The following is a 57,671-nucleotide window of genomic DNA, read 5'->3' as shown; positions in this document are numbered from 1 at the left end:
ACATTAAATGCCATCGGTGCCATATACGGCCCCATCATGCCGGTGATAAATGCAAGTGGGATAAATGCCACCATAATGGTCAATGTAGACATAAACAGCGCCACACGAATTTCGCTCATGGCATCAACTATGCGTTGTTTTTTATCGCCTTTTTTTGTTAAAAAGCGACTTATGTTGTCTATCCCAGTAATGGGATCATCAACCAATAAACCTAAAGAAAGTATTAATGCAAACAGCGTGACTCGGTTAATCGTATAGCCAAAGGCAAAATCAAGTGTCAGGGTGATGCCGTAGCAAATAGGTACCGCTAGCCCCACAACAATCGCTGGTCGCCAACCTAAAAATACGCCAACAAAAATAACCACGGTAAATACCGCAAACACTAAGCTCGAGGTAAGGTTATTTACTTTTTCATTCGCGGTTTGGCCATAGTCACGCAGTACGGTGTAGCCCAGTTCATCTGGTAGTAGATTAGCCGATAAGCTATCCATCATGCTGTGCACTTCATTGGCTACAGCTACCGCATTGGTACCTGCTTGTTTAGCGACACTAATAGTGACTAAAGGAAGTTGTTGCTGATTATCTGATTGAGCCAACCATTGATAACTTTGTGCTTCGCTTGGCCCATCACTCACCTGGGCCACATCACTTAGGTAAACACTCTTACCATTAACCACATTGACAACAAGCCGTTCAATCGCAGATTGAGAGCGTAAAACATCACCCACTTGTAAGGCAATTTGCTGCTTACCCTCAACAACGCTGCCCACATTCACTAATTGGTTAGATACGCTAAGCGCATAATACACATCGGTTAATGTTGTTTGGTGTGCAGCAAGAGCACTTGCATCAAGGTTAATCGTTAATTGACGTGTTCGACCAGCAATCACTTTCACTTCGCTGGTATTTTCGATGCGCTGTAAACTGTTAGCGATTTCGTTGGCAAAGCGAGTTAGTTGATAATCATCGTAAAGTTTTGGATCTTTACTAAATAAGCCCAGCATTACTATTGGCACGTCGTTCACTTCAACCGGACGTATTTGCCATGAGCTGATCACTGACGCCATCGTGTGTTGATAGCTATAGAGTTTAGCGTAAGTGTCGAGAATGGCTTGCTCACGGTCGTGACCAACTTCAAAGCGAAGAGTAACAACAGCAGCATTACTTTGTGTAGTCGAGTAAATATGCTCAACGCCCGTTAACTGTGCCAATAACTTTTCCAATGGTTCAGTTACCAGCCTAGCTACTTCTGGCGCTTCGACGTTTGGCGCTGCCACATATATATCAAGCATAGGAACCACAATTTGCGGCTCTTCTTCACGAGGGGTTTGCTTTAATGCCATTAAACCAAGCAGCACCGACATAATAAAAATAATGACGGGGAGGCGGCCGCTCAAGCTGTTTTTTACTGCATTATCGATAGCATTCATTGCTTAACTACCTTTTGCAAAATAAACCATGAAGGGTTTCAAGGATTGCCATAACACTTTTATCGACCACGCGATAATAGATAGTTTGGCTTTCACGTCGAGTCGCAACTATCTGAACTTTTCTCAGCGCCGCTAAGTGTTGCGATAATGCTGACTGCGCCAATGGCACAGCTTCGTTTAATTCGCTCACGCTCATTTCACCATCTTGCAGCGAACATAAGATCATCAAGCGATTTTTATTCGCCAATATCTTTAGCATTTGCTCTGCTTGCTCCACATTGTCGGCCATAGCCGCAAAATCGATGTTCATAATCACACTACTCTATATTCTTAAAATACCGCTAAAGTATAGATTGATATATTAGAAAAGTCTAATATTAGAATTTACTAATGTAGTATTATCTAATATATTAAATACATCACTCTGTTATCGAGGTCTTATTATGAAACTAAATGACGCGCTTCGCTTAATTGCTGGTGTAATGATCTGTATTTCATTATTGCTACAACAGTTTCACAGTCCGCTGTGGATTTGGTTTACGGTATTTATTGCTCTAAACTTAATTCAATCGGCATTCACTAAATGGTGCCCAATGATCACTATTTTACGCAAACTTGGCATGGAGGATTAGTATGCTGACACCAATTCCTGACTTAATGAAAATTATTGCCCCAAGCCAGCGCCGCATTAGCGCTGACCAAGCAAAACAAGAGTTAAGCGAAAACCATGGTTTATTAATAGACGTACGCGAACCTGCTGAGCACGCAACTAAAGCAGCGACAGGTGCAATTAATATCCCACGTGGTGTACTTGAAATGAAATTAATGGAAATTGAAAAAGATCCTGCAAGACCCATTTACTTACACTGTGCAAGTAGTGCCCGCGCCACACTAAGTGCCGAAGCACTGACTCGTGTTGGCTACGAAAATGTCACTGTAATCACCTGTAATGCCGAACAAATCTGTCAGGTTTTTTAACTTCATAGAACAGTAACACTGGTCGGATAAGCTCGTACTTTTCTACTTATAGGTACAGAGCAATGACTTTTACGCGCAGACGCTTTTTAAAGGCATCGGCGGCTGGTTTTGGAGCCGCCGTTTTATCTTTTGGTTTAACGGGCTGTAGTCTTAATGACGATGATGACGAAACCACAAAGCAAATCCCTGTCAGCTTTGATCACGGTGTTGCCAGTGGCGACCCGCTCGCTGATAGTCTAATTATTTGGACTCGCATAACACCTCTTGAAAACGTCACGAGTGTTAACGTAGTTTGGCAAGCCTCAACAGATGCTAACTTTACAACCATTAGCCATGATGGCGAAACACAGGTAAGCGATGCAACTGACTTCACCTTAAAAGTTGATCTGCAAGGTCTCGATGCCAACACCACCTATTACTACCGCTTCATAAGTAATGGTAAAACCTCACCTACTGGAGCAGGTAAAACGCTTCCAACCGACAACATAGAACAAGTAAAATTTGCCGTTGTCTCTTGCGCTAACTATCCTGCTGGCTACTTCCATGTATATGGTGAAATCGCAAAACAAACCGATTTAGATGCAGTACTGCACTTAGGTGACTACATCTATGAATATGGTAATACAGGTTATGCCACTGAAGATGCCGCCGAGCTTGGCCGTTTATTACCTGATGACAATAGCGATGAAATCATTTCTTTAGCGGATTATCGCAAACGTTACGCCCATTATCGTAAAGACGATAACTTGCAAGCTGCCCATAGTCAGTGTGCATTTATTACTGTTTGGGACGACCATGAAATAACTAATGATACATGGCATAGTGGCGCTGAAAATCACAACGACGGCGAAGGTGAATTTAGCGAGCGCAAAATGCATGCGTTACAAGCCTACTTTGAATGGATGCCTATCCGCAATGTTGCCGATAAAGAACGTATTTATCGACGCTTTGAGTTTGGTAATTTAGTTTCATTACACATGCTCGATACCCGTGTTTTAGCTCGCGACGAGCAAGTTAATTATGCGGATTTCGACTTGACCAGCAGCCAAGGACAAACTGACTTTGTTGCAGCAATTAGCTCACCTACTCGTGCTCTATTAGGTAACGAGCAACTTACATGGCTGACTGATGGTTTAACGACAGCAACAACACAATGGCAAGTACTTGGGCAACAAGTGCTGATGACCAAAATGCATTTGCCATTCGAGATTTTACAGTTACTAATGGATATTCAAGTGACTCAAGCAAACGGTGCTGATCCATCTGCATTACTTGCTCAAGCAAATACCTTATTTAGTGAGCTTGCGCAAATTAAAGGGCGCGTATTAGCTGGCGATCCAACAGTTACTAGTGAGCAGCGAGCACGCGTAGAAACAACAGCGCCTTATAATCTTGATGCATGGGATGGCTATGCTTATGAACGAGAGGTAATACTTGGGACTGCAATTGCTGCACAAAAGAACTTGGTGGTTTTAGCTGGTGATACGCATAACAGCTGGGCAGGACAATTAGTCACTGATGCAAGTAACCCTGTTTCTGCTAACGCTGCAGCTGGTGTTGAGTTTGCAACATCTTCGGTTTCTTCTCCGGGTCTTGAGAACTACTTAGCGTTAAATACGCAATCGAGTGAGGCTGTCGCACAAATTGAGCAAGTTATTGCATTACTGGTTAACGACTTAGCCTACAACAACTTAGTTGAACGAGGCTACTTAACGGTCACCTTTACTCAACAGCAAGCGCTTGCCCAGTGGCATTATGTAAGTAGCGTTAAAACAGCCGATTACACACTGCTTAACGAGCGTCAAAAAGCGCTCAGCGTACAAGCTGGTAGCTCTACTTTACAAATGGCTTAACGCTTTTCATCTAATAGCGTAACTAACATTTGCTCAATGTTTTTTACGCTATAAGTAAGTGAGCGCAGCAGTTCTAACTGAGTATCTTCGGGTTGATGCTCAGCTTTAGTATTGCTGCTTTGAGTCATTTGATCTTTTTGTTTTAAGATTGCTTCACGAAACGTCTCAGCATCAACCACTCCGAGCAATGATACCAATGCACCTTGTCCTGATTGACCTGCCGTTTCAAAGCTCAGTCGATAAAGGCCAAATTGACGCATTAAAGGACCTTGGCTAAGTGCCACATCGGTTATTTTTTCAAGTGGGATCGATTTTTCTTCTTTAAAGAATACACCGCGTTTTACCACTAACTTACGCGTTAGCAACGTGGCTGACATCGCCGCTAAAATACGCCCTGCCACCAGCCAGATTATTAACGCAACAATGGGAATGAAAGGGATACCTACCATACTAATCACACAGGTAAAAATACCCAGTAATAACCAATACTGTTTTACTTTTGGATCAAAGCTGGCACTCAATAAACTGGTTTCTGTCATCATAGGCTCCTTGATAAGTAGTTATGACAATATACAAACTTTTCATTAAATACAAAAAAAGCCGAGCAAAAGCCCGGCTTAAGGGTACTGCAGGGAAAGCTACTCCACTGCTTCAACCGTCACTGTTAGTTTACTCAGATCAGGTCCTTGCACTGTAAAACGATAATCGCCAGCAGCTGCAATACTCAGGGCGATATTGGCACCAACGGCTTCTAGTAAAGCGGCTTCGCCAAGCACTGCAACAGGGGCATCACCACTGCCGCCATAATCTACGGTACTCCAATCTTCAGAAGCGACTTTAAACTCATAGTCACCTGCTTCTAATGTCATGGTGGTACTGTACATCGCATCACCAGCATAAATCAGTGGGTTATCTGTGCCCCAGCCATTAACGCTACCGCGTAAGTAAACCTGAGTTGCGCCAAACATTTCTGCATTGAATACAGTCATAAGTGGCTCTTCAAGGTTACTGGCATCAAACACAAACTGATATTGACCATCGCTTGCAATATCCATTGTCATGTTTGCGCCTTTTACCGCAAGTAGTTTTTCAGTACCCACTGTAATCGCTGCACTACTTTCACCTGAGCCATAATCCACCGTGTTCCAATCTTCAGAGGCCACTTTGAACTCATAGCTACCCGCAGTTAACTGTTTAGTGAAGGTATAAACACCTTTACCTTGATACATTAACTCGTCACTGGTACCCCAATCGTTTAAGCTACCGCGTACATAAATTGGCGTACCAACAAATGGCTCTTCATTATAAACCTTAAGTACTGGGTTATCGGTGTCTGTGGCATCGAATGAGAACACATAAACAGCATCCATTGCCGCCGTAAAGGTCATATTGGCGCCACTGCGTGTTAGCGGCTCATCTTCACCTTCGAGCACTTCAGCAACATCGGCAGAAAGCGCACCAAAATCAACGGTAGACCAATCTTCAGAAGCCACTTTAAATTCATAGCTACCTGCTGTTAGAGGAATGGCAATTTTGTACTCGCCATTACCTACATATTCAAAGCTATTTGTCGTACCCCAGTCATTTAACGAGCCACGAACATAAACTGTTGTGCTACCAAATGGCACAATATCTGGCGCACCCACAGTCGCATCGGCACTTAAGCCTTCACCTTGTGCATCACCTTGTGGTTTCACAAACACAGCAACAGTATATGGCGGAACATTAAAGGTACCTTCGCCTTCACCAGCCATAAAGCTTGCTGCGGACATACTTGAGTCAACACTCGCTTTTAAAACAGGGTGAAGCTCAAAACCCGCAGCCGTTGATACCGTATGCGATAAGCTTTGCTCAGTGCCGTTCATCACCACGACAATGGCATCGTATTGGCTATCTAGATCAGTCAAACCAACACCATCATCGATACTCATCACGACTAAGCCTTGCTGTTGACGCTTACCAATATTGTGGAAGCCAACGCGGTCTAAGATGTCTTGCTCTGTGGTTAAACTAAATAATGGGCTGGCACTACGAATTGCTAAGAACTCAGTAAATACATTACTTGCGTATTCAATGTCGCTAGCCATCGCTTGCGCATTCGTATTTGCCGAAATAGGTGCAATTTCGCCCCACTTCGCTTGGTTATCTTGCGCAGGCGGTAAACCTACATTCCAGTTGTTGGTTTCTTTACTGAAATCAACAAAGTTAAACCAATCACCAGAATCATAGCTGTTACGATCCATTGATTTAGAACGCAGCAGATCAGCACCCATTTGCATAAATGGAATACCTTGGCTCATCAGCGGCATAGCTAAAGCCATATTGTGAACACGCACACGCTCTTCAATACTTAAGTTAGTGCCATGTTTATATTGCAGCTGATCCCACAATGTTTCGTTATCATGCTTAGAGACATAGTTAATGCTGTCAGCCGGATCGAGTGCATAAGCCGCAGGCTGACCACTCCAACTAAAGCTACTGCCTTTTGCTGAATTACCTTTAAAGTCTTTAAGAATGTAGTTTTGTAAGTTACCTGCCAGTGATAAACGCAACGTATCTTGCTCAGATAAATTGCCATCTGTGGCATTATTACTAAAGAACGCACCACCGCGAATTGCCTCACGGATACGGTCATTAAAGGTGCCTACTTCAGTGCCAGCCATATCCATTTGTTTAGCTTGCACAAATAAACGGTTATCTGCGACTTCACCAAAGTTCCACCCTTCACCGTAGAAGTAGGTATCAGGGTCAACCGCTTGTACTGCACTAAGCGCGGTCATAATTGATGCTTTTGGCATATGCCCCATCACATCAAAGCGGAAGCTATCGTAACCAAAATCACGGGCTAAAATCACCATAGAATCAGCAACAAACTTGTCCATCATGACATGCTCAGTCGCGGTATTTTCACAACAGGTTGAGCGCTCAATATCACCAGAGGTTTCGTTATATCTGTGGTAATAACCTGGTACCAGTTTATCGAACACTGATTTATCCCAAACACCTGATGAGGTCGTGTGGTTGTAAACAACATCAAGCACGACACGTAAACCAATTTCTTGTAAAGACTGGATCATCGCACGCGTTTCTTTGACTCGTGCAATACCTTCAGGCGATGAAGCGTAAGAGCCTTCAGGCGCAATAAAATGATGCGGATCATAACCCCAGTTAAAGCTATCAACACCACGCATTGCATTAGCGAGTGCTTGAGCATCATCAGAACCAGGTAGGTATGACGCCATTAAATCAACTATCAATGCACTCTTATCTTCGGTTTTACATGCATCGGCATCATCGTCAATGCGGCTACATAAATCACCTAAGGTTGCAGTAATATCAACACGCTGACTGGCATCTTCATCAATGGTGCCAATATCAGTCAGTGGCAGTAAATGGAAATGTGTTAAGCCATTATCTGCTAACTTTTTAAGATGTTGCATTGGTGCGCTATCAAGCTCAGTAAACGCAAGATACTTACCACGGTTTGCTTCACTGACGGTTTCATCACGTACACTAAAATCACGCACATGACCTTCGTAAATGACCGCTTGCTCAGGGTAATCAACCGTTGGCACCATACGCTCATCCCAGCCGGTTGGTTTAGTATCTTCATCATCAAGGTTGATCAGTTGGCTATATAGACCATTGGTTGAAACGTTTAATGAATAAGGATCTGTGCTCCATAAGCTTTCAATTTGCTTAGTCGTTGGATGATAAACATCAAACATAAAGCGGTAGTAATGGCGATCGTGACTGATATCGACATTGCTAGACCAAATACCCGTTGTGCTATCAAAGGTCATAGCAAGTTGTTCAAGCTCTGTTTTATCAGCATCATACAGCGCTAATTTCATATTGCTTGCCGTTGGAGCCCATACCGACACATCAATGCCATTATTGGCGTAATGCACACCTAGTTGTGCTTCATTAGCATCACTTTCGCCACTGGTGTATAAGTCATCGAGGGCTTTAGCGGTTTGCACATAAGTGGCTTCTGTTAGCTTGCCATCAGCATCATAGCCTGCCACAACCAGTTGTTGTTTAATAAGCTCTTTTGCAGCGGCTGCATCCCAGTTACCTTGGTATGCATTCCATCCAGCAAGGTGCGGTACTTTAGCGATTTGTTCATCGCTCAAAGATGTCGATGTAAGCTCAACCACTTGACCATTTAACTCACCAGTATCTTCATCGACAGCTAAATCTGCACTGTTTGATGAGTGTAATTTAATGATGCTTGTCAGCTCATTACTTGGCTGGTAAATCACAGTTGATAAATCTATCCAATGCGCTGAAGCACCAGAAATACTCACCGGGCGCTCACCTAAGCTAACAATTGGATATTCAAATACTGATGGTTCACCATGAATGGTAAAGTTCATACGTTGGAACTTTTCATCGTCCTGCATCAATGGCATTTTTAAATCAACATCACCAAACGCTTTGCCAGACCCTTCGGTACCAATATGCACAATGAAGTTAGCACACTCGTTGTAACCTTCTTTTAATTTTACAATCCAGTACGCGCCATAGTTAGGATCAATACCATCGTATTCATGCCCATTGGCCCAATCAGTGGCATCAAACGGCGCTGCGTACGCATCGCAGTCATCATTATTCCATGAGTGTAATCGATAGCCTTCGTAGGCATCATCACTGGTGCGGTTATAGAATAAGATGGCTTCGTCATCTGCAGGGAAAACCACAGGATCAGGCAAAGTGGGATCAGCGCCTACTACGCAGCTTTCATTATTCTCATCGGGTACCGTTGGTGCCGGACAACTAATCGGTGGCGGATCAACACACTCAGTCCCCGCTTCATTAGGGATTTGCGGGACACTACAGGTCAATAAAACTTGCCCAGAATCTATATCGTTACTAGCGCCACCACCACATGCAGTTAGCATTACAATGCTACATGCAATCAGTAAGCGGCTAAAATTAGCTATTATTTTCATATTATTATCTCCAGCTTACTGATCAATGGTTATAGGTAAAACCTAGATAAAACTGACGACCAAAAAATTGCGTGGTGCCTGTTTTACTGGTTGTTCCAAAGTAGCTTTGTGTTGGTTCATCGGTTAAGTTATTCACTTGTAATAACATGCCGAATGAATCTGTGAACTGATACGACGTTTGGAAATCGACAACCGTTTCCGCATCAAAATTCACCACTTGCTCATTGACAGCAACTTGCTCTGAAACGAAATCATCGCGATAACGCACATTCAAACGTGTTTCAAAGTTTTCATAGCTGTAAAAAAGTGTGCCGTTAAAGACATTGTTTGAAAGGCCAGGCAAGTCTTGCGACACAGAATCACCACCTAAATCGGTAATAGATTGCACCTCACTCTCGGTATACGAGTAACTGGCGTTAATGCCTAAACCTTCAAACGGCGAGGGTAAGAAAGAGAAAACTTGCGTATAGGCAAGTTCAATACCACGAATATAACCGCCTTTAGCATTATTAACCGCAGTGGTGTACACCCCATTTGTAGTTTCGATTTGCTCACCACTGACAGGGTCAACAATGTATTCTGGTACGTTAAAACCATTACCCTTAAAGTCAAAGTTCTCTATGGCTACCGTATCTATGAATGAGTCGATATTCTTATAAAACGCAGCAACAACCAGTGCACCATCGGTGTCTTCAAAGTATTGCTCGTACGAGATATCGTATTGATCAGCATAGAAAGGTTTTAAGAATGGGTTATTAGTACTTGAACCGTTAATTTCGCCGTCATTGTTAACCGATGCACTGGCATCACCCGCTAAACGGTTAATCGGAGCGCGCGCCATCACTTTTGCCGCAGCAAAACGAATTTGTGTTGCATCACTCACTTTAAAGTTGAGGTTTAATGAAGGCAGGTAGTCAGTGTATTTAATGCCTAACACGCTTGGTGCATATAGGTCGTTAACAATGCCATTGTCATCAACAATATACTGCGCTCCGAGCTGCGGATCGCCACCGACGTTTTCGAGTACCGTCGCTGACTGATCGGTATCTACTCGGCGAATACCAATATTACCTGTAACGGGTAGAGTGCCAATTTCAGTATCAATGTTAAGCATAAGATAGGCTGACACTACTTCTTCATACACTGAGCCACTTTGTAACATGGTCCATGAGTAGTTAGTGGTATAACCTTGCGCATCTGGCTCACCATCACCATCTAAATCCACAACACCATCGGCGTTACCCCAGGTCTGTACTGGCTGCGGAGTCCCATCAGGAAACCATGCGTTGAGTGCTTTATCTAAATCGATCGCTAAATATGATGGGAAATAACTAAACTCACCTTGCCAATCAACCACGGTGGTCATGTCATCGGTAAGACGAAGCGGTGGTTGAGTCGAAGAAAATGCACCATCGTTACCGTATTCAAATACAGAGCGATTATTGCTGTACTCACGGTCTGAATAACGAGCGCCAAATTCAATTGAGCTAAACCAGTTATTCTCTAACTCATACTTAAAATCGAGTCGAAATGCTTTTACTTCATCTTCATTTTCATATGGGTAAATACCGTATTTACTGACCATAACTCGGTCAATATCGCTAAATGCGTCGGCTTGGTTAAAACCTACATCAGGCAAGTTTAAGCCGTTCAATTGATAGTTAAGCGATACATTGGTATCGAACACAGGGTTCGATACGGTGGCATCTTCTGCTACCAATGCCCAAAGTAAACCATTACGAAAATTACTTTTCGCACGTGAAAGCGACACGTCAGCATTGACGTTTAAACGCTCAGTAACTTGCCAATCGGCATTAATGCCATAGCTGTCTACTTCATCAAAGTCTTGGTTATCATCATTAACGATTTCAACACGGGTAAAGCTATTTGATGTGCGGTTAATTGCACCACCAATCACCGCATTACCGTCAAGCACTGGGTTAGCATACACCGCAGACGGACCACCAAACTTAACCCGAAAACCACGGGCAAATGATTCGCTATCAAAACGTGATAAAAACGCATCACCTTTTAGTTTAAAGTTATCGGTTGGCACCCATTCAATTGAGGTTAAATAACCATTACGGGTTTCTTCACCACCTAAGTGCTGAAGCTCAAACCCTTCACTGATGTATTCATTAGCAGGATTATCAGCAGGGCCATCGGTATCATTTGCTAGCCCATCAACGTCTTTATTACCGTTATATGCTAAACCGATAAACTGAGTCGCCACACTTGGTTGGAATAAGCGCGCGTAACCTAGTGCGACACCTAGCGTATCGTCAAGAAACTTGCCTTGGTAAGAAAAGCTAATACGGTCGCCATACTCCGTGGCATCAAATACCTCTGAAGCACGGTCGTTATACATACCACGCACATTCGCAGTAAATTTGTGTTGCTGGTCATTATCCAATGGGCTGGCTGTTTGTAGCTCGACTGTACCCGCGACGCCCCCTTCAATGAGCGATGCCTTTGGCGACTTGTAGACCGCCGCCGAGCTGATTAACTCAGACGGGTATTGGTCAAATTCAATACTGCGGCTACCACTAGTAGATACTTGCTCTCGACCATTTAATGTCGAAAAAACAAATCCACCAGATAAACCGCGAATGTTGATTTCGGCAGCTTGGCCACCGGTCCGTACCGCCGAGATCCCCGGTAGACGTGTTAATGCATCTGCCATAGACACATCAGGTAATGCCCCTAAGTCATCAGCTGATAGTTGCTCAGAGACAGTGTCGCTAAAGCGTTTTTGATTTAATGATTGAATTAAGCTGCGACTAAAGCCGCGCACTTCGATTACTTCTAGCTCAGGATCGATTTCCTTTGCTGATGTGCGTTCTTCTTCCGTCGCCGCTATTGCACTATTTGCTGCCACTAAAGCCAGCATAAGCGCACTTAGCTTGAATTTCCCCATTGGATTTCCACCCTGTTGTCGTTGGAGGTGTTGTATTTGTGGTTATTGTTGTTGTCAAAAAACAACCAATAAAGTATAACCAAAAGGTAAATATTGTGTGATGAATACGTATGCAATAGGAGGTTGCTGGGGAGAGCAGCGATCACAACCCTTTTTTATTAGTGATGTAATCGCAATATAGAGGGATTTATAGAGTAATAACGACACGAACAGCTAAGGCAATAAAGATCACCCCTAGCAATTTTTCGAGCCATGGATTTGTCTTGGTGAAACCAAAACGCTTTTTTGATATTTCGGTTAACAGTGCAACAAGTAGATACCAGCCTGTATCAAGCACAAATACCGTTAAACACATGATTAAACCAACTTGCAAAGTCAGGTTCTCAGGGTCAATAAATTGCGAAAACAACGCTAAAAAGAACACCGCAAGTTTTGGGTTTAAAAAGGCAATAGCAAAGCCATCTTGCAGCGCGCTGCGAGGGCTTGGCTTAGTTTGCTCAACATTCAGTGTTTGCGAGCTGGGTTTAGCTAACAGAATACGAATACCCAAATATGCGAGATAGGCTGCACCGCCATATACCAGCACTTGATAAAGCGTTGGTAACTGAGTCATCAGCGCACCTAAACCTAGTAACGAGGCACATGCATAAAAGCCAACCCCAATACCGTGGCTCAACGCCGCTAACATGCCGTTCTTCATACCACCATGTAAACTGTGTTTTAAAACCACAGCTAAACTCGGCCCCGGCGACATTGCCCCCATCACGCAAATTAAAACTAAACTCAACCACTCAGTTAGTGTCATTATTCGTTATTCTCAATTAGTAATAAAACGGATGTTATCTGACCATAAACCCCAGTGGCAGTGGTGATGGTTTTCACTTGCCAGCCAGCTTGGCCTAATTCGAACACCCGTTGATTTAATGCATCAATATCGATGCCGCCGAAAAAGCGCTTCTTTTTAAACTCAACTACTTTTTGCATGTTAGGCCATCAGTTGGTATTCAAAGTCATAATGATGAATACCCGATTCAATTCGAATTGCCATTTTACCACAGAGACCTTCAAGCTCTCCTGCGCCAGAGTCAGGCACTACTTCTAAAATCAATCGATCAGTCCCCTTATCCATAGTGCCAAAATGTTGTAGTACAAAACTGCCTTGCTTACCTTCTAAGCTACCAACAACCTGTTCAATCGCTACATAACCTGCACTGCCCTGAGTTGCAGTCATGGCACTGAGCATTTCGCCTTGGCTTGTTGCCTCTAATGGACCTGAAAACTGTTTATCAATCGACATGCGTCCCAAATTTACGCCATCTTGCCCTGTGGCATAGCCGCCAATTGGGTTTAACTTTACGGTGAATTGACCACTGATCGTTGTAGATTCCATACTAATCCCTTAATAACTGTTGATTTTTAGAGCATTGATAACCATATCTATACCCTATTCACCAACAAGAATCTAGCATGTCTAACAATAAAGAAAAGGCCGCATTTAGTAGCCTGTTACCGATTTTAGCTTTTATAAAACCCTACAAATGGGTGGTGTTTGCAGCCCTTGGCGCCTTGTTGCTTACGGCCGGTGTTAACTTATCACTCGGACAAGGCGTTAAATTTGTTATCGACTATGGCTTTATTGCAGGCTCGCAAGCTCAGCTTCAACAAGCGGTGATGGTGTTGATTGGTTTAATAAGCTTATTAGCGGTAGGTACTTTTTGTCGCTTTTATTTAATGTCGTGGATTGGTGAGCGAGTCAGTAACGATATCCGTAAAGCCGTGTTTGATCGCATCGTTACACTACACCCCAGCTACTTTGAAGAAAACCGCAGCGGCGAACTGATGTCGCGCCTGACTACCGACACCACCTTGTTGCAATCTATCATTGGCTCCTCTTTTTCGATGGCATTACGCAGTAGCTTAATGCTGATTGGTGGCTTGGCTATGCTACTTATCACCAACCTAAAGCTAACCCTTGTGGTTGTTGCCTGCGTGCCTGTGGTATTACTGCCGATGATGATTTTTGGCCGAAAAGTAAGAAAACTGGCAAGCTCAAGCCAAGATGCCATTGCCGATATCAGCACCTATGCCGGTGAGATCATTCAAAATATCAAAGTCGTGCAAAGTTATAGTCATGAAGAGCGTGAAAAAGCAGCATTTAGCGAAGAAACCAACAAAGCATTTCAAGTAGCGAAGAGCCGAATCAAACAGCGCTCGTTTTTGATTGCAGCGGTTATATTTTTGACCTTTAGTGCCATTAGCGTGATGCTGTGGGTCGGTGGCAGCGACGTATTAGCTGGCACCATGACAGGTGGTGAGCTAGGTGCTTTTGTGTTTTATGCGATTATGGTGGCGATGTCTGTAGCAACCGTTGCCGAAGTGTATGGTGAGCTGCAAAGAGCAGCAGGTGCAGCTGCACGATTATTAGAGCTACTCGCCGTTGAAAGCATGATCAAAAGTCCAGATACAAATCATGATGCACAACTTGAGGAAAATAAGCTTAATCACCCTGCTATTCAGTTTAATGATGTGTCTTTTCATTACCCTTCAAGGCCAGATAAAGCCGCTTTAAATGCGCTAAATTTACAAGTAAAACAAGGGCAAACTGTTGCCATCGTTGGCCCATCAGGGGCTGGTAAAACAACATTGTTTGAGTTACTGCAGCGCTTTTACGACCCTAGCTATGGGAGTATTTCGCTAGCAGGAATAAACATTAAAGCACTATCTCTTGATTGCTTGCGCCAGCAAATGGGGATGGTGGCACAAAACCCAATTTTATTTAGCTCAGACGTAATGCATAACATTCGCTATGGCAACCCAAGCGCCAGCGACGAGCAAGTATATGCTGCGGCTAAATATGCCCATGCCGATGAGTTTATTAAGCAACTCCCTGATGGTTACCACAGCTTTTTAGGGGAGCAAGGTGTTAGGCTCTCAGGTGGGCAAAAACAACGTATAGTACTAGCGCGCGCAATATTAAAAGACCCTGCCATTTTATTGCTTGATGAAGCAACCAGTGCACTCGACGCACAAAGTGAGTTTCATGTACAAGCTGCCCTTGAGCATCTAATGAAAGACAGAACAACACTGATTATTGCCCATCGTTTAGCCACAGTTAAACACGCCGATGTGATTGTCGTGATGGATAAAGGAGAAATTATTGCAACGGGTACGCATCAGCAATTGTTTGAGACTAACCCATTGTATAAACAATTGTGCGAATTACAGTTTAATCGAGATTAAGAAGGGAAATGTCAGGTTTGAAAGGGCATATCAAACCTGACCACAAATCTAGATATAAAATCTAACCTTGTGTATTCGGTACGATCTGAATTTCTACGCGGCGGTTTAAAGCTCGACCATTTGCTGAGTCATTGCTCGCCACAGGACGTGTTTCACCATAGCCTCGCGTGCTGATACGCGCAGACATAATCTGATGATTAACTAAGTAATCTTTTACGCTTTGCGCACGTTGTTGAGATAACGTCATGTTGTAGCTATCTTTACCTGTGCTGTCGGTATGACCTTCAACGCTTAAGTAGGTTTTTTCGTATTTGTTCATTACCTTAGCAATCGCATCTAGGGTGCTATGAAAGCCAGACGAAATATAAGATTGGTCAGTTGCAAAGGTAATATTTGATGGCATCACTAAACGAATATTGTCGCCTTCACGAACCACTTCAACACCTGAACCTGCTAGTTCATCGCGAAATGCTTCTTCTTGCTTATCCATATAATCGCCAACGGCTGCACCTGCTAATGCACCAATAGCCGCACCAATGAAGATACGTTTATCGTCGTGGTCGCCAGTTGCTTTACCTAGTACTGCACCTGTAGCAGCACCAATCGCAGCGCCTTTACCTGTATTCGTTGTCTCACAACCTGTTAATAGAACGGCTAATACGCCCACTGTTAAAACTGATTTTGTAAAAGTCATGTGTCTCTCCATGGCAATTATTCGAATTGAATTGTTAACAATTATGAATGAACGTCTATGAACAAACTATGAAGAATGGGTTACTTATCGATTGCTACAGCAGTAACTGGAGGTAAGTTATAACTTTTGACCAATTCTGTTAAACGGCCATTGAGGACTAACGTATTGAGGCGGTCTTGAATTTTTTCGGCTAAACCCGAGCTTGCAAACTGTTTACTTAGGGCAATGTGACCATAAATAACATCTTTATAGCGATAAGGCATTTTTACAATTTCTTGCGAAGGTCGCTGCAAAAATACTGAGGCATGGTCAGCAGTGGTTTCAACAGCAATTACCAGTTCAACGCGGCCCTTTAATAACATATCAAAAGCATTATGTTCGCTTAACGCTTCAATTTTAGTGAGTGTTTTATCATTATCGAAACGAGGAAAGTGCGCAGCGCCTCGCATTACCGCAATACGCTTACCGACTAGGTCTTGATAATTGTTTATTTTAAGCTCGCTATCCGCTCTGGCATAAAACACAAAAGAAGATGACAGCATCATGTATGGTGGAGTAAGAAACTGCATTTTTTGCTCGCGCGCTTCTGTGCGAATAAGCCCGCCCATCACATCTAGCTCATTTTGCTCGAGCATTTTTAAACAACGAGAAAACGGGCAAGCGACATATTCAAGCTTGATTGGTAAGGTACGCTGCATTTCACGCATAATATCCACTATTGCGCCACTGACTCTACCATCTTCAGAGACCATGCCATAAGGAGGCGCATGATCAACAGCCACCACAACTTTCTCAAAAGAGGTTGCAAATGCAAAGCTGCTGCATAGTAATAACAATAAACTGATAATATAGCGTTTCATAGTGATACTCATAACTACGTTCACTCGTTCTCTATATTGTAGACGGCCTTGTGTCATAAAAACCACAAAAATGTCATACAATTTTGTCATAATAGAAACAATCACTCTGTAACGGTAAAAGTAATGTTATTTATCATCTTTAAACAATTCTTTTTATTAGGCTGTATGAGCTTTGGTGGTCCTGCGGCACACCTTGGTTATTTCAAGCGCCACTTTGTTGATAATTTAAAATGGCTCACTGCTGAGCGCTATGCGCAATTGATTAGCCTAAGCCAAGCATTACCAGGCCCTGGTTCAAGCCAAGTTAGCTTTGCCATGGGGGTTGAAAAAGGAGGAGTACTGGGAGGCCTGTGTGCATTTGTTGGCTTTACCCTGCCCTCATTTTTAATTATGTTCTTTTTGGCTCTTAGCGCTCACCAGTTTGGTGATATTTACTTTGCGGTCATTGCTGGGCTTAAACTCTTTGCTGTGGTGATTGTTGCCGATGCGACCTACAGCATGGCAATGAGCTTTTGCAAAAACCACTTACACAAGCTTATCGCGGTATTGAGCACGATTGCACTGATTGTTTTCTCACAGTTATCGAGTCAAATTTTAGTACTGATTGCGGCTGCAGCCATAGGTTGGTTTTATCCTCAGCTTAAACTGCCAGAGAACCAAGAACATAAACCTGTGAAAATTGCTTGGTTACCGCTTTGTTTATTTACCGTCTTGTTACTAATTAGCTTTTTGCCTTTAGGCGAAGGGTTTTCTTTGTTTGCCCCATTTTACCAAACTGGCGCTATGGTCTTTGGTGGCGGCCACGTTGTGTTACCTATTTTACAAGCTGGCGTGCCGAGCCTTGAAACCGAGCAGTTTTTATCTGCTTATGCCAGTGCTCAGGCCATACCTGGACCGATGTTCACTATCGCCACATACCTAGGCGCACAAGTGTCGCCGAATACACCACTTATAGGTGCCATTGTCGCGACCATCATGATTTTCTTACCGGGCTTTTTATTGATGTTAGCCTTTATGAAAAGCTGGCTACAGCTGGCTGATAAGCCTCGCTTTGCGGGCAGTATTGCAGCGCTAAATGCCGCTGTTGTGGGCTTTTTAGCTGCCGCCCTTTATTCACCTATTTGGCAATCGGCAGTGCAAAACCTGTGGCAAGTAGCTTTAGTCATTGTGGCATTTACGTGGCTAAGAATGGCAAAGCCACCTATTTGGTGGCTATTGTTAGGTTTTATTGCACTGAGCGTGCTAGTTAGTCAGTTTTAAGTTTTTTCGCGCACAGGGTTAGCGACCTTGATACTTGGTTTTAGCCCTGTTTGAGCTTCGCTTGTACTTAACTGCCCAGTAACACTTTGATATGGCCTGAGTCCAAAGATTGGCAACACAGCAAGCAGGTGATCCATGATCTCTGCTTGCAAGTGCTCATATGAAATCCAGCGCTTATCTTCACTAAAGCAGTAAAACTCAATAGGTAAGCCGTGATTCATCGGTTGTAGCTCACGCACCATTAAGGTCAAATCACGATTAATTTTTTCGTGTTGTTTTAAGTAACCTTCAGCATAACGACGGAACAAACCAAGGTTTGTCACCGGATCGGGCAAGCTTGAAACGCGAATATAGTCGTTAAGTGGAATAGCAGCATCAATTTGCTCTCGAAACGCATCATCAACCAAACGAATACTGTTCATATCAATGTTTAAAGAACGCTTGATACGACGACCACCCGACTCTTGCATGCCACGCCAGTTTTTAAATGACCCAGCAACCAGCATATAAGTCGGAATCGTTGTGATAGTGTTATCCCAGTTACGTACTTTTACCGTATTTAAGCCAAGGTCGATAACCTCGCCATCCGCGCCATAGCTATCCACTTGGATCCAATCACCATAAGTCACTAATCGGTTAGCTGCAATTTGAATACTGGCGACAAATCCCAAAATGGTATCTTTAAATACGAGTAAGGTCACCGCCGCTATCGCACCAAAGCCAGACAAAATATAAGTTGGCGACTTCTCTAGCAAAATACTCACAATGAGAATGGCGCAAACCATAAAAGTGATAAGTTTTACAACTTGGATCAAACCCTGAATCGGAATATCACGGGCAAAATCAAGTTGGTTATAAATGCCACCAGCAATGCTCACCACACTACTTAAAATGAAGCCACCATAAATGATCAATGCCACTTGGCCTACGGTTTTCAAAACCAACGCAGCAACATCATGAACTGGGTAAACATAATCAAAGGTTGCCAAATACAGTACACAGCACAATATACCCGCAAAACGACGATTCAGTTTATTGAGCATTGGAGTAAGCGCACCAATGCGCTCTGGAGACAGGCGTGTAACAACCTTTTGAATACCCGGCAGCAGCAGTCGACGGGTAAACATATAAATTAATAGTAATGAGCCAACGCCAATCGCTGTAGCCGTTAATGCACTTAACAGCGCCGCATCTGGCATTGATTCAAACCAAGGCATCACCAGCTCTTGCAGGTGAGTTTGCTTCATGGTGCTTCAACCTCTTTATTGATGTTGGCAAGGTACTCAGCTTGTTGGGCTTGATGATAAGTTAGTAGCTGAGCGTCTTTTTGCAACCATAACTCATTAATATGTTGTTGAAAAGCCGTTCTAAATGCGCGGTCATGCTGATAATCACCAATCATCTCTGCACTAATTGCTTGTACGTGCATTTCAACTTTGATCACATTAAGGCGGCCACGCATCAGGTTACGGCAAATATGATCGCCCTCGCCTTGGTAAATAATCGAGGTATTTAATAATGCATCAAACTGTTCGCCTAACACCTCAAGGGCAAATGCAATACCGCCCGCTTTAGGTTTTAAAAGATAAGTAAACGGACTATTTTGCTTTTTGTGTTTTTGGCACGTAAAGCGCGTGCCTTCAACAAAGTTAATTATCGTTGTTGGGTGATTACGAAAGTCGCGGCAACTGCGCTTAGTACGCTCTACATCGAGTCCTTTCAGCTTAGGATTTTTTGTCAGCTGCGCTTTGCTAACACGTTTCATAAAAGGCATGCCCATGGCCCACGCGCCGGTACCAATGAATGGCACATACTTCAGCTCATCTTTTAAAAAGAACTTTGGCGCGGGTAAAACATCAATCGCACTTAGAACAACAATGTCTAGCCAACTCATATGATTAGAGATAAGTAAGTACCAACCATCTGTACTGACTTTGCCTTTAATATCAATATCGATTGTCGGGCAACCTAACCACAAAGCTAAGCGGTTACCTTTACACCAACCGCGATAAGCCACATGAAGAATGTCGCTAACCACTTTAAATGGCAGTATTAATTTAAGCACACCAAACAGCAGCACAAGCGTGCCCCAAATGATTACATTAGCAAACAAGACAATGCTAACTAGAACGCCTGTTAACCAATTTGGTAAAAATTTCTTTAACATAAGTGTGCTCTCGACTGCGTTAGCAATACTACTGCGTTTTTGCTTCTAACTCGGCTAGCTGCTGGTTTTTTTCATTCCAAATGCGGTTTAATTCAGCTTGAAAGTTAACTCTAAACTCAGCATCACCGGTGTAATCACCGATTAAATTAGGGCTTACTTCCATCACTTCTACTCGCACTTCGACTTCTTTTACACGACCACTGGCAAAGTCTACAAAGCTAGGAATACCACCAGGGTAATGAATAGTGACATTGACCACTTTGGAAATTTGCTCACCCATTGCTTGCATAACAAACGCAACACCACCCGCTTTTGGCTTTAATAAGTGCTCAAAAGGACTATTTTGGCGCGAGTGCTTTTGCGGTGTAAAACGCGTACCTTCAACAAAGTTAACGATACTTACTGGCATTTCTTTGAATTTTTCACAGGCTTTGCGCGTGGTCTCTAAGTCTTTACCACGCAATTTAGGGTTTTTCTTTAACTGAGCTTTACTCGTGCGAGTCATAAATGGGAAATCCAATGCCCACCAAGCAAGGCCTAAAAAAGGAACGTAGATTAGCTCTTTTTTCAAGAAAAAGTTTAAAAACGGTATGCGGCGATTGAACACGCGTTGCATTACAACGATATCTACCCAGCTTTGATGATTTGCGATAACCAAGTACCAGTCTTTCGCTTTTAGTTGCTCAAGACCTGTCACGTTTAGCTTATATGAAGCAAAAATATTTTGGTTAATGCTGTTACAACTCACCCACATAGTGGCGCATTGCTTAGCAATCCAACTCATTACTTTTTGCAATGGCTTAATTGGGATCAGTTTAATTACGCCACAAATAAAGATGGGCACAAACCAAAAAAGTGTATTGAGGGTGTAAAATATAAAACTGAACACACAACGGATCATGGACATTACTACTTATTCCTTTAATGCTTAATCTTCAAAATACGTATAGCCAGCAAGGCCTGCATTTAGTTCTGACAAATATTGTGCCTTAGATTGCTCATCAATTGCCAGTGAGTTAACCCGTTTTGCAAAGTTTTCAGCAAGAATGTCGCTATCATAATCAACAAACTTTAATACGTCCTTAACGCTATCACCTTTAATTGCGTTAGTCAGCTGGTAACCCGCTTCAGTAAGCTCAACATGCACTGAATCTGTGTCGCCAAATAGGTTATGTAAATCACCTAAAATTTCTTGATACGCGCCCACTAAGAACATGGCAATGTGGTATTGCTGACCTTGCTTGTACTCAGGAATAGGTAAACTACTCTCAATACCTGTACCTTCAACATAGTTACGAATTTGTCCATCAGAGTCACAGGTAATGTCTTGAATAATAGCGCGTTGCGTTAATGGCTGATGAAGGTTTTCTACTGGCATCACAGGGAAAAGTTGCTGAATCCCCCAAACATCTGGCAGTGATTGAAATAATGAGAAATTAACGAATAGCTTATCGGCCAGCTTTTCGTTTAAATCATCTAACACTTCACGGTGGGCACGGGCATTTTCGCTGAGGGATGCACGAACGCGGTGTAAAATGGTGAAATACAGCTGCTCAAGCTTCGCCCATTCAAGCATAGTGAGTAGGCCATGCACATATTGGTCATGGGCTTCACTAAATAGATGCATTGCATCATGATAAATTTCTAGTGCCATACGTGGTGTTAAACGCTGTAAGCACTGCCACATTTCATCTAACACTAATACGCTGTCAGCCTCAGGCGCCGTTGGATTCGCATGGTTAGGTGCACGCTCAACATCAATAACATCTGTAATTAATACTGCGTGGTGCGCAGTTAACGCACGGCCAGATTCAGTAATAATGGCTGGGTGCTTAAGATTATGTTGTTGGCATACTTCAGCAAATGCATTCACTACATTACGTGCATATTCATCAACACTGTAGTTCATTGAACACGAACTACGTGAACCAGACCCTTCATAGTCAACACCTAAACCGCCACCAACATCAACTGTATTAAGTGGCACGCCTAACTGCGTTAACTCTGCAAAATGGCGGGCACATTCACGCAGTGCTCGATGAATATCACGGATATTGGCAATTTGAGAGCCGATATGAAAATGCACAAGTTGCATTAAATGGAGTTTATTACGTGACTTAAGTAGCTCAACCGCAGAAAGTACTTGGCCTGCAGTTAAACCAAATTTGCCTTTTTCACCACCGGTGTTTTGCCATTTACCTTTGCCTACCGAGTTTAAGCGAATGCGAATACCGATTGATGGCTCAATACCTAAGTCATCAATTTCAGCCAATAAGGTGGTTAGTTCAGACAGTTTTTCTACAACAATATGAACCTTATGGCCCATGCCTTGACCGATACAGGCTAAACGTAAAAACTCACTGTCTTTGTAGCCATTACAAACAATAGTAATTGGCTCTTGTGCTACACCTAAAATCGCCATAAGCTCAGGCTTTGAGCCGGCTTCAAGGCCGACTAAACCACTTGGATGGGCAAGTAATTTACTAACCACAGAACGCTGCTGATTAACCTTGATTGGGTAAACACAGGTATAACTACCTTGGTATTCACGGGCATTACAGGCTTTGGTAAAAGCACTCGTTAGGGTATCAACACGATTTTGTAAAATGTCGGTAAAGCGTACTAGTACAGGTAAAGTAAGACCTTGCTTTTTGAATTGCTCGGTTAGTTCAGATAAAGACACCGCAGCTTTTGTTTGATCGCCATCAGGGTAAGCCACCAGCTCACCTTGTGCGTTAATGTCAAAGTAACCGTCACTCCAATGAGCAACATTGTATATATCGCGTGCTTTGTCTAAACCCCAAGTCATGGCAATGTCTTCTGTAATTTCATTAAATATAAACGCACATTTTAATACGCTAGGGCTGACCACGCTAACAAAAATTGCGCTATATGCCAAAGTGATAAAAAATATTCGCTATACTGATTAAAATTTGATTGAGCAATTGGTCAAGCACTGGCAAAATTGCCCCCCTTTTTTACCATTAACCAAAAGTGTATAAGCAAGATGGCTAATTTAGATCAAAACAACTGGTTCACTGAAATTAGTGACCGTGATGGTAGTGCCTTTTCATTACGCATTACTAAAAAGCTTGATGAACAGCAATCGCCATTTCAAAAAGTAGAAATGTACGAAACAACTGACTTCGGTAATCTGATGATTATTGACGGTTGTACTATGGTAAGTAGCCGTGAAAACTTTTTTTATCACGAGATGATCAGCCATCCGGCATTGCTTGCACACCCAAATCCAAAAAATGTTGTGATCATTGGTGGTGGTGACTGCGGTACTTTACGCGAAGTTTTAAAACACCCAGGTGTTGAGAGCGTAACGCAAATTGATATCGACGAAGTCGTGACACAAATGTCACTTAAATACTTCCCTGAGCTGTGTGAATCAAACCAAGATCCTCGTGCAACAGTGATGTTTGACGACGGCATCAAGTACATGCGTGAAGCAGCGCCTGAATCAATCGATGTAGTAATTGTTGATGGAACAGATCCAGTTGGCCCAGGCGAAGGTTTATTCAACCACGCTTTCTATACTAGCTGTTTAACTGCACTTCGTCCGGGTGGCATCTTAATTCAGCAAAGTGAATCACCACTTATGCATATGCCACTATTAGTAGAAATGCGTGATGCAATGACAGAAGTGGGTTTTGTTGACCTACAAACGCTGCCTTTCCCACAGCCAATTTACCCAAGCGGTTTATGGTCAGTAACCCTTGCTCGTAAGTCAGAAGCGTTCTCTGGTTTTCGTGAAGATGATGCAAATACACTGGCGCAAAGCACAGAGTACTATAATGCAGGTATTCACCACGGCGCATTAGCGACACCAAATTATATGAAACGTGCTTTTGAGAAAAAGTAAGCGTTTTAGTTAGATGTAAAAAAGGGCTCATTGAGCCCTTTTTTGTTAGCTTTAATTAGACTTTAAATCGATTCACTAAATGATTGAGCTCATCAGTGAGTTGGTTCATACGATTAGCCACTTCTTGTGTTGAACTTGCTAAGCCGCCCCCTTGTTGGGTTTGGTCATTTAGGTCTGATAAATTTTGACTAATTTCATCTGCCACAGCAGTTTGCTCTTCAGTCGCTTGCGCTGTCTGCATCGCCATATCATTTACCTTAACTGATGACTCTTGCATTGAGTTAAGCACATCATTGGTTTGTGTGAATGACTCAACCGCTTCATCGGCATAGCGCTTACCACTGTTAATAGCTTGCAGTGACTGCTCAACGCTGGTTGCAAACTGCTCCACCATAGTTTGAATGTCATTAGTACTCTCTTGCGTGCGAGTTGCAAGGGTACGAACCTCGTCAGCTACTACCGCAAAACCTCGCCCTTGTTCTCCGGCGCGGGCAGCTTCAATAGCTGCATTCAGTGCAAGTAGGTTAGTTTGCTCAGCAATAGCACGAATAACTTCAAGCACTTTAGCAATGTTGTCTGAGCTTTGTTGCAACTCAGTTGAACGCTGGCTGGCATGATCCATGTTGTCTGATAGCGCAATAATTTTACGGCTTGAATTATCAACCGCAGCTAAACCTTGTTTAGCTAGCTGCTGCGAATTATCAGCTTCATGAGATGAGTTTTGCGCCACATTAGCTACTTCGCGACTTGCTACACTCATTTCATGTACAGCACTGACTATCGACTCAGAAGCTTGGCTAAGCTTTTGGTTAACTTGATGGTTTTGATTAGCAAAGTTATCTAAGTCGTTACCTAGATTATGTAGCTCTTTCGCTTGCTCTAAAATGTCTTTGATTAACTGCTGCAGATTATCTAAAAAACGATTAAATGCGGTTGCTAACTCGGCAAATTCATCTTGCGTTTTAATATTGATACGACCTGTTAAATCACCATCTCCAGAGGCTATCTCGTTAATCCGCTCTGTGACAAAGTTAATTTGTTTTGTAAGCTGACGCGGCACAAAATAACTAAACCAACCAGCAACAGCTAAAACCACTGCAATCATCACCATAAGCATCACTTTAAAGCCTATTACTTTATCCATCAGCTTTTCTGTTTCTGCTTGAGAGGTTTTGTCTGCAGCTTCTCCGGCTTTATCTAAAATATCACGTAGTGCTGAAAAGCTTTGCTCAGACGCTTGTTGTTGCGCAGCATTTGCTGGGTTATTAATATGAGCTGTTGATGCTGCATACCAAGCGTCAAATGCGCTATCAAAGTTACGAAACTGACCGGTCACCTCAGAGTATGGCGACATATAAGATAAATATTGCTTGAAACGGTCTTTAACCTGTTCGGCATTTTCTTGATGATCATTAAGTTGGCCTTTATCCCCTTTCATTAGGGTAACGAGTTGCAGCTCTGCGACTTTAGCTTGGTATAGGTCTCGGTCAGCATTAACAACCACAGAGACAGCATTTAAGAAGCGTTCTGACTGTGCATCAATCGCTTCTTTTTGAAGGTTAATTAGATAGGTATAGCCAGCAATTAAAATGACGATAGCAATGCCGAGTAGCACAATAGGCAAAGAACTTTTGACGCGAATGCTTTGTAACTTCATACATTATCCTAATTTAAATTCTAATCAGCACGTTCATTAGAATGTTAGTAGAAAAACTGAAAAAGTGTATGAAATTAAAAGTGCCAACTCGCTGAAAGTTGCAATTGCTGCTGCGAGTTATGCTCATTAAATCCCATACCGGGTCTATTTTGAGCGTCACTGCTCAGCACTGAATATTCAGCACCTACTTGCCACTTGGTCGACAGTTGATAACGCCAACTTGCGGTTAAAGCTTCTCCACGACTTTGGTTAGGATCAAATTGCCAATCATCATGATCGCTAACCTTAAAATAATCATACCTAATTGTGAGACGATGCTGGTCCAACTTGTGACTTAATAGAACAAAATGACTATAAAAATCATTGTCTACCCCACGATTTGTACCCATCGCTGTTTTACCATCAAGGATCTGTACAATAATGCGGGTTTGCTTATTAAACTTATACAACCATGCCGCACTTAAAAAACGTGTATCCCACGCATATTGACCAGTACGGGTATTCAACGCACCTGGATCGCCATTGTTGTCATAATAATAAACACGTAATTGCGATTTTTTTTGATAATCCCAGTGTGCACCGACGTAATAACCAAAGCGCCCATCTACTTCTTCGAAGGGTTCCACATGCTCTGCTTGCTTATCTAACTGCGTCCATTCAAAAGAATGAGGAATAGCAAAATCGATTTGTTCGTTAAAGGTGGTTTGCCTGTCATGCATAGCGAACCCTCGCCATGACAAGAGTGTTCCAGCTGGATCGTTACCTTTAAAAACCGCAGCAAAGCCTTCAAAACTATGGTTACTTCTAAATTTCCTACCTGGGCGCTTGATGTTTGCCTCTAAACCAAAGGCCCGCACCTCTTCGCCAATCCAGCTATTAATCGCAGAATTAGTGTAGTTATAAGGTGACATCCAACCACTTTGTGGGTTTTCAAGTGACATTTTTGGATAAAAGCCACCGGCTTTAACAGCCCATTTGTAACGACTTGCAGTGAGCGGTTGATATTGTAAATAAGCCTGAGTAAAACCGACTGTTAGTTCAGGATCAGGATGGGCGTTAAGCACTGTATGCGCAGACCAATCACTCGTTAACTCAAAACGACTACTCAGCATAGCTTGGGATATCACAACACCATCATGCTCTTGGTCATAACGGTATAAGCCAATTCCTTTGCGCTGATAGCTCGCTAGTTGGTCACCACGCACAGCCGAAACAGTTACCAGCCCATCATGCTCAGCAAATGCCACTGCGGGCAACCCAAAAACACTCGCCAGTGCTAAAGCTTGCCATTTATTCATAATCATCAAACTCGTCACTGCTTAATTCTAGTTTTGGTAATAAGGCTTGTTTTAGCTGGTAGCTCAATGACTTTGCATTGTTAGTCATATCGATGGTTTCTGGTGTGCTGATATCATTAAAGCGGTCATGCCAAACAGCCAAAGTAAACTTACCTTCTGGTAAGCTTAACTCAACCATACCTTGCTCATCTGTTTGCCCATAAATACCCCCATCTACAACCACAATGTAACCCAGCATCCAGTCATGAATGTTACAGCCAAGCTCAACAACCCCCGATTGTGCAAAGTTAATCGGTTTTTCTGGTTTATCGTGGTAAAGCTTTAACTCAAATTGCTTTGTTTTAGAAAATGAATAAACGTGGTGCATGATTGAATCAAGGTTAGGAAACTCAACATTAGCCCCTTGTGGCACTGCCAACACATGAGGCACAAAGGCACGTTTTTTTTGGCTCATAGTGTAATGACTATCAATAGATGTAAGTTGTTTTGAGCCTTTAAGCCAAACCACTGCATTTTTGACAGGTTGATTCTGCTTATCAACTATCTGTATTTGCTGTGCCAATAAACATTGACTAAACAATAGTAGTAGCAACAGGGTTATTCTTGTCATTTTGCTAAACCTTTTTAGGTGCTGGGCTGGATATCGCCGCGTTCACTTTGTTGAATACGTATGCAGATCTCTCGTATTAACCAGCAAGTCACTTTATGCTTTAAGGATATATGTGAATACATGACAACAATCCATAACCATAAGCCGCCAAGGAACAACAATGCGATTAACTGCCTTAATGTTAGCAGCCTTTTCAGGTACTTGCCTAGCACAAACCACAACCGTCAGTTCACCTGATGGGCAGATCAAAGTAACTATCTCAGATGAGCAACACACACCTAGCTACGAAATCAGCTTTGCCGGTAAACAAGTCATTGCTAACTCTTCGTTAGGCCTTGTTTTTAAACAACAACCAGCAATGAGTAAAGGTTATAAAATTAGCAGCCAAACCACTGATTCGGTAAAAAGCAGCTGGGAGCAACCTTGGGGTGAACGCCAAACTGTGGTTGATAACCATAACGAAGTCGCTGTTACCTTTAAAAAACCACAACCACAAGGTGGCACATTTACGGTACGTTTTCGTGCTTTTAATGATGGTGTCGGCTTTCGATACGAATTACCAAAACAAGCTGGCTATGATGCTGTAGAAATCACTAAAGAGCTTACAGAGTTTGCTATTACAGATTCATCAGATGCAACAGCTTGGTGGATCCCCGCTCGTGGTTGGAACCGTTATGAATATGTTTATAACACCACCCCACTTCATAAAGCGGCACTTGTACACACACCATTTACTATAAAAAATAAAGAGGGTGTGCATATCAGTATTCACGAAGCCGCCCTTATTGATTATGCAGGCATGGTTTTAAATCAACGTCGTGATGGTACTTTCCAAGCAGATTTAACACCTTGGTCAGACGGTGTCGCGGTTAAAAAGCACGGCGCATTTAATACTCCTTGGCGTACAATTCAAATTGGTGATGAAGCCGTTGATTTAATCAACTCAGATATCATCTTAAACCTAAACGAACCAAATAAACTGGGTGATGTATCTTGGGTTAAACCAGGTAAATACGTAGGTATTTGGTGGGGGATGCACATCAATGAAAATACTTGGGGTAGCGGTAAAATTCATGGTGCAACCACTGCAAACACTAAATATTACATGGACTTCGCTGCTAAATATGGCTTCGATGGCGTGTTAGTTGAAGGCTGGAATATTGGCTGGGATGGCGACTGGTTCTATAACGGTGACGTATTTAGTTTCACACAACCTTATGACGACTTTGATATTGAAGAGCTGACACGTTACGGCAAAGAAAAAGGCGTACAATTAATTGGTCACCACGAAACTTCGGGCAACGTGACCAACTACCGTAACCAAATGGAAGATGCATTTGCGTTATACGAAAAATCAAATGTAAGCCAAGTTAAAACTGGTTATGTTGCTGACGGTGGTAACATCAAGCGTATCGATGAAAACGGCATTGTACGCAAAGAGTGGCACGATGGTCAGTTCATGGTTAATGAATACCTACACAACGTAAAACTTGCCGCAAAACATAAAATTAGTATCAACACACATGAGCCTGTGAAAGATACCGGCCTACGTCGTACATACCCGAACTGGATTGCTCGTGAAGGAGCCCGTGGTCAAGAGTTTAACGCATGGGGTACACCGCCGAACCCACCAGAGCATATTCCAATGCTAGCTTTCACCCGTATGCTTGCAGGCCCAATGGATTTTACGCCAGGTATTTTTGATATGGGCTTTAACGGTTTAGGTGCTGATACCAACCGCCCACAAACGACCCTAGCGAAGCAATTAGCGCTATATGTTGTAATGTACAGCCCAATTCAAATGGCGGCAGATTTACCACGTAACTACTTAGCGAAGCCAGATGCATTCCAGTTTATTCAGGATGTACCAACTGATTGGCAACAAAGTATTGCACTACAAGGTGAAGTTGGCGATTTCGTTGTATTTGCGCGTAAAGAACGCAAGCGTGATCAATACTCAGGTAACGACTGGTATCTAGGTGCTGTTACAGACGAAAAAGCTCGCACTTTAGAAGTGAAGTTAGACTTCTTAGATAAAGGTAAAAAGTTTGAAGCGCAAATCTACCGTGACGGTGACAAAGCTGAATGGGTAAATAACCCTTACGACTTAAAAGTAGAAAAACGCATAGTGACTGCTGATGATAAGCTAACGTTAAAGCTTGCCACCAGCGGCGGCACAGCGATTCGATTTAAAGCGATGTAAGCTGCTAGTTGCTAGTTGCTAGTTGCTAGTTGCTAAAAAATTATGAAAAGCGCGGCATTTGATGTCGCGTTTTTTTATTGCCATAAAAAAGCAGCCCACTCGGGCTGCTTGAAACTTATAGCTTAAGGCTTAAAGCTAAATACTTTTAAAAAGGCAAATAGATTTGCGCGCTAAGGCCACCTTCTGGGCGATTAAGTAGTTGTACTCGGCCGCCGTGCATATCGACAATACGTTTAATTATCGCAAGGCCTAAGCCACTGCCTTCGCTACCGCGAGCAGCATCACCTTGTTTAAACGGTTCAAATACAGTTTCAAGTTCGCTTTCAGGGATCCCCGGGCCATGATCGTTAACCACGACCATGGCAAACTTTTTATTACTACTCACGCGGGTTTCGACCTCTATATCTCCATCTGAATAGCGAATTGCGTTTTCAATCATATTAGTAACAACACGCTTTATTGCTACCATACTCACTGGCACTTCGCTTAAGCTCGGATTCTCTTTAAAGGTAATAGTGCGGTGATGTTTTTGTTCAGCTTCGACAACTTCTGAAACAATCGCGTTTAAATCTTCTAGCTCAAGTTCTTCACGTTTGTGATGACGTAAGTATTCAATGAATTGGTCGATAATGGCATTCATGTCTTCAATATCATGAATGATCCCTTCACGCAGGTAATCTTCATCGTCCGACATCATTTCGGTGGCAAGGCGAATACGTGTAAGCGGTGTACGCAAGTCATGGGAAACACCTGCCATTAATAACCGACGGTCGTTCTCAAGAGCTGCAATACCACGCGACATTTGGTTAAACGCACGGGTTACTTCAATGACTTCTGTAGAGCCCTGCTCTTCTAATTTGGTAGAAAAGTCACCCACGCCTACTTTCACAGCAGCTTGTTGCAATGCTTTTAAAGGTCTATTTAGATGGCGGGCAAACAACCACCCACCGAGTACACTTAAAAAGCCAATACTCGATAAATAAAAAGTTAAAAACTTTAAGTTGTTTTCTTGTAGGCCGGTGAGCGGCACACGCACCCAATAACCCGGTGCTTGCGGTGCTTCAACCCAATAAACCAGTGGATCGGTTTGGCTTATTCGTACCCGAGCAGAGCCATTAAGCTCTTTCGACATGCTCCGCGATAGCATTGAGTACTCACGAGTTTCAGCTAACCCCTCACTCATCGCTTGGCGCTGGGTCATCACTTCGATACCGGTGATCTCAAAAAACTTGTCAGAGGCTTCTTTGCTTACCTCAACGCCCTCTTCCCATTCAATAAACACGGTTTTCACCTGTTTAGATAGGATCAGGTTTACTTGTTCTATAGTTGGTTTAACAACATAAAAACTAACCGTGATATAAGAGACAATTTGATTGATTAACAGCAGGGCTGCAACCAAAAATACCGTTTGTCCAAACGCACTACGTGGAAACATGCCCATTACTGTTATTTTTCACCGTCTGGCACAAATACGTAGCCTAAGCCCCATACTGTTTGTATATAACGAGGATTAGCAGCATCCACTTCAATCATACGGCGTAAGCGTGAAACCTGAACATCGATACTGCGCTCAAGCGCACTGTAATCTCGGCCACGCGCTAAGTTCATCAGTTTATCGCGACTAAGCGGTTCACGTGGATGAGTCACTAACGCTTTTAATACCGCAAACTCACCACTGGTTAACGACATTGTTTTATCACCATGGCTCATTTCGCGGGTCGCAAGGTTTAGCGTGAAGTCGCCAAAGCTAATTTCGTTTTCTTCGGCAGCAGGCGCACCTGGCACTTCTTTAGCACGACGACGTAAAATTGCTTTAATACGCGCTAACAATTCACGTGGGTTGAATGGTTTAGGAATGTAATCATCAGCACCAAGCTCTAAACCGATTATACGGTCAACCTCATCGCCTTTGGCTGTAAGCATTACAATTGGAATGTCATTTTCTTTTTGACGTAAACGACGGCAAATTGATAATCCATCTTCACCTGGCAACATTAAATCTAATACTATCAAATGGAAGTTTTCACGCTCTAATAAGCGATCCATCTGCTCTGAATTTGCTGCTGAGCGAACAATAAAGCCTTGTTCTACAAGGTAACGCTCTAGCAAGCTACGTAAGCGCATATCGTCATCAACAACCAATACTTTTGTCGTTTCGTGTCCCATAACTTTCATTCTTTTTGTAATATGTTACTTATTAATATAAATGAAAAAGTTAAGAATAAAAAACGAATTACGCGCTTAGATTGTTACTGAACATTTCAAAATCCGACTCGACAAAGGTAAAAGACTTTTATACCTTGCGGCTGGTTTTCTTTTTAGGCTGAATAAAATGGCAAAGACAAATTTAATAACCCGAGAAGGGTATCAGCAATTACAACAAGAACATGACTACTTATGGCATGAAAAGCGCCCTGAAATTACCAAAATTGTTACTTGGGCAGCAAGCTTAGGCGACCGTTCTGAAAACGCCGATTATCAATTTAATAAGCGAGTTTTACGACAGATAGATCGCCGTGTACGCTATCTTCGTAAACGCATGCCAGATCTTAAAATTGTTGACTACAACCCACAGCAAGCGGGAAAAGTGTTTTTTGGTGCTTGGGTCGAAATTGAGAATGAGCAAGGCGAAACAAAGCGCTTTCGTATTGTCGGCCCCGACGAAATTTACGAGCGCAAAGATTACATTTCGATTGATGCACCTATGGCTCGAGCGCTACTTGGCAAACAGGTTGATGATGATTTTTCGGTGAACACGCCTGAAGGCGCAAAAGAATGGTATATCAACGAGATAACTTATCCGGATGCGAAATAATTTTTGCCAGAAAATTCAGAAAGCGTTAATTAGTGATTGTTTAGTCTAAAAATGTGATCTATAACTAAAGGTACTCAAGATAAATCATTACTTGAGTTTTAGAAGGTAGTAAGTATGTCAAACGCAATACAACGCATAATGAGTAATGCCATTGTATTCGCACTATTAATTAGTGTGAGTTTGATATCTTACGCCAGTGATATAGAAAGCCATTCAGACAGTGTTACGCCAACCGCTCACTTTATTGCGTGTGATAGTGCAGACCCTGCCAACTTAGATACCGACCTCGATAAACATACTCCTGCGTTCATTGCTAATGTAGCCCAACCACTGCCAGATGCACGTGTGGTTTCGTATGTTCACCCTTGTAATAAGGTGTCTGTTTATAGCGCGCACCAGCGAGGGCCACCTGCTTTTTAATTAACTCAAATTTTCTATTTCAGTTTTATTAAAATGTATGGTGACCAAAATGAATAATTTCAAAGAATTACGTCTTCAAGATATCTCTAATGGCGCATTATCTAATGCAGTGAATGAAGTTGAGCCAACACTAGATCTCACTTCTTCAGCTTTAAAAGTACTTAATAGCTTTACTAAAAAAGACCCTTTACGTGCACATTACGGCACCACTATTGTTGATGCTTTAAAGCAAACAAATAGCTGTTGCTCAGATTTTATTTTAGTGGTTGATAGCGAAGATAAACTACTCGGCATCACCTCTAGTGCTGATCTGCAAAGCTCAAAAATTATGATCCTTGCACAGCGCTTGAACTTACACCGTGACGAAATTACTTTACACGATGTAATGACGCCACTTAGCAGCTTAGCTGGTGTGAGCCTACAAAGCATCAGCTACGCAAGTATTGGCGATGCACTGCAAACCATGGAACACCAAGGTATGATGTTCTTATTAGTAACCAGTGCTAAACAAGAAATATGTGGTTTGATTTCAGCTCGAGAGATCGCTAAAAAATTACATATCCCTGTTAATATCAACCCAATTGCTAATGGCTTTAGCGAAGTATTACAGCAGGTTGATCACCCGCACTAAGCGTTAAAATCTGCGTTGTGTAAGACTATTTTTGCAGGCCTTAAAAGCAGTGCTTTTAAGGCCTTCTTATTGTGATATTATTCAGGCAATTAATCTTCAGTTTTACTGATTTTCTATTTTTAAAAAGGTTTATGCATGAGCAATATCTCTGCACGCTTAGCAACAGAGCTAAGTGCCCAGCAACCACAGGTTGTTGCTGCAATCAAATTACTTGATGAAGGTGCCACAGTTCCTTTTATCGCCCGTTATCGTAAAGAAGTAACTGGTGGCTTAGATGACACGCAACTACGTTTACTTGAACAGCGCTTATCGTATTTACGTGAATTAGAAGAGCGCCGTAGCTTTATCCTTAATACTATTGAAGAGCAAGGCAAACTAACAGCCGAGCTAAGTGCTGATATTAATAACGCTGACAGTAAAACTGAGCTTGAAGATTTATATCTGCCTTTCAAACCTAAGCGTCGTACAAAAGGGCAAATTGCCATTGAAGCGGGTATTGAGCCGCTTGCCGATGCGCTATTTAACAACCCAAGCCTCGACCCAGAACAACAAGCAGGTGACTACATTAATGCTGATGCAGGCTTTGCAGATAATAAAACGGTGCTAGATGGCGCTAAATTTATCTTAATGGAACGCTTTGCTGAAGACGCAAAATTGCTAGCTAAATTCCGTAGTCATATCGCACAACATGGTCAGATTGAAAGTACTGTAATTGCTGGCCAAGAAAATGAAGGCGTAAAGTACCGCGACTACTTTGAGCATCAAGAACCGCTTAAAAAAGTACCATCACACCGTGCACTTGCTATGCTGCGTGCTCGTAATGAAGGCGTATTACAACTTAGTATCAACCCTGAGCCAAGCGCAGAAAACCCGGCGCAAGTGTGTGCACAAATGATTGCCGATCATTATCGCTTAGATGTTAGCAATTCTGCTGCAAGCAGTTGGTTAATGGGCGTAGTGCAATGGGCATGGAAAATTAAGTTAAGCCTTCACCTTGAGAATGAATTTTTAGGTGCAATGCGCGAAAAAGCAGAAACCGGCGCAATTGACGTTTTTGCTAAGAACTTAAAAGATTTATTAATGGCCGCTCCAGCAGGTCCACGTACCACGTTAGGTCTAGATCCTGGTTTACGTACTGGTTGTAAAATTGCTGTTGTAGATAGCACAGGCAAGCTGTTAACAACACAAACGATTTTCCCGCACGCACCACAAAATCATTGGGATAAATCGCTTCGTACTCTTGAGCAATTATGCCGCCAGCATAAAGTTGAGCTAATCGCTATTGGTAATGGTACCGCTTCACGTGAATCTGACAAATTAGTAGCAGAACTGATTAAAGCCAACACTGAGCTTAAACTTAATAAAGTGATGGTTAGTGAAGCAGGCGCTTCTGTTTATTCAGCATCTGAGTTTGCCGCTAATGAATTCCCTAACCTTGATGTTTCACTACGTGGTGCTGTGTCTATTGCACGCCGCTTACAAGATCCACTTGCTGAGCTGGTAAAAATTGAGCCTAAATCAATCGGTGTAGGTCAATATCAGCACGATGTATCGCAAAGCCAACTTGGTCAAACGCTAACATCAGTGGTTGAAGACTGTGTAAACTCAGTAGGTGTAGACCTAAATATGGCGTCAGTGCCACTACTTACTCGCGTATCTGGCTTAAACAAAACGTTAGCACAAAACATTGTTAGCTACCGTGATGCGAATGGCTCATTTAACAAGCGCTCTGAACTTAAGAAAGTTGAACGTTTAGGGCCTAAAGCCTTTGAACAAGCTGCCGGTTTCTTACGTATCAGCACAGGCTCAGATCCTCTTGATAACTCGTCAGTCCACCCTGAAGCCTACCCGGTTGTTAAGCGTATCTGCGAGAAGAACAGCTTAGATGTAAACAGCCTAATTGGTAACTCTGACATCCTAAATAAGCTCGTTGCAAACGACTACACAGACGAAAAATTTGGTTTACCAACGGTTACCGACATTATCAAAGAACTTGATAAACCGGGTCGTGACCCGCGTCCTGAGTTTAAAACAGCTGAATTTAAAGCCGGTGTTGAAACCATTAACGACCTAAAACCAGGTATGATTTTAGAAGGTGTAGTGTCTAACGTTGCTAACTTTGGTGCCTTCGTTGATGTGGGCGTACACCAAGATGGTTTAGTGCATATTTCTGCTATTACTAACAAGTTTATTTCTGACCCACGTGAAGTGGTTAAAGCTGGCGATATTGTAAAAGTAAAAGTAGTTGAAGTAGATGCTGCGCGTAAACGTATTAGCTTTACCATGCGTTTAGACGATGATGTTGATACTAGCAATAAAGCTGCACCCGCTAGCAAACCTAAGCCAGCTGCGAAAGCGAAAAGCGCACCTAAGCAAAAACGCGAATTTGGCAATGTTGCCATGGGTAATGCCTTTGCAGATGCATTTGCCAATGCAAAAGTGAAAAAATAATAGGCTGTAGGCATAAGTCGAAAAAACCGCGTAAGTGTAAACTTACGCGGTTTTTTATTTGTATAGCAATTTAATCAGTCTCGTTGCTATGAAAGGCTCAATAAACTGAGCCTTTATCGCTATTACTTACGACGACGAAGTGCAAGTAATGGCAGGAGTAACACAATGAAGTGACCTAATGAGCCGCTTGAAGAGCTCTTTGTTTCAGCTTCAGTTTCTGGTGTTACTTGTGAAGCGAATTCACAGCTACCATCATCTTCATTCGCAGTCGCATCATAGTTAGTTGCAGCAGCATCAGTACAGCCGAGCTCTACACCATCAGACTCAACCATAAGCAAGAATTCTTTGCTTACTTTGTCTGCTGGGTTTGCTTTGTCTTGTACTGTAACAGTCACCATTGTTTCACCATGGAAATGTGCATCAGGGATTAAGTTAAACGACATTCCGTCAACTTCAGCCGTAACATTCTCACCGGTTACCACTAATTCATTTGGCGACTGGTCTGCATCAACAACCATCACATCAACACCATCGATACGGCCATTTTCTGCTACCGTCATATCAGCGATGTCGCTCATTTTCAGGTTGCTTTGTACGCCGATCGAGTGCATTAACGAGCCACCTTCTTGGCTACCTAGTTGGTAATCAAGGGTGATATCTTGCACAGAACCTTTCGCATCAGGCATAACCGTAGCAGTAAAGTTAAACTCAACTTCACTTTGCTCTGGGCCAACATAATCAAAACAGATCACTAAGTCATCTTGTAAGATCTTGCCAAGGTCGTCATAACCAACCACATTGCTTAATGCACCGTCTTTAAAGCCGGCAGTTGTAGAGTAAACACTATCACCACCTTCAATAAAGATAGTCCCTTCATCAACACCTGCGCCTAGGTTATCGTAAGCAAAAATAGCTTCGAACATACCTTCATGGTCATCGATACCACTACGTAAAATCACTTCATAGTCAAACGTGTCGCCTGTGTATTTATCAGTCACATTATCGAATTCCATGAATACGAGATCACCTAAGTCAGGACGCTCTTCTTTATACTGAGAAGCAATTGTTAGACCTGTTGGATCCGTTGGATGGCGAAGGTTTTCAATTTCAAACGAGCCACGCCAGAATGGTGCAAGCGCTTCAACTAAGAAACCAGGACCGCGGTGTGCACTCATCATCCACCAAATAGGTGTGAACTGCATTGCACCTGTTGGGTGTAAACGTACTTCGTTATTATTTACTTGGTTGTAAATTTCAAACTTCGCACCTTCTTTATAGAATAACCAATCAATTGGCACATCAAAGTACACATTTGAGCCACCTTCATACCAAGCAGCTTCAGGTTGAATGCGGAAATCACCCCATAAATCGATATATCCTCCTGTCGAGAATTCATCAATCATTGGCGTTTTACACATCTCATTAGTGATGTTGTTAGTTACCACATAATCACGTTGTACGTTACGCGTTGCGTCTTGTGTACCTTGAATAGTTAACGTGTTGCCTTCTACAACTAACGAAGCTGCAACTTCTTCATTGTTTGAAGTTAGCGTTTCAGGCCAAACTTGCATGCCATCAGGAATCGTCAAAGACAATGAATAGTCACGCGCCTTAGATTCATAGTTAGCTTTAAGTTTTACATTAACGTTAACTAAGTCCATAGCGCGAGCAGTGTCTTGGTCAACATTTAAAGTAAGTGCTTGGGCATCACGCTTTAAATTAACCGATGTGAAACCAAGGGTGCCTTCAGCTCCCGCAGCATTACCTAATGCAAAGCCGCCATAATAAACATCATTCGGTTGCGCATCTGGTAAATCCCAATTTACAGCAATTTCATAGTTACCATTGCCGCTGTGCTGCTGTGGCGCTGATACACTGAATTCACCGGTATTTTGCTCTTTAACAATGGCGTAATGCGTCACTGTTTGGTAACCAACATCACGTAAACCTGCTAGAGCTGCAGTCGCAAACCAGTATTTACCTGGCTTAGGGTCAATAATGTTACAGTAGTTATCTTCAACACTACTTGAAGAATAACAAATCATCTCTTCATTTAGCGCTTTGATCAGTGCAGTAGAATCTTCCGCAATCTCTTCATCAGACACCATGAATGAGCCGCTTTCATTAGCATCATAACCCACAACCAAGTGTGCTTTTTTCATTTGCCAGCGAGGCTCAGCAAGATCTTCTAAATCAGTCGTTTGCTCGGTAGATGCAACTTTAACCATTAAGCGTTTTGTACCTTCTGGTACTTCAAATGCCTGGATATCCCACGCTTTTTCAACGCGGTCTTTTGTCACATAAGGTGCAACACCTAAGATATTTGCGGTAACCTCAGTTGGTTTTACTAGACCATAATAAGTCGGCGTAAATTCACTGTAGCTATCGGTATTAACAACGATTGATTCTGATGCACTTGCACGTGCCATATCGATATCAACCATGGTTGGTAGCTCATCAATGACGTTTTTCGCAACTAATGTGAAATGAGCATCAGGCGAGTCGCCATCAGTGTTCTTGAATAACACTTTACCGTTGAACCAAGCATCTTTATTTAAGATATTGTCCCAAGGCGCACCTTCTTCAACAGGATCAAGCTTAGATTCGATGATATTTGGCAACTTCATAGTAACCATCACATCTTGTGTTTCACCAGCTTGAAGTGTGAAATTACTTGGTGTTACGCTAACTTCTACACCAAAGCTTTCTTCTTCACCTTCAACAGCCCAACCATAAGCAGTTGCATCCCAAGTACCATCTTTTGTTGCTTTAACTGTTCGCATCCACGTACATTCAAGCTCACAGTCATTGTTAACTAAAGAAGGTAGGTTCAACCACTCAACTAAACCACCATTGCGCGGGTTCGCATTATGATAATTTTCAATAGTCTCATCCATGATAAGACCCGCATTTGCAGCTTGTGCTACGTCAATCGCACCGCCACCAGCCATGAAGTTGTAGTATGGGTCAATTAAAGTAACGCCGTTAGAAATACGTACTTTATTTGCCGTCATCATTAGCGCTGATTGAATTTCTGCTGGCGTCCAATCTGGGTGCATTTGCATCATTAGCGTCATTGCACCCGTAACATGTGGCGTAGCCATTGAGGTACCGCTCATGAAAGTCCAATCAGAAGCACTTGGATAAGCTGTAAATGGTTGGTCATCAGCATTCGCAGCATAAATATCAACACCTGGTGCAGTCACGTCTGGAACAAGGTTATTGATGTAATAACTTGGTCCCATAGAACTAAAGATAGCAAGTTGATTACCTGCTTCTTCATCAAATGAATAGTTATTTTCTGGCTCGCCAATTGTCGCAATAGCTGCGCCATCAGGGTTAGCATTAACCCAATTACGAATTGTATAGCGTGCGCTTGCTGGTAAGTGAATACCTGGGATCACATAGTTATCAGCAACAAGGCTCTCTGCAGAACTAATGTTTTGTAGAATAAAGCCGCCCGCTCCACCAGCTGCCACGTTCTTTGCTTTATCAACACGCGCAATGTCACCACGTAAACATATTACAATTTGGTCAGCTGTAAACGTGCCAGCAGGGAAAGGTGCGTTACAGCTTGCTGCATCGTAACCATCACTTTCATTAGGATCGTCGTATTTTTCAGCAAGAACAACTTCGCCAGTAATACCGCCAGAGAAACTCTTACCTGTATACTCACCAGCATAAGGCGTGCGAGTACCTTGGAAGTTATTTATGGTTTTAACACCTAAATCCATCACGCGGTCATGAGTTGATGCACCAACAGTGGTTACCCACGGTGATGTATGATCCGCTGAAATATAATAAGGACCCGAGTTACCCGCTGCAGCTGCCACTGAAATACCTGCTTCGCGTGCACTTAAGAAAGCCATTTCCATTGGATCTTCCCATGGGAAGCTTTCGCTACCACCAATTGAGAAGTTGATTGCATCGACACCATCTTCAATCGCATCTTCAAATGCAGATAAAATTGCTGATTCAGGACAGCCTGAGTAAAGATCGCCAGAACGGCCTGCATAACAAACTTGGTACGAAATGATATGCGCACGAGGTGCCACACCACTGGTACTTTCAAACGTAAATGGTAAGTTTTCACCATCACTTACTTTTTCACCGGTTGCAGCTTGAAGCGGCGTGTTTTCGATGTAATTACCCGCCGTAGTGCTTGCTGTGTGAGAGCCATGACCATTATAGTCTTCACCATTTTCAGGGCGGCGATCTGCACGTGCAAATTGATAATCAGCATTCATTGCTGTGACTTCTGGATACGAGCGAACACCAATTAGCTTGTCATTACATAGCTCAGGTTCTTCCTCACAGTCACCTACGAAGTTACCTGCACCTAGTGGATTTTTCTCACTGTACTCTTCGTCGCTTGCAAATGCAGGATGGTCTGTATTGATACCTGTATCAATAATACCTACAACCATACCTTCACCTTTAACACCTACCGATGAAGCCGGTGTTGCACCCTGCCATAATTGATCAGCACCAATAAACTCAGGACCACGGTCTGTGCGTAATTCAAAAATACGGTTAGGAGTAATACGCTTTACGCCTGATTGTGTCGCAAGTAGCTCTGCATCAGCTTGTGTCATTTCGACCACTACCGCGTTATTTGCAAGAGTAAATTGCTTTTTAATCGCAATATTGGCACCTCTTGCACGCGCCTTACTTAATACTGCTGTTTGACGTTGCTTTAAAAAACCTTGATACGCGCGCACACTTTGCGACGCTGTATCAATACGCTCTTTAACCATTAAAGAGCGAGATTCAGTAATAGCTGTAGCGCTGAAACCTTGAATATTACCTTGATAACTTGCTACAGGTTCATCATGCATTTGCACAATGTATGTTTGAATGCCTGTCACCCCATCTTGAGGTTGAAAAACATGTTCCGGCTGCTGACTTTGATAGTGCTGGTTTAAGCGTTGAGCACTTCCTTTGAGTAAGCTTGGATGATCTTCGATTTGTTTTTCTTGTTGATAATTCGCGATATCTTCAGCTGTAAATGTTGGCTGATAAAAGCCTTTATCTGACACTTTGTTAAAGCCAGGCTCTGCCGCAGCATAGCCTGTAGCGCCGACATACAAGGCTGTAAGTACGGCTACTGAACTTTTCTTCAAGTGTGCGATTTTCTTATTGCAAGGTTGCATATGATTCCCACTGATTTAATTCTAAACAGCTCATAAATTGCTTGAGCTGACACACTAAATTATTTAGCAGGCAAACATATACAGAGGGGGGGTTACATGGTCAAACCGACCTGTACACACTTGAGACACGAAATTAACATTAAATAAACACCAGAGCGGTAAAAATAAACGCATTGCAGGATATTTATACAAAATGTAGCGTTTTGTACAAAATACGATTACAGAAACAAAGTGAGTAGTGAAAACAGCTAGGGAAAGGCATCCCTAGCTGCTAAAAAATTAGAAGTTATAACGAACCGAAAGTGCAAGGTCTGAGTAATCATTTGCATCACGATAGCTTGCGCTTATCAGCCAAGCTGGTGTAAAGGCATAGTTTGCCCCTAAATGAAATACAGCATTATTTTCGCTCTCTTCGTCGTGCAAACGCTCGTAGCCAACGCCAGCGTTGATCTCAAATGAATCAGTTAATAGATGTCTGATTTGCGCGTTAGCAGACAAAATATCTGCGGTTTCTGAATTTGAGTGATTCTCTGAAAAGCTATTAAAAACTTGATCTTGGTATGAGACAACTTCTTTAACATTAAGGTCAATTTCTCTCTTTAACTGGCCAATCTTTGCTGAAAAATCAACTTTAGTGCGATCGGATAGCGAATAAATATAACCTAAACCAATTTCGTAACGCGTCATATCAATATCATAATCGAAAGTATAAGCTATGACAGTATCACCTAAATAATTATCATTGCTATCGTAAACACCTGAGCCATTGAATTCATTCGTTGCAGTCACATCATCATTTAAAATTGAATAATGACCTGTAACATACCAATTCTCAGCAAACTGCTTACTGAAATTAAAGCCATAACCTTTAAGAGATCGCTCATCTAAGCCATCAATTTCTGTCTTTTTATATCCTGCTTCAACAAAGTCATAGCTTAGAGGCGAGGTGTTTTCTGCCATGACAGCGGTAGAAGCAAGTGATAATGCGCAAGCAAGAAGAGTGTATTTCATTGTTTAATCATCCTAATTATAAATCGTGGACAATCTACCAAAGTGAGTAAGGACCCGCAATGGAAACAATATTCGTTTTTGTAGTCTAAATGTAAGAAACTGTTAGAGTAATTAATAAATTAAGTGAGTAGTTATGTAGTATTTAAACTTCGTTAGCGACAAGTTTTAACCACAAAGTGATTAACTGATACTGTTAATTGATATTAGTTAAATAAAGGCAGAGAACTGGTTTTGGTTAGTGGGCGAAGTTGCCGCTTGATAAAAATTAGCAATACGCGCTGCACGCTCGTCTACTTCAACATCACGCTTGGCTGTTTTAGTTTCGCTGGTTTGAGTAGCGCTATCTTCGGCATACTCACTGTTTATTTTGAAAGTCGATTTGCCTGAGTCAGCATCGCCATCAGCTGATTGACTGGCAAGCTCAGCTTGCGCTGCCATAAGCTTTTGTGTGGCATCGGCAGCAATTGAGCGGTCAGCACTTGAAGGCTCTTGTGGTGCAAGCGCAGCTGCACGCACCGTCTGCATTTTTTCGATTGTAGCTTTTGGGTCGCCTTTAATTTCAGCAACGTCAATTTGCACCTCGCCGCCCACGGCATAGTTTGTACCATCAGGGCCGCGTTGATACTCATAGCTTGGCGAGCCAGCATATTGCCCCCCTACGGTTGCATGCGCTTGTTCATGAATACGCACTTCGGTATCTCGGGCTTTTAGCTCTTTAATTTGCTCAGCGTCTTGTTGCTCTTGCTCAGCAACCTTTTGCTCTTTTTGCTGCTCTTGTTTAGCTTCTTGCTGTTCTTGCTCTGATTGTTCAGGCTCACCCTGCTCACCACCTTGCTGACGTTCTTCAATCACCTTGTCTTCAGCAAGACGACCTTTAGCATCATAGGTACCAGCCTCAGAACCTGGCTGCTTGGTTTTGTCGCCATCATTCAAGGTTTTATTTTCTGCGTTACTCGGCTTGGTAGCAGCAGGAGGTGGGATCACTTCACGTAACTGATTATCACGGCGAGCACTTTCGGTGTGCACATTCGCCGTGTTGATATTAATCGAAGGAAACGGAGTGACGATATTCATAAGTACTAAACTTTAATATCTATTAATGTACCGAGCACTTCATCAGCAGTCTGAATCGTGTTGATATTGGCTTTTGCATTAAACTCTTCAACTTTTAAATTAACAAGCGACTCATCGATTGGGGCGGGTTGTGAAACTGGCGGAGTTACAGCTTCATTTGGAGTTGCCGCTTGTAATTGCCGTTGTTGAGCTAATTGGGCATCATCTTGCTGATCAATTGAGGCACGGCTAATCTCAGCGCTCGCCTTTTCGATACCTTGGCTTGCACGGTTATAACCTTCTACCGCATTATTAAAAACAGAACTGATTGGCATAACACCCTCCAACAGTGAGATCTACCCGTTAAGTATCGCTCATAAAACGAGCAAAATAAAGCTAAATCCCGCTATTTTTCTGGCCTCTCAGCGAGTTTTGCTTAACACATTGATTTCAGTGCTGATATAAATGCCGCTTTATGTGAAATAAAAGGCGCGTGTGAGGCCTTATCTAAAACTTCATATTCAAACTGAGGTTGTAAGGCATGCATTTTTTCAATCGCGCGATAAGGTACTAATGAATCTAAGCGACCGAAAATACCACGTACAGGTACGCTAAGGTTAGCGAATAGCTCACGTAAATCATCCTGCTGTAAAATGTCTAAGCCCGCACTTAAAGCTTGCTCTTGAGGCGCAGGGTATTGGTTTAAAAGTGCTTTTAATTGCTTAATATCATCCCGTGCTGATTCACTGCCCATTGCTTGTATCGCCAAAAACCTTTCTATCGTTTTTTCTCTGTGACTAACTAGCTGATCTTTAAATGCGTTTAATACGTCAGGTTTGATACCTGGCCATTCGTCGGTTTGCGCAAAAAAGGGTGTTGAGGCAACCAACACAACCTTTGCGACTTTGTCAGGCCAATGTGCTGCAATATACAAGGCAAAAAGCCCGCCCAACGACCAGCCAACAAGAATAGACTTTTCATTTAGCTGTGTACTTAGTTGCTCAGCTGCAGCGTGCAAAGTGTAAGGTGTGGGAATAGACTGTGCGTTACCAAAGCCAGGTAAATCGAGGCAACGGACTTCACCATCATGAAAAAACTCAAGCTCAGGTTTGATCACTTGCCAAACCCCTTGGTTCATTCCCCAGCCATGTAATAGCACCATATCATTTTGCATATTTTGTATTTCCCAACCACACTTAGCGCTCATAATAGCGTTTAAAGGAATGAATGCAATGTCTCACTTACCTCATGCCTTAAAACTAGGGCTAGACGCACTATTCCCCAACTTTTGCATTAGCTGCCAGAATCACATACAGGCTGATCAAGCTTTGTGTCAGTATTGTTTAGATGACCTCAATTTATTTGACCTTACACACCATCCAAATTTGTTACACCGACCAGATATATGTGATGCATTTCCTGATAGTAATTTTGATCATTTAATTGCCTGTGCTTGGTATCAAGCGCCTTTTAAACTTTGGCTCAAGCAATTGAAGTTTAATGACCAGCAATATTTTCGTGTGGCACTACAACAAGTAATACAGAGGCAGCTGCAATTAGCTCATCAAGTTAATTCAAGTTGGCCCGATCTTTTTATTGTGCTACCACTGCATAATCAACGCTTTTTAGCGCGCGGCTTTAATCAGGTAAGCCAAACTTGGCTGCCTGTTTTGAAAAACCAGCAATGTACTGTTAGCTCAGCTCTTTACAAGCAAAAAGCAACCAAAGCGCAATCACAGTTAAGTAAAGCGAAGAGAGTTAAAAATCTACAAAATGCCTTTGTTTGTCAGCAAGATTTAACAGGAAAAACCGTGGCGATTATTGATGATGTGATGACCTCTGGCGCAACCATAAATGCTGCGACAGAAGCCATAAAACATGCAGGGGCAAAGCAAGTATGGGCTATGCTCACTTGCCTAACGGGGTTAGGCAACCTGCATTATGATTAATTGTGATTACTTATCACCAGAGGCATGAAAGGCATTACCAAAAAATAAGGCATTGCTTAGTAATCGACTCGTGCCGTACCAGTAACCACGGAATACAGGGTTATCTGTCATGCCTATCACACTGCCTTTGCCATATGAATGCGCAATGAGGCCTGCCGCGCCCGCGACTTGCTCTACATTTACGTCATCAGTAAAGCCAGCTAGAAGCGGTTTATCTGTGTAAGTAAGCACATTAACAAATGGGGCATCTGACTTCTCAAGTAGCCAAGTGCTATTCTTAAATACAGGTAATGTATTACGGTTAAGCGAATACGTAAGTGGATGAGATAAATCCACTGAGGTATTAAAAATTGCACCGGCAATACGCTGACGACCAGCTAAGTCATCTTTATCAGCATAAGTAAGTCCTGTTGTATCAAAGGCACTGGCTACTTCGCGACGAGATAAGTAGTTTGCTTTTAGTAGCTGCTGATCAGCTAAGAACTTAGCACCACCTTTATGACCCCAAATAACACCGCCTTTACGAACCCACGACTTAATAGCAACTTTAGTCGCATCATCAAGGCGATTGAAATTTCCGTGCGCTAAAATAATATGGCTGTAGTTTTCAAGGTCGATGTTACCTAAGCGCTCCATTTCGATAATGCTTGGCGCGGTGCCTACAAAACGATCTAAGTAATACCACACTTCACCAAGCTCATACTGGCTAGTTCCTTGACCACCCACGAGTAATACTTTAGGCGCTTTCACAACCGCCATTGCACGAGAACCTAAATCAGCACCTTTCACCGTTAAGCCCGAACTAATTGGCGTAATTTCAATGCCAAACTCATTCTGTGCTTGGTTTAAATAACTAACCCAGTTGCTATCAGTTTGCAGACCAGCAGGAACAAGAATACTACCTGGTTCAAAAGCTATTTCACCTGATGGCGTTTTTGCTGTAAGTGGGCTTAATGCCACGCGTGCTTTCACACCTTGTTCAAGCAAGCTATTAAGCATTTTTGGCGCTAGGTAATCATCCCATTTAAATGCATAGGCATAGCTTTTCGGTAATGCTGCAAAGCTTGACTTAACACTTTGTTGCCAAGGCATTTTAGCCACATTTAAGCCCCAGTTGCTGCTTACCTTTGCAAATTCTAGGTTGAAGGCATGAGCAAGTGTCCAGCCAGATACATCATAAAAGGTATTATCAACAAAACGCTGTTGCTCACTGAAAATCGCTTTAATTAAACGAAATTGTGGCTGTGCTAATGGCACATAATAGCTCTGCTCAGAAAAGCTTTGACCGTTTACTTTTAGCGGCTCTTCTAACATGTACGCATTGATTTGATGTTGTCTAAGTAAATCAAGGAAGTATTGCATGCGACTTTGATCAGCGCCGCCTTTGACAACATACCCTTTAAAGTCTTCATCACCAGCAAGATCAACTGCTTTGTTGTAAAATTTTGCTTGATAATCAAGTAAGTCAGTACGGTTATCAATCGCCGCTTGGAACGTCGATAAGCTTGTTAATAACTGATTTTTAATCGTAAACGGGAAGCTTAACGGGCCGTTAATAGTTTCTTGTAAGTGACCACGCGAGCTCGCTTGTTCAAATAAGATGCCTACACCGCCATTTACGTCTGGGTAAGTTGAGCCTTTACCATAGTAAAAGTCATCAAAGCTTTCTTCTGTGAAGTAAAGTGCATTGTGCTCATCAAGTGTTTTTGCATGATAGTTTGCAATGGCTTTTGTCAGCGTGACATTTTCTTCAGGCGTAATTGGGTGCTTACGAGTTGGGATCCCTGGTTGGAAAAAGTAAGTGCTGTTTGGGCCCATCTCATGAAAGTCAGTTAGGATATTCGGTTTCCATTGGTGAAACTGTGCAATACGTGCACGCGATTCTGGGTGCTGCAGTAACAACCAGTCACGGTTTAAATCAAACAAGTAATGGTTAGTACGACTGCTTGGCCAACTTTCGATATGCTCGCGAGTTTGTGGATCTGATGATAACTTCATGCCGCGGTTGCTGTTTGCCCAATTTGCAAAACGCGCTAAGCCATCTGGGTTTAATGATGGGTCTAGTAAAATAACCGTGTTGTTAAGTAAGGCGTCAATTTCTGGCCCCTGTGCTGCAGCAAGGTAATACGCAACGAGAAGCGATGCATTGCTGCCTGATGATTCATTACCATGAACACTGTAACCCATCCAAACAACTGCAGGCTGTTTGCTTGAGTCACTCGCTTCACCATTTAGGCGAGCTAAGTGAGCCTTGCGGATTTGCTCTACTTGGTCAAGTTTGTCGGACGCTGTAACCGTTAGCATCACCAGTGGACGCTGCTCATGAGTGCGACCGATTACTTTAAAATTCATTCGGTCACTTTTTTCAGCAAGAATTTGCATATATTGCACAAGTTGATCGTGACGTACATGCCACTCACCCACTTCGTAGCCTAACACCTGCTCAGGAGTCGGAATACTTGGGTCAAATTTCACATCTTGTTCAAAGTAATAAGAAAGAGGTTTTGCTAATGCGCTAACGCTCACTAGCATGGTTAATATTGTTATTATGAAACGCATAGATAGCACCCGTAATTATTTGATGTTTTAACGCTACCATTCGATAAAATAGATGCAACTTTTTACGCTCAACACTGGCGACAACACGATGAGCGGAGTATGATACACAGTATCCGAGTAATTTAGTCAAGTATAGTCCGTTTTATGATCTCTATTTCTGAATCTGCACAATCTCATTTTGCTAAACTTTTAGCAGACCAAGCTGAACAAACAAACATTCGTGTGTTTGTAGTAAACCCAGGTACTTCGCAGGCTGAGTGTGGTGTTTCTTACTGCCCAGAAGACGCCGTTGAAGCGACTGATATTCGTCTACCATTCAATGGTTTTGATGCCGTTGTTGATGCAGAAAGCGCCCCTTTCTTAGAAGAAGCTGAAATCGATTTTGTAACTGACAAAATGGGTACTCAGTTAACGCTTAAAGCGCCGAATGCAAAAGCACGTAAACTTAGCGACGATGCATCACTGCAAGAACGTGTTCAACATATGCTTGAAACCGAAGTGAATCCACAGCTCGCTAACCACGGCGGCCAAGTTAGCCTAGTAGAAATTACTGCTGACGGTATCGCGGTACTGCAATTTGGCGGTGGCTGTAACGGTTGTTCAATGATTGACGTCACACTAAAAGAAGGCATCGAGAAAGAAATGATCGCCAAGTTTGACGAAATCAACGGTGTAAGAGACATTACTGATCACCAATCTGGTGAGCACTCTTACTACTAACCGGTATCTAAAGCATGCTTAAAAAATGGGTATTTCGCTTAGGTAGCGACCCCAAGTTAAGCTTAAAACGCTTTCTTCGCGGCCTAGCACTATTTGTGCTAGCCGTGATTTTTATTGCCATAGGTTACTATGGACCCGCACTATTTCAATTAATTGGCCTAGCCATACTAGCAGTGGCTTTATTCTTTGCTGGTTGGGGCTACTTAGGTATTTTTGCCAACCGTTTTGCGCAAGTTTTAGAGCGCTCGTCTCCCAAAAATCACGACCCTGATTTGTGGAAGTAATTTAATCTAATAATTGCTGATTATTGACAATTTTACGATAGCGAAACCACAGCGTTAACCCGCGCATTAGCATAAAGCTGGTCATCGCAAACCATAAACCATGATTTTGCCAGCTACTCACTACCCAAAACAGTCCAAAAAAGCCCACTAGAGCACTAAATAACATAGTATTACGCATGTCTTTAGCACGGGTTAAGCCGACAAATACACCATCAAATAAGAAGCAACCCATCGCCGCGATAGGCAATATAATCACCCAAGGAAGGTAAACCGTTGCAAGGCTGATAACTTCGGGCACATCGGTAAGTAAGCGAATAATTGCCTCACCAAATAATAAAAATATAAGGCTATAAAACAGTGCAAATAACCCACCCCAAAACAAGCTCAAATTAACCCATAACTTAATCTGCTTAGCGCTGTGCTCACCTTTCGCTTTACCGACCTTTGCCTCACTTGCATAAGCAATACCATCAAGCGCAAAACTCACCAACATTAAAAAGTTTAGCAATACGGCATTAGCCGCTAAGGTTGTTTCGCCGATACGTGCGCCATAAAAAGTCATAAAGCTAAAACATAGCTGGAGTGCTAATGAGCGAATAAAAATATCGCGATTTAAGCTTACTAAATCAAGTAACTTAGCAACACTTAACCAGGCTTTCACGGCAAGGTTAACACCTTGCTTTTTAGCGAGCTGTACAACTAACATCAGTGCAAAAGCAAGGGCGATATAATCAGCGATTAAAGATGCCCACGCAGCTCCTGCTACACCCCAATCAAGAAAAACCACAAAATAAATATCAAGCACAATATTGGTTATATTGGTGATAAGTAATAAATAGAATGGCCCGCGGCCATAATGAACACCTAGCATCCAGCCAAGTAAAACCAAATTACACAAAGCAGCGGGTGCACTAAAAATACGAATCGAAAAATAGCTATTTGCTTGTTCTAAAACAGCTTCATTAGCATTTGATAAATATGCCATTAAGGATTGAATAGGTATACTCAGCGCTATTAATAACAGCGCTACCGCTGTTGCTAGTAACAAGCTGCGCTTTAATAGCTCAGCGAGTAAGGTGTGATCGCTTTTACCATAAGCCTGCGCAACCAAGCCTGTGGTGCTCATGCGCAAAAAGCCTGCTAGCCAAAATAATAACGAGATAACTGCTGAACCGAGCGCTATACCAGCTAAATAGTGAGCGCTTCCTAAGTGGCCGATTACAGCAGTATCAACTAAACCTAACATTGGCACGGTAATATTTGATAAAATCATCGGACCGGCTAATAACAGTAAACTTTTATGGTGTGCCTTATGACGTTTAAGAAAATGTTTCATTTAGTATTTGCAGTCCTGTTAGGTTTATCTTTGCGTGCCCATGGCGCAGTCATTCTACAGTATCACCACGTCAGTGAAAGCCTTCCTGCGGTAACCAGTGTCAGCAGCGAAACATTCACTGAGCATATGCAATATTTAAAAGATAATAACTTCAACGTTATTCCATTAGATGAACTCATCACCTCGTTACAAGCAGGCCAACCGCTAACAGATAAAACTGTCGCGATTACCTTCGATGATGGCTACAAAAATAACTATGAAGAAGCAGCGCCTATCTTGGAGAAGTTTGGCTATCCGTACACAATTTTCGTAAATCCCGAGCTAATTGATGAAGGTAAAAGCTATGTAATGACGTGGCAGCAGTTAAAGGAGCTATCGAAAAAAGGCGCCTTAATTAGCAACCATACGCAAATTCATAATTACTTACACCGCAAACAACCAGGCGAGACTGAAGAAGCATGGCTTGCACGTACTAAAGAAGACATTTTATCTGCCCAGCAGCGTATTAAAGAAGAAATTGGCCATGATTTTAAATACCTTGCTTACCCTTATGGCGAGTTTAATAATTCACTGCAACAACTAGTAAAATCGCTAGGATTTGTTGGTATAGGTCAGCATTCAGGGGCTGTAGGTATCCATTCTGACTTTACCCGGTTACCACGCTTTCCGGCATCGGGCTTTTATTCAAAGCTTGATACGCTTGCCACTAAACTCGACTCTCAAGCATTCACTATCAAACAGCTCACCTATTCAGATAGCGTGACGGACGAAAACCCGCCAAGTTTAAGCATTCAATTTGATATGCAGGACTTTCATAAAAGCCAGTTTGCTTGTTATGTATCAGGTATTGGTCAAGCTGATTTAACCTGGCTTAGTAAAGATACGGTGAAGATCACATCACCTGAAAAGCTGAAAAAAGGCCGCTCTCGCTTTAACTGCACGGCCCCTTCTATCGCGAAGAAAGGCAGCTATTATTGGTTCTCTCAACCTTGGGTTATTGTACCTTAACTGCTTGTTTTAGCATTTGCGCTGTGACTTTATCTAGGCGAACCACTTCATTAGCCGCATTGAGTTCGACTGCGGCTTTTGGCATGCCCCATACCACTGACGATAATTCATCTTGCGCTATGGTGTAAGCTCCTGCTTGATTTAATGCTAATAAGCCTTGCGCGCCATCACTACCCATACCGGTCAATAACGCTGCTACTGTCGCTTTAGGGCAAGCAATAACGAGGGAGTTAAATAGCACATCGACTGCTGGGCGATGGCGATTAACCAGCTCACTCGAATCAAGCTGACAAAACAGACCTCCGGCTTTTTTCACCACACTCAAATGCTGATCGCCCGGTGCAATATACGCCCAGCCAGGTTGTAGTTTATCGCCATGTTCAGCTTCTTTAACGTTTATTTTGCACGTTCTATCCATGCGCATCGCAAACGAAGTACTAAAGACCGGCGGAATATGCTGAGTAATCACAATCGGTGGGCAATTTTCTGGCATGCGCACGAGTACTTCTTTAATCGCCTCGGTGCCACCTGTTGAAGCCCCTATGGCAAGTACGCTATTGCCCTTAAATTGTAATGTTGCTAGGGCACTGTCGTCTTCAACTTTTGTTTCTTTAAAAGCTCGCACTCTAGCGCCAGCTGCAGTACGCACTTTTTGATGTAATAAATGGGCATAACGCTGAAGATTTTCAGTGACATTGATAGTTGGCTTAGCAATAAAGTCAACAGCACCAATTTCGAGGGCTTCCAGTGTGATTGGTGAGCCTTTTTGAGTCAGTGTAGAAATCATCACAACTGGCATAGGACGAAGGCGCATCAAGTTTTTTAAAAAACTTAACCCATCCATTTTCGGCATTTCGATATCAAGCGTTAAGACATCGGGATTAAGGCGCTTAATTAAATCTCGGGCTTGATAAGGGTCTTCTGCCGCGCCAACGACCTGAATGTCTTGCGCTTGCTCGAGCACTTCCTTGAGTAAACCACGGATCAAAGCAGAATCATCAACTATGAGTACTTTGATCATTTGCTCTCCTAAAATAATTCAATATCCGTTTCTGCATCTTGCTGCTCAATATCGTGTAAGTATTTAATTTCACGTTTTTCAAGCTTATCAGAATGCAATTCACGCATTTTCTTAACCTGCGCCTTGCCTGTTTGTGGATCAAACATCACCTTACGTGGCCAAGGCCCGCCAACATCATGGGATACTAAATCCAAACCCTCTTCAAGTACATAGGCATTTGCAAAACGAATGTTGCCAACACCAATATCTGTCATTGAGCGGATTATTTTCCCGCCGCCAAACAGCTTTACTTTGAGGTTGCGTCTAGAAGCACCATTTTTTAGGATTTCATTGATCAAGTATTCCATTGCCCAGTTACCATAACGGCAATTAAGGCTATGTGCGTTGCTCGGATCAACGCCTTTTTCCGCCGGCAGCATAAAATGATTCATACCACCAATACCTAAGCCTTCATCGTAAATACATGCAGCAATACACGACCCTAACACAGTTGTGATCAATTCATCAGACTTAGACACATAAAATTCGCCTGGTAATACTTTAGCAACCACTTTATGGCGCTTGCCATCCCAAAACCGTTTAACGTGCTCAAAACCAGACAATACAGGTTTAAAATGACTACTCATAGACCACCTTTTTGATAGATAGTTTGGCCTAAATTCTTAAACTCTTTGTGGTCCTTACCCAGTGTTTCGGAATGCCCCAAGAATAAATGACCTGAATCGGTCAACAAATCGTAATAACGTTTAAATAGAGTATCTTTCGTCGGCTTATCGAAGTAGATAACTACATTGCGACAAAAAATAACATCAAACGGCCCTTTCATAGGCCAGCTTTGTAATAAGTTTAGACGTTTAAAGAAAATATTCTTTTGTAGTTCGGGTTTTACTTTATATAACTGACCGTCATGGCTTTTTAGAAACCAGCGCTTAAGTTGGCTTTTGTCTAAACCATTCACATTGGCAGCGGTATAGGTGCCAGCCTGTGCTTTAGCGAGCACATTTGAGTCTAAGTCAGTAGCTAGAATTTTCACATCCCAATCAGATGGGAATAAACCGCTTAAGGTCATAGCAATGGTATAAGGCTCTTCGCCGGTCGAGCAGCCAGCAGACCACACCCTTACACGCTTTTGTTTAGCATTACTAATCAGCAGTTTGGGGACTATGGTATTTTTTAGATAACTAAAGTGATGTGGCTCACGAAAGAAAGAAGTCAGATTAGTAGTTATGGCATTAATAAACTCACTAAACTCTTGTTCTTTATTCTCTTCAAGAAAGTCTAAATATTCTTTAAAGTTCTTAAGCTTATGTTGGCGAATACGCCTTGCTAAGCGCGAGTAAACCATCTCGCGCTTATGCTCAGCTAAAACAATGCCGCAAGCATCGTACACTTGTGACGAAATAGCTTTAAAGTCACTATCCGTTAGTAAAAACTCTTTCATGTGCTTGACCCTGCAGCTGTAACATTAGATGCAATTAACTAGTTAGAATTTAATTGGGAAGAGTTTTAAAACTCTTCCCACTCATCACTAGGGTCAACAAAGTTATTACCTTTAGGTGCCGAACGCACTGGTGAGCTTGGCTGTTTAGCTGCAGGCGCTGAACTTGCACGGCTTGTAATATCCATCTCGTTATTCGATAACGAGAAGAAGTTTAACAAGCGGCGCATATCATTCGCTTGCTCTGCCATTGATTCACCCGCGGCAGAGGCTTCTTCAACTAATGCTGCATTTTGCTGGGTCATTTCATCCATTTGGGCAATGGCTTTATTGACCTGCTCAATACCAGAGCTTTGCTCTTCAGAAGCTTGGGCAATATCAGAAATCATTGCAGTAACTCTTTGTACTGCAGTAACAATTTCTTGTAATGTTGAACCCGATTCATTGACGAGTAATGTACCATCTTCAACTTTTCCAACACTGTCTCGGATCAATTCTTTGATTTCTTTTGCTGCAGCTGCTGAACGTTGCGCTAAGTTACGGACCTCACCAGCAACAACCGCGAAACCACGGCCTTGTTCACCTGCACGTGCTGCTTCGACAGCGGCATTAAGCGCAAGTAGATTTGTTTGGAAAGCAATTTCATCAATGACACTGATGATGTCTGCAATCTTCTTACTTGATTCATTAATTGCCGACATACTGGTTACAGCGCGATTTACAACTTCGCCACCTTTTTGTGCTTTAGTACGTGTTTCTTCAGCAAGTTCATTCACTTCTTTAGCATTATCAGCATTTTGACGAACCGTACTGGTCATCTCTTCCATGCTTGATGCTGTTTCTTCAAGTGATGAAGCCTGCTCTTCAGTACGTTGACTTAAATCAGCATTACCTTGTGAGATTTCTTCTGCACCACTGGCAACCAGCGTTGCCGAAGTATTAATGCGATTAATCACTTCAGTAAGCTTATCAGCCGTGGCATTTGCATCACGTTTTAACTTATCGAACGAGCCTTGGTAGTCTTGCTCAATACGTTTTGATAAATCACCGTTTGCCATAGCATCCAGCATATTGCCTGTGTCTTTTACTGCATCATCAACAATACTAACTAGGCTATTTAAGCCCTGCGCTAGACGTAAGAAGAAACCTTGTTTACCCGCTTCTTCTACACGGGCTTCTAAGTCACCACTCCCCGCTGCAGCAACAAGGCCGGCAATTTCTTTTTCAATAGCGACTTCAGCTGTTCTATCTTCCCACTCCACAACCGTACCAATACGCTCGTTGTCTGGGGTGAAAATAGGGTTTGCAACCAAACCAAAAGTACGGCCGCCGACTTGAATTTCAGTACTGTACGTATCACTTAACTTAGCAAGCATGTTACGTTGATGTGCTGGATTCTTATGGAACACATCAATATTTTGACCAATTAAATTATTACTATTGAAATTAGGTAAGTCTTTACGTAAATCACTTTCAGCAATTTTCATCATGTTCAGAACGGCTTCGTTCATGTAAATAATGTTGTTACCAGAATCAGCAATCATGGTGTTAGTTGCCACGCGATCAAGTGCTCGGCGTACTCGCAAGTTTTCTTCTGCTGCACGCTTTTCAGCATCCGCTTTATTTACGCTATCAGTAATATCTTGCCACTCAACAATAGTACCTAAACGCTTACCCGAAGCGCTCACCCAAGGAGTCGCAATCAAGCTAAAAATAAGCCCCGCCAAACGCAATGTGGTTTTGTATGGTTCAGATAATGTTTTTAGTAATTCACGTTGATGTGATGGTTGTTTATGAAAATCATCAACACACGTACCCACTAAATTCGCCACAGAGAAGCTAGGTAGCACTGTTTGTAAAGTTGATTCGCGAGCTTGCAGCATTTGCTTTACTTGCTCATTAACAAAGATAATTTTTAAATCGTTATCGGCAATCATCACATTAGCTTGGCATACACGCAGCGCATTTGATAAATCAGCATCACGTTTTGACTGACGTTCAAGCTCTTTTTGCGGTGTGATGTCTGTAGCAAATTTGATAACTTTAGTGACATTACCATTGCTATCAATAATTGGGTTATAGGTACCTTGGATCCAAACTTGTTTGCCATTTTTACCGACACGCTTAAATTCATCAGTGAAGAACTCACCGCTGCGTAATCGCTGCCAAAACTGTTGATACTCTGGGCTTTGCGACTCTTTTTCAGCAACAAACATAGAGTGGTGTTGCCCTTGGATTTCTTCGAGTCGGTAACCCATGGTGTTTAAGAAATTAGCATTGGCAGTTATGATCTGCCCCGACGGTTGAAACTCAATCATCGCTTGCGACTTTCTAAGTGCCGCAATAACTAAATCATTTTCCGACTCAACATTTTTAGGACTGCTAAACCATCCCATACCCTTCACCTTCTTGTTAATCTACCCAGTTAAATGTCCATTGTTTTTTGTAGGTCAAGTAATGCGACCATTTTCTCACCCACATTGACTAAACCCGCAACAAATTGCGCGTTGTCTGAGTCAGACAAATGTGGCACTGCCTTCGCTTCATGCTCAGCAATGCTATAGACATCCGAGACGGCATCAACGGCGATGCCCATAATTTTACATGTATTTTCAAGCTGTACTTTTAGAACAATTACAACGGTTAACGGTCCGTATTCAATGGCTGAAATACCAAAACGAAGCCTTAAATCAATAATTGGCACTATGGTGCCGCGCAGGTTGATAACCCCTTTGACGAAATCCGGTGAGTTAGGGATCACCGTAATTTCTTCCCAACTGCGAATTTCTTGCACCGTTAAAATATCAACACCATACTCTTCTTCAGCCATGAAGAAGGTTAAAAACTGTTTTACATCTTGATCTTGTTCAAGGTTTAGCTTGTTATGCAGGTCGTCGTGCTGTGCAATCATGACGCCTCCAAATTCGCTTTTGATTCAATAATCAATTCTTGGCTCCCAGGCTTTCTAAGCCCAGATAATTTAATCAAACCACTAATATCAACAATCAAAGAAACACGACCATCCCCAAGAATTGTCGCCCCTGAGACACCATCAACTTTTTGATAATTGGCCTCTAAGCTTTTGATTACCACTTGCTGTTGCGACAGTAAGTCATCAACCAATAAACCTACTTTTTGGTTGTCACTCTCTACGACAACCAACAAGGTTTTATCAAGCGTTTCAATCGCCCCTTGGTGATTGAAAATATTATAAAGCCTTAAGATTGGAATATATTCGTCACGTAAACGCAGCACATCTAAGTCTTTGCCTACTCGACTCACTTTACTAATATCGATTTGCAATGACTCAATTATCGAAATCAGCGGGATGATGTAAGTGTGCTCAGCAATTCGGACTAACTGCCCATCTAAAATAGCCAACGTTAGCGGTAGACGAATTGTAAATGTCGACCCCACGCCTGGTGCAGAAGCCACTTCAACAGAGCCGCTAAGTGCTTCGATATTGCGCCTTACTACATCCATACCAACGCCACGACCTGATAAGTCGCTGACTTGATCGGCTGTAGAAAATCCTGGTAAGAAAATAAGCTCGTTGATTTCGTTATCAGACAACTCATCGGTTTCTGAAATTAGGCCGTTTTTAATTGCCTTTTCACGAATTTTAGTGGTATTCAGGCCCTGACCATCGTCCATAATTTCGATAACGATATTGCCACCTTGATGAAACGCATTGAGCGTTACAGTACCAACAGGGTCTTTTCCCGCTGCAACGCGTTTATCAACGGTTTCTAAACCATGATCTAAGGAATTTCTCACTAGATGCACCATGGGGTCAGAAAGTTTCTCCATCACGGTTTTATCTAGTTCG

Annotated in this window: 47 protein-coding genes (2 of these 47 only partly in view); 15 read left to right on the top strand and 32 right to left on the bottom strand. The window is 42.5% G+C overall.

The window, feature by feature from the left end; translation table 11 throughout:
- Both EXT43_RS15975 and EXT43_RS15970 read right to left on the bottom strand, forming a co-directional pair.
- Positions 1-1,430, bottom strand: the 5' portion of a protein-coding gene (locus EXT43_RS15975; RefSeq protein ID WP_130167413.1) for an efflux RND transporter permease subunit. Its footprint begins 1,858 nt before the window's first position; 1,430 of the gene's 3,288 nt are visible here — the first part of the coding sequence; the start codon lies at positions 1,428-1,430; its stop codon lies off the left edge, out of view.
- A gap of 7 nt (positions 1,431-1,437) precedes the next feature.
- Positions 1,438-1,740 (bottom strand): metalloregulator ArsR/SmtB family transcription factor, encoded by a 303-nt coding sequence (locus tag EXT43_RS15970; RefSeq protein WP_062564815.1) that lies wholly within the window; start codon positions 1,738-1,740, stop codon positions 1,438-1,440.
- A gap of 133 nt (positions 1,741-1,873) precedes the next feature.
- Here EXT43_RS15970 and EXT43_RS15965 point away from each other — a divergent pair, with 133 nt between their 5' ends.
- The 3 genes from EXT43_RS15965 (at position 1,874) to EXT43_RS15955 (ending at position 4,261) form a co-directional block, all read left to right on the top strand.
- A complete protein-coding gene (locus EXT43_RS15965) occupies positions 1,874-2,062 on the top strand; it encodes a DUF2892 domain-containing protein (RefSeq protein WP_054562832.1) in 189 nt (62 codons plus the stop codon).
- Position 2,063: 1 nt separating this feature from the next.
- Complete coding sequence (locus tag EXT43_RS15960) at positions 2,064-2,408, top strand: rhodanese-like domain-containing protein (RefSeq protein ID WP_130167412.1); 345 nt, start codon at positions 2,064-2,066, stop codon at positions 2,406-2,408.
- Between the two features lie 62 nt (positions 2,409-2,470).
- The gene (locus EXT43_RS15955; RefSeq protein WP_130167411.1) at positions 2,471-4,261 is read left to right on the top strand and encodes an alkaline phosphatase D family protein; all 1,791 of its coding nucleotides are present in this window, start codon (positions 2,471-2,473) and stop codon (positions 4,259-4,261) included.
- On the opposite strand, the gene EXT43_RS15950 is transcribed toward EXT43_RS15955, so the two are convergent.
- The 6 genes from EXT43_RS15950 to EXT43_RS15925 form a co-directional block, all read right to left on the bottom strand.
- Entirely contained in the window at positions 4,258-4,800 is a 543-nt protein-coding gene (locus EXT43_RS15950) for a PH domain-containing protein (protein WP_130167410.1), read from the bottom strand. The genes EXT43_RS15955 and EXT43_RS15950 overlap by 4 nt on opposite strands.
- Positions 4,801-4,899: 99 nt before the next feature.
- On the bottom strand, positions 4,900-9,216 hold the full coding sequence (locus EXT43_RS15945; protein WP_130167409.1) for an alpha-1,6-glucosidase domain-containing protein: 4,317 nt from the start codon (positions 9,214-9,216) through the stop codon (positions 4,900-4,902).
- A gap of 22 nt (positions 9,217-9,238) precedes the next feature.
- Complete coding sequence (locus tag EXT43_RS15940) at positions 9,239-12,133, bottom strand: TonB-dependent receptor (RefSeq protein WP_130167408.1); 2,895 nt, start codon at positions 12,131-12,133, stop codon at positions 9,239-9,241.
- A 187-nt stretch (positions 12,134-12,320) separates the two neighbouring features.
- Positions 12,321-12,938: a LysE family translocator gene (locus tag EXT43_RS15935; protein WP_062564810.1), complete on the bottom strand. Its 618-nt coding sequence runs from the start codon at positions 12,936-12,938 to the stop codon at positions 12,321-12,323.
- Positions 12,938-13,117, bottom strand: coding sequence for a DUF4177 domain-containing protein (locus tag EXT43_RS15930; protein WP_054554414.1), 180 nt, complete (start codon positions 13,115-13,117; stop codon positions 12,938-12,940). Before EXT43_RS15930 ends, EXT43_RS15935 begins: the two co-directional genes overlap by 1 nt.
- A gap of 1 nt (position 13,118) precedes the next feature.
- Entirely contained in the window at positions 13,119-13,523 is a 405-nt protein-coding gene (locus EXT43_RS15925; RefSeq protein WP_130167407.1) for a DUF3224 domain-containing protein, read from the bottom strand.
- 77 nt (positions 13,524-13,600) lie between these two features.
- Between EXT43_RS15925 and EXT43_RS15920 the strand changes: the two genes are divergently transcribed.
- A complete protein-coding gene (locus EXT43_RS15920; protein WP_130167406.1) occupies positions 13,601-15,373 on the top strand; it encodes an ABC transporter transmembrane domain-containing protein in 1,773 nt (590 codons plus the stop codon).
- A 61-nt stretch (positions 15,374-15,434) separates the two neighbouring features.
- On the opposite strand, the gene EXT43_RS15915 is transcribed toward EXT43_RS15920, so the two are convergent.
- A complete protein-coding gene (locus tag EXT43_RS15915; protein WP_054562840.1) occupies positions 15,435-16,067 on the bottom strand; it encodes an OmpA family protein in 633 nt (210 codons plus the stop codon).
- 80 nt (positions 16,068-16,147) lie between these two features.
- Positions 16,148-16,927 carry a transporter substrate-binding domain-containing protein gene (locus EXT43_RS15910; protein WP_165385114.1) on the bottom strand — a complete coding sequence of 260 codons (780 nt, stop codon included), beginning with the start codon at positions 16,925-16,927 and terminating at the stop codon, positions 16,148-16,150.
- A gap of 123 nt (positions 16,928-17,050) precedes the next feature.
- Here EXT43_RS15910 and chrA point away from each other — a divergent pair, with 123 nt between their 5' ends.
- Entirely contained in the window at positions 17,051-18,187 is a 1,137-nt protein-coding gene (gene chrA, locus EXT43_RS15905) for a chromate efflux transporter (protein WP_062564807.1), read from the top strand.
- Here chrA and EXT43_RS15900 read toward each other — a convergent pair.
- Genes EXT43_RS15900 through speA form a run of 4 tightly spaced genes read right to left on the bottom strand, consistent with a single transcriptional unit; the run spans position 18,184 to position 23,163 of the window.
- Positions 18,184-19,434, bottom strand: coding sequence for a mechanosensitive ion channel domain-containing protein (locus tag EXT43_RS15900; protein ID WP_062564806.1), 1,251 nt, complete (start codon positions 19,432-19,434; stop codon positions 18,184-18,186). The two genes, chrA and EXT43_RS15900, sit on opposite strands and share 4 nt — an antisense overlap.
- Positions 19,431-20,354: an acetyltransferase gene (locus EXT43_RS15895; RefSeq protein WP_062564805.1), complete on the bottom strand. Its 924-nt coding sequence runs from the start codon at positions 20,352-20,354 to the stop codon at positions 19,431-19,433. Before EXT43_RS15895 ends, EXT43_RS15900 begins: the two co-directional genes overlap by 4 nt.
- 28 nt (positions 20,355-20,382) lie before the next feature.
- A complete protein-coding gene (locus EXT43_RS15890) occupies positions 20,383-21,261 on the bottom strand; it encodes an acyltransferase (RefSeq protein ID WP_054562845.1) in 879 nt (292 codons plus the stop codon).
- A 21-nt stretch (positions 21,262-21,282) separates the two neighbouring features.
- Positions 21,283-23,163: a biosynthetic arginine decarboxylase gene (gene speA / locus EXT43_RS15885; RefSeq protein ID WP_130167405.1), complete on the bottom strand. Its 1,881-nt coding sequence runs from the start codon at positions 23,161-23,163 to the stop codon at positions 21,283-21,285.
- Between the two features lie 198 nt (positions 23,164-23,361).
- Here speA and speE point away from each other — a divergent pair, with 198 nt between their 5' ends.
- On the top strand, positions 23,362-24,225 hold the full coding sequence (gene speE, locus EXT43_RS15880; RefSeq protein WP_062564803.1) for a polyamine aminopropyltransferase: 864 nt from the start codon (positions 23,362-23,364) through the stop codon (positions 24,223-24,225).
- 55 nt (positions 24,226-24,280) lie between these two features.
- On the opposite strand, the gene EXT43_RS15875 is transcribed toward speE, so the two are convergent.
- From EXT43_RS15875 to EXT43_RS15865, 3 genes are all read right to left on the bottom strand, one after another.
- The gene (locus tag EXT43_RS15875) at positions 24,281-25,882 is read right to left on the bottom strand and encodes a methyl-accepting chemotaxis protein (protein ID WP_063527417.1); all 1,602 of its coding nucleotides are present in this window, start codon (positions 25,880-25,882) and stop codon (positions 24,281-24,283) included.
- A gap of 74 nt (positions 25,883-25,956) precedes the next feature.
- Positions 25,957-27,186: a hypothetical protein gene (locus EXT43_RS15870; protein ID WP_063527418.1), complete on the bottom strand. Its 1,230-nt coding sequence runs from the start codon at positions 27,184-27,186 to the stop codon at positions 25,957-25,959.
- Positions 27,173-27,790 (bottom strand): methylamine utilization protein, encoded by a 618-nt coding sequence (locus EXT43_RS15865; protein WP_130167404.1) that lies wholly within the window; start codon positions 27,788-27,790, stop codon positions 27,173-27,175. The genes EXT43_RS15870 and EXT43_RS15865 overlap by 14 nt, the downstream gene beginning before the upstream one ends.
- Before the next feature lie 160 nt (positions 27,791-27,950).
- Here EXT43_RS15865 and EXT43_RS15860 point away from each other — a divergent pair, with 160 nt between their 5' ends.
- Complete coding sequence (locus EXT43_RS15860; RefSeq protein WP_130167403.1) at positions 27,951-29,993, top strand: glycoside hydrolase family 97 protein; 2,043 nt, start codon at positions 27,951-27,953, stop codon at positions 29,991-29,993.
- Between the two features lie 145 nt (positions 29,994-30,138).
- Here EXT43_RS15860 and envZ read toward each other — a convergent pair whose 3' ends face one another.
- Positions 30,139-31,434, bottom strand: coding sequence for a two-component system sensor histidine kinase EnvZ (gene envZ / locus EXT43_RS15855; protein ID WP_054562852.1), 1,296 nt, complete (start codon positions 31,432-31,434; stop codon positions 30,139-30,141).
- A 5-nt stretch (positions 31,435-31,439) separates the two neighbouring features.
- Positions 31,440-32,159 carry a two-component system response regulator OmpR gene (ompR, locus tag EXT43_RS15850; protein ID WP_054554428.1) on the bottom strand — a complete coding sequence of 240 codons (720 nt, stop codon included), beginning with the start codon at positions 32,157-32,159 and terminating at the stop codon, positions 31,440-31,442.
- A 166-nt stretch (positions 32,160-32,325) separates the two neighbouring features.
- Here ompR and greB point away from each other — a divergent pair, with 166 nt between their 5' ends.
- From greB to EXT43_RS15830, 4 genes are all read left to right on the top strand, one after another.
- Entirely contained in the window at positions 32,326-32,808 is a 483-nt protein-coding gene (gene greB, locus EXT43_RS15845) for a transcription elongation factor GreB (RefSeq protein WP_054562853.1), read from the top strand.
- Positions 32,809-32,922: 114 nt separating this feature from the next.
- Positions 32,923-33,228 carry a hypothetical protein gene (locus EXT43_RS15840; RefSeq protein ID WP_063528318.1) on the top strand — a complete coding sequence of 102 codons (306 nt, stop codon included), beginning with the start codon at positions 32,923-32,925 and terminating at the stop codon, positions 33,226-33,228.
- Positions 33,229-33,277: 49 nt separating this feature from the next.
- Positions 33,278-33,859 carry a CBS domain-containing protein gene (locus tag EXT43_RS15835; RefSeq protein ID WP_058586152.1) on the top strand — a complete coding sequence of 194 codons (582 nt, stop codon included), beginning with the start codon at positions 33,278-33,280 and terminating at the stop codon, positions 33,857-33,859.
- A 135-nt stretch (positions 33,860-33,994) separates the two neighbouring features.
- Positions 33,995-36,310 carry a Tex family protein gene (locus tag EXT43_RS15830; RefSeq protein ID WP_063528317.1) on the top strand — a complete coding sequence of 772 codons (2,316 nt, stop codon included), beginning with the start codon at positions 33,995-33,997 and terminating at the stop codon, positions 36,308-36,310.
- Positions 36,311-36,432: 122 nt separating this feature from the next.
- Here the strand turns inward: EXT43_RS15830 and EXT43_RS15825 are convergent, their stop codons facing one another.
- The 5 genes from EXT43_RS15825 to bioH form a co-directional block, all read right to left on the bottom strand.
- A complete protein-coding gene (locus EXT43_RS15825; RefSeq protein ID WP_130167402.1) occupies positions 36,433-41,463 on the bottom strand; it encodes a S8 family serine peptidase in 5,031 nt (1,676 codons plus the stop codon).
- 279 nt (positions 41,464-41,742) lie between these two features.
- Complete coding sequence (locus tag EXT43_RS15820) at positions 41,743-42,474, bottom strand: outer membrane beta-barrel protein (RefSeq protein WP_130167401.1); 732 nt, start codon at positions 42,472-42,474, stop codon at positions 41,743-41,745.
- Positions 42,475-42,681: 207 nt separating this feature from the next.
- Complete coding sequence (locus tag EXT43_RS15815) at positions 42,682-43,548, bottom strand: putative metalloprotease CJM1_0395 family protein (protein WP_062564793.1); 867 nt, start codon at positions 43,546-43,548, stop codon at positions 42,682-42,684.
- A gap of 5 nt (positions 43,549-43,553) precedes the next feature.
- The gene (locus EXT43_RS15810; RefSeq protein WP_054554434.1) at positions 43,554-43,862 is read right to left on the bottom strand and encodes a hypothetical protein; all 309 of its coding nucleotides are present in this window, start codon (positions 43,860-43,862) and stop codon (positions 43,554-43,556) included.
- A gap of 101 nt (positions 43,863-43,963) precedes the next feature.
- The gene (bioH, locus tag EXT43_RS15805; protein WP_130167400.1) at positions 43,964-44,701 is read right to left on the bottom strand and encodes a pimeloyl-ACP methyl ester esterase BioH; all 738 of its coding nucleotides are present in this window, start codon (positions 44,699-44,701) and stop codon (positions 43,964-43,966) included.
- Positions 44,702-44,759: 58 nt separating this feature from the next.
- Between bioH and EXT43_RS15800 the strand changes: the two genes are divergently transcribed.
- On the top strand, positions 44,760-45,476 hold the full coding sequence (locus tag EXT43_RS15800; RefSeq protein WP_063528313.1) for a phosphoribosyltransferase family protein: 717 nt from the start codon (positions 44,760-44,762) through the stop codon (positions 45,474-45,476).
- 6 nt (positions 45,477-45,482) lie between these two features.
- On the opposite strand, the gene EXT43_RS15795 is transcribed toward EXT43_RS15800, so the two are convergent.
- Positions 45,483-48,035 (bottom strand): M14 metallopeptidase family protein, encoded by a 2,553-nt coding sequence (locus tag EXT43_RS15795; protein ID WP_130167399.1) that lies wholly within the window; start codon positions 48,033-48,035, stop codon positions 45,483-45,485.
- Between the two features lie 144 nt (positions 48,036-48,179).
- Here EXT43_RS15795 and nfuA point away from each other — a divergent pair, with 144 nt between their 5' ends.
- Positions 48,180-48,755, top strand: coding sequence for a Fe-S biogenesis protein NfuA (nfuA, locus tag EXT43_RS15790; protein WP_054554437.1), 576 nt, complete (start codon positions 48,180-48,182; stop codon positions 48,753-48,755).
- A 14-nt stretch (positions 48,756-48,769) separates the two neighbouring features.
- Positions 48,770-49,039 (top strand): hypothetical protein, encoded by a 270-nt coding sequence (locus EXT43_RS15785; protein ID WP_054562862.1) that lies wholly within the window; start codon positions 48,770-48,772, stop codon positions 49,037-49,039.
- Position 49,040: 1 nt separating this feature from the next.
- Here the strand turns inward: EXT43_RS15785 and dinF are convergent, their stop codons facing one another.
- Positions 49,041-50,375, bottom strand: a complete 1,335-nt coding sequence (gene dinF / locus EXT43_RS15780) for an MATE family efflux transporter DinF (RefSeq protein ID WP_130167398.1) — start codon at positions 50,373-50,375, stop codon at positions 49,041-49,043.
- Between dinF and EXT43_RS15775 the strand changes: the two genes are divergently transcribed.
- The gene (locus tag EXT43_RS15775) at positions 50,352-51,383 is read left to right on the top strand and encodes a polysaccharide deacetylase family protein (protein ID WP_240701517.1); all 1,032 of its coding nucleotides are present in this window, start codon (positions 50,352-50,354) and stop codon (positions 51,381-51,383) included. The two genes, dinF and EXT43_RS15775, sit on opposite strands and share 24 nt — an antisense overlap.
- Here the strand turns inward: EXT43_RS15775 and EXT43_RS15770 are convergent.
- The 6 genes from EXT43_RS15770 to EXT43_RS15745 all read right to left on the bottom strand — a co-directional run.
- Positions 51,370-52,404, bottom strand: a complete 1,035-nt coding sequence (locus tag EXT43_RS15770; protein ID WP_130167397.1) for a chemotaxis response regulator protein-glutamate methylesterase — start codon at positions 52,402-52,404, stop codon at positions 51,370-51,372. The two genes, EXT43_RS15775 and EXT43_RS15770, sit on opposite strands and share 14 nt — an antisense overlap.
- 8 nt (positions 52,405-52,412) lie before the next feature.
- A complete protein-coding gene (cheD, locus tag EXT43_RS15765) occupies positions 52,413-53,030 on the bottom strand; it encodes a chemoreceptor glutamine deamidase CheD (protein ID WP_054562865.1) in 618 nt (205 codons plus the stop codon).
- Positions 53,027-53,845, bottom strand: coding sequence for a protein-glutamate O-methyltransferase CheR (locus EXT43_RS15760; protein ID WP_062564789.1), 819 nt, complete (start codon positions 53,843-53,845; stop codon positions 53,027-53,029). The genes cheD and EXT43_RS15760 overlap by 4 nt, the downstream gene beginning before the upstream one ends.
- Positions 53,846-53,910: 65 nt before the next feature.
- A complete protein-coding gene (locus tag EXT43_RS15755) occupies positions 53,911-56,238 on the bottom strand; it encodes a methyl-accepting chemotaxis protein (protein WP_062564788.1) in 2,328 nt (775 codons plus the stop codon).
- A gap of 29 nt (positions 56,239-56,267) precedes the next feature.
- Positions 56,268-56,753: a chemotaxis protein CheW gene (locus EXT43_RS15750; RefSeq protein WP_054562868.1), complete on the bottom strand. Its 486-nt coding sequence runs from the start codon at positions 56,751-56,753 to the stop codon at positions 56,268-56,270.
- Positions 56,750-57,671, bottom strand: the 3' portion of a protein-coding gene (locus EXT43_RS15745) for a chemotaxis protein CheA (protein WP_130167396.1). The gene runs 1,160 nt beyond the window's last position; the window shows 922 of its 2,082 coding nt (coding positions 1,161-2,082); its start codon lies off the right edge, out of view; the stop codon is at positions 56,750-56,752. The genes EXT43_RS15750 and EXT43_RS15745 overlap by 4 nt, the downstream gene beginning before the upstream one ends.

This window comes from Pseudoalteromonas sp. CO109Y, from assembly GCF_004208935.1.
Lineage (GTDB): Bacteria > Pseudomonadota > Gammaproteobacteria > Enterobacterales > Alteromonadaceae > Pseudoalteromonas > Pseudoalteromonas shioyasakiensis.
This window is presented reverse-complemented; position numbering and strand designations above follow the sequence as displayed.

Bases quoted from the DNA above. Each gene is read 5' to 3' on its own strand.
- EXT43_RS15925 (WP_130167407.1), bottom strand. From the start codon at position 13,523: ATGGAATCTACAACGATCAGTGGTCAATTCACCGTAAAGTTAAACCCA.
- EXT43_RS15750 (WP_054562868.1), bottom strand. From the start codon at position 56,753: ATGATTGCACAGCACGACGACCTGCATAACAAGCTAAACCTTGAACAA.
- bioH (WP_130167400.1), bottom strand. From the start codon at position 44,701: ATGCAAAATGATATGGTGCTATTACATGGCTGGGGAATGAACCAAGGG.
- EXT43_RS15795 (WP_130167399.1), bottom strand. From the start codon at position 48,035: ATGCGTTTCATAATAACAATATTAACCATGCTAGTGAGCGTTAGCGCA.
- EXT43_RS15820 (WP_130167401.1), bottom strand. From the start codon at position 42,474: ATGAAATACACTCTTCTTGCTTGCGCATTATCACTTGCTTCTACCGCT.
- EXT43_RS15825 (WP_130167402.1), bottom strand. From the start codon at position 41,463: ATGCAACCTTGCAATAAGAAAATCGCACACTTGAAGAAAAGTTCAGTA.
- EXT43_RS15835 (WP_058586152.1), top strand. From the start codon at position 33,278: ATGAATAATTTCAAAGAATTACGTCTTCAAGATATCTCTAATGGCGCA.
- EXT43_RS15840 (WP_063528318.1), top strand. From the start codon at position 32,923: ATGTCAAACGCAATACAACGCATAATGAGTAATGCCATTGTATTCGCA.
- EXT43_RS15960 (WP_130167412.1), top strand. From the start codon at position 2,064: ATGCTGACACCAATTCCTGACTTAATGAAAATTATTGCCCCAAGCCAG.
- EXT43_RS15965 (WP_054562832.1), top strand. From the start codon at position 1,874: ATGAAACTAAATGACGCGCTTCGCTTAATTGCTGGTGTAATGATCTGT.
- EXT43_RS15945 (WP_130167409.1), bottom strand. From the start codon at position 9,216: ATGAAAATAATAGCTAATTTTAGCCGCTTACTGATTGCATGTAGCATT.
- EXT43_RS15900 (WP_062564806.1), bottom strand. From the start codon at position 19,434: ATGAAGCAAACTCACCTGCAAGAGCTGGTGATGCCTTGGTTTGAATCA.
- EXT43_RS15860 (WP_130167403.1), top strand. From the start codon at position 27,951: ATGCGATTAACTGCCTTAATGTTAGCAGCCTTTTCAGGTACTTGCCTA.
- EXT43_RS15785 (WP_054562862.1), top strand. From the start codon at position 48,770: ATGCTTAAAAAATGGGTATTTCGCTTAGGTAGCGACCCCAAGTTAAGC.
- speA (WP_130167405.1), bottom strand. From the start codon at position 23,163: ATGACTTGGGGTTTAGACAAAGCACGCGATATATACAATGTTGCTCAT.
- greB (WP_054562853.1), top strand. From the start codon at position 32,326: ATGGCAAAGACAAATTTAATAACCCGAGAAGGGTATCAGCAATTACAA.
- dinF (WP_130167398.1), bottom strand. From the start codon at position 50,375: ATGAAACATTTTCTTAAACGTCATAAGGCACACCATAAAAGTTTACTG.
- speE (WP_062564803.1), top strand. From the start codon at position 23,362: ATGGCTAATTTAGATCAAAACAACTGGTTCACTGAAATTAGTGACCGT.
- EXT43_RS15875 (WP_063527417.1), bottom strand. From the start codon at position 25,882: ATGAAGTTACAAAGCATTCGCGTCAAAAGTTCTTTGCCTATTGTGCTA.
- cheD (WP_054562865.1), bottom strand. From the start codon at position 53,030: ATGAGTAGTCATTTTAAACCTGTATTGTCTGGTTTTGAGCACGTTAAA.
- EXT43_RS15760 (WP_062564789.1), bottom strand. From the start codon at position 53,845: ATGAAAGAGTTTTTACTAACGGATAGTGACTTTAAAGCTATTTCGTCA.
- chrA (WP_062564807.1), top strand. From the start codon at position 17,051: ATGTTATTTATCATCTTTAAACAATTCTTTTTATTAGGCTGTATGAGC.
- EXT43_RS15895 (WP_062564805.1), bottom strand. From the start codon at position 20,354: ATGTTAAAGAAATTTTTACCAAATTGGTTAACAGGCGTTCTAGTTAGC.
- EXT43_RS15940 (WP_130167408.1), bottom strand. From the start codon at position 12,133: ATGGGGAAATTCAAGCTAAGTGCGCTTATGCTGGCTTTAGTGGCAGCA.
- EXT43_RS15865 (WP_130167404.1), bottom strand. From the start codon at position 27,790: ATGACAAGAATAACCCTGTTGCTACTACTATTGTTTAGTCAATGTTTA.
- EXT43_RS15830 (WP_063528317.1), top strand. From the start codon at position 33,995: ATGAGCAATATCTCTGCACGCTTAGCAACAGAGCTAAGTGCCCAGCAA.
- EXT43_RS15915 (WP_054562840.1), bottom strand. From the start codon at position 16,067: ATGACTTTTACAAAATCAGTTTTAACAGTGGGCGTATTAGCCGTTCTA.
- EXT43_RS15775 (WP_240701517.1), top strand. From the start codon at position 50,352: ATGACGTTTAAGAAAATGTTTCATTTAGTATTTGCAGTCCTGTTAGGT.
- EXT43_RS15930 (WP_054554414.1), bottom strand. From the start codon at position 13,117: ATGCAAAAAGTAGTTGAGTTTAAAAAGAAGCGCTTTTTCGGCGGCATC.
- EXT43_RS15950 (WP_130167410.1), bottom strand. From the start codon at position 4,800: ATGACAGAAACCAGTTTATTGAGTGCCAGCTTTGATCCAAAAGTAAAA.
- EXT43_RS15815 (WP_062564793.1), bottom strand. From the start codon at position 43,548: ATGAATATCGTCACTCCGTTTCCTTCGATTAATATCAACACGGCGAAT.
- EXT43_RS15910 (WP_165385114.1), bottom strand. From the start codon at position 16,927: ATGAAACGCTATATTATCAGTTTATTGTTATTACTATGCAGCAGCTTT.
- EXT43_RS15920 (WP_130167406.1), top strand. From the start codon at position 13,601: ATGTCTAACAATAAAGAAAAGGCCGCATTTAGTAGCCTGTTACCGATT.
- ompR (WP_054554428.1), bottom strand. From the start codon at position 32,159: ATGGGACACGAAACGACAAAAGTATTGGTTGTTGATGACGATATGCGC.
- nfuA (WP_054554437.1), top strand. From the start codon at position 48,180: ATGATCTCTATTTCTGAATCTGCACAATCTCATTTTGCTAAACTTTTA.
- EXT43_RS15955 (WP_130167411.1), top strand. From the start codon at position 2,471: ATGACTTTTACGCGCAGACGCTTTTTAAAGGCATCGGCGGCTGGTTTT.
- EXT43_RS15890 (WP_054562845.1), bottom strand. From the start codon at position 21,261: ATGTCCATGATCCGTTGTGTGTTCAGTTTTATATTTTACACCCTCAAT.
- EXT43_RS15970 (WP_062564815.1), bottom strand. From the start codon at position 1,740: ATGAACATCGATTTTGCGGCTATGGCCGACAATGTGGAGCAAGCAGAG.
- EXT43_RS15755 (WP_062564788.1), bottom strand. From the start codon at position 56,238: ATGGGATGGTTTAGCAGTCCTAAAAATGTTGAGTCGGAAAATGATTTA.
- EXT43_RS15870 (WP_063527418.1), bottom strand. From the start codon at position 27,186: ATGATTATGAATAAATGGCAAGCTTTAGCACTGGCGAGTGTTTTTGGG.
- EXT43_RS15800 (WP_063528313.1), top strand. From the start codon at position 44,760: ATGTCTCACTTACCTCATGCCTTAAAACTAGGGCTAGACGCACTATTC.
- EXT43_RS15810 (WP_054554434.1), bottom strand. From the start codon at position 43,862: ATGCCAATCAGTTCTGTTTTTAATAATGCGGTAGAAGGTTATAACCGT.
- EXT43_RS15935 (WP_062564810.1), bottom strand. From the start codon at position 12,938: ATGACACTAACTGAGTGGTTGAGTTTAGTTTTAATTTGCGTGATGGGG.
- EXT43_RS15770 (WP_130167397.1), bottom strand. From the start codon at position 52,404: ATGATCAAAGTACTCATAGTTGATGATTCTGCTTTGATCCGTGGTTTA.
- envZ (WP_054562852.1), bottom strand. From the start codon at position 31,434: ATGGGCATGTTTCCACGTAGTGCGTTTGGACAAACGGTATTTTTGGTT.